The sequence below is a fragment of the Chitinophaga sp. 10T418 genome, from assembly GCF_056394125.1.
Genome location: NZ_JBFTHG010000004.1, coordinates 461372 through 519042 on the forward strand (window position 1 = coordinate 461372; position 57671 = coordinate 519042).

Consider the following 57671-nt stretch of genomic DNA (forward strand, 5'->3'; position numbering starts at 1 on the left):
GTATAAACAGGTTTTCACCAATCAGTTGATTTACCGAAGCAGCGCTGTCTTGCGGCATTACAGCCAGCAATTTATTACAGCCATTAATGGCTTTATACCCCATACGCCAGATCTGCAATGCATTGCCCTGGTTGGTCAGATGTCCATATGTATAAGAGTAAAACAGCGGATCTGTAGTGGCGCCACTTAACGCTACATCATCACTGGGAAATTCTCCCATCTGAAAATAGTTGCGCGTAAAATTTTCTTCTTTCAGTAACGCATAGTTACCGGCAGTAGCTGCCGACCATTTACTTGGATCTCTCAGGATATTATCATCCGGAACAGCACTGTATGGATCTTTCTTTAATGAACAGGAACTGGCCACAGTTAACAGTAACAGCCCCACAAAATATTTTGATAAGTGTTTCATGATCTTCTCTTTTAGCTCCTGTTAAAAATTAATTTCAAGCCCTGCAAACCATTTGGTACTGGATGGGTACTTAATGTAGTTGATACCACGATCATCTACTTCAGGATCCAGACCTGAGAATTTGGTCAATGTCCACAGGTTATCACCGCCAACAGAAATTCTGGCGTTTCCAATGTGCACGCGGTCCAGCCAGGCTTTCGGCAGTGCATAGCTCAGGTTCACGTTTCTTAAACGCAGGTAGCTTCCGTCTTCCAGGAAACGGGAAGATGGTTTATGTGAGTTTTTATTTCCTTTGATGGCGTACTTGGGATGAGTAGCTACATCACCAGGTTTTTCCCAGCGACTCCAGCCCTTATCCAGTTCCATCATGTTATAGGTGTAATATGCGCCATCATTGTCCATCAGTTCACGGGTGCTGTTATATACATCATTACCGGAAACAAAGGCCAGGAAGGCACTCAGTTGGAAGTTTTTATAAGAGAAAGTGTTACGCATACCACCAAAGAGTTTTGGTGTAGCAGAACCTACAATCTGCAGAGACGCGTCATTATAATTATTGGTAGTTGTTTTACCGGTTACATTACCGTTAGCATCGGTAGTGAGTTTTTCCCACAACGGATCACCATTGGCAGGATCTACACCAGCCCATTTACGCATATAAAAGCTACGCATATCCTGTCCCTGACGCAGCACAAAGTAACCACTGATAGGATCTACAATCTGGTTTTTGCCAGCATATAAATCAGTTACCCTGTTTTTGTTGAAGCCGATATTGAAGTCTGTACTCCATTTGAATGCACCCACCAGGTTATCTGTGCTCAGGTTGATTTCAATACCTTTATTACGCACAGATCCTACGTTCTGTGAAATGTAGCCGTAGCCGGCAGTTCCGGGCAAAGGCACATTAAACAGCAGGTCTTTACTATCTTTCTGATAAATATCAATGTTCAGGTTAATACGGTTAAACAAGCCCAGGTCAAAACCAAAGTTAGTATTGTAGGCTTTTTCCCAGGAGAGATTCGGAACATTATAAACGCTCTGATAAGCTCCCGGATATCCGTTGTACTGGGTGTTGATGGCATATGCACCAATAGCGCTGTAGTCGCCTATTTCAGCATTACCGGTGGTACCATAACTGGCCCTTACTTTCAGGTTGGTAATGGCTTTGATGTTTTTGATAAAGTTTTCTTCCGAAACAGCCCATGAGGCACCAAAAGCATAGAAGTTACCATACTGTTGATTAGCACCGAATTTGGAAGAACCATCTCTTCTGAAGGAAGAGGTGAAGTAATATTTATAATTGTAGTTATAGTTCGCCTGAATGAAGTAGGAGTTAAATGCACGGTCAATTTTTGTTCCACCAATAGACATGGGAGAAGAAGTACCACCCAATACATTTACTCCCTGCAGCACACCTTTACCCTTTGCATTAATATCATTCAGGTTTGCCTGCTGGAATTCAGCACCCACCAATCCATCGATGTTGTGTACCTTATTGATCGTATATCTTGCTTTCAACAGGTTGGAGCTGATATAGCTGGCAGTATCCTGGTAATAATTATACAGATTACCACGATCATCTGACCCGGAAGATGTTCTCACATCTCCATTGCTTTCCTGGTTGAAGTGATAGTACTGCGCGCGGTTAGTAGAGCTGAATGATAACCACTTGGTGATATCATATTCCAGTTTTACCAATGCTTCGAGTGACTCCCTTTTATTTTTAACATAATTATACTGTTGATCGTACAGGAAGTTGCCCATATCGCGACCATACCAGGTAGCTGCCGTTAACGGGTTTACCGGTTTACCCTGATCATCATAGGCTTTGTCCCATGGCAGGTTGGTATAATACTGATACAGTGAGCCATTTGAGTTATCCTTATCTGTAGTTTGTGTTCCGGCGATATTTACACTCACACGGAATTTATCAGTGATATTATGATCCAGGTTGAGTCGCGCGCTGAAACGCTCTACGCCAGTACCTTTCAGGATACCATCTTCTTTATAGTAGTTACCACCCAGGTAGAATTTAGTTTTCTCATTACCGCCACTGGTAGATAATTCGTAGTTCTGGTTGCTGGCATTCTGGAAGGCCAGTTTCTGCCAGTTAGTATTAATATTACGGAGAGATGGATCTAAGTCCGCCCCTGCGGCTTTCTGCAGATCATACAGGTCTGTTCCGTTCATCAGGTGAAAATGCCCGGTATTGATTTGAGCTGTTCCGATATTGGTACGGAAGTTCACCTGTGTTTTACCAGCTTTACCTCTTTTAGTGGTAATAACCATTACGCCGTTGGCAGCGCGGGCACCATACAACGTGGTAGCAGCCGCATCTTTCAACACCGTTACACTTTCAATATCACTCGGGTTAGGTAAACCACCAATGATACCATCTACTACTATCAGTGGAGAGTTGCCGGCAGTTAATGTTCCGTTACCACGGATACGGATAACAGGAGCGGCAGAAGGATCACCGGAGGCATTTCCAACAAACACACCGCTTACTTTACCCTGCAGCATTTTGTCCATGCTGCTGGCAGTAACGTCTTTCAGTTTCGTACCGCTTACCGCTTGTGCCGCACCGGTGAGGTTTTTGGTGGTGGTAGTGGTGTAACCCATTACAACTACTTCTTCCAGTTTTTTGGTATCTCCCTCCAGTTTAACGCTAATTTCAGAACGACCGCCTACTGCTATTTTCTGCGGCACATATCCTATATAGGAAAACACCAGTATACTGGTTTCAGTGGGAGCCTGGATGGTATATTTACCAGTAGCATCGGTGACGGCACCTATGCTGGTACCTTCTACAGACACGGTTACACCCGGCAATGGATCTTTGGAGATAGCATCAGTTACATAGCCTGTCACCTTTAGCTGTGCGGTACCGGCAGGTGTAATCACTACCAGGTTATTTTCCAGCACACGATAGGTAACATTGGAGCTATTGAAGAGCAACTTCATGATGTCATTGATCTTTTTATCTTTCACATCAATGGTCACTGCCTTGTTCAGGTCAGCGAAGTTCTCGTTATAGAAGAAGCGGTAGTTGCTGCTACTCTCAATTAGTTTAAATACCTCTTTCACGCTAGCATTTTCAGCATGCAGTTCCTTTATTTTCTCCTGCGCAAAAACACTGGCGGATACTTGTAAAAAACTTCCGAAAATCAGCAGACCTGTCAATTTCGTCATGAGCAATAATTTTCGCCCGGGGCAAAAAAATGCCGCCAGGTTTGCAGTGGATTTCATAAACTTGTATAGATTTTAGTTAAACGAATGATTACGGTGATACGGCCCGTCGCAAAGGCCATTCACCAACACGTGATTTTCGTTGAATTGGGGGTGAGTCGCATCACTCCCAATTTTTTTTTCAGTTGTTCATATCGTGCATGTAAGTTGGTTTTTACAGGTGATGAATGATGATTCTCCTATATGTTCCGGTTGTTACCGTGTCTTAAATGCTTTTATATATTTTTCTTTCAGCTCATTATCCACTGCGAGGGTTACAACACCCTTGTCTATAGTATATTTCAGCGGAGCGGTGAGCTTAAGAATGTTGAGTACCTGTTCCAATGTTTCCTGTCGGAAAGTACCACTGAAGCGATATTCTTTCAGTTCCTGTTCTTTAAAAATCACCTTCACATTAAACCTGCGTTCCATGGTTACCGCCAGTTCGTCCATGGTTTGAGCGGCTACAATCCAGTTGCCATCTTTCCAGGCGGTATATATTTCTGTGTTGTTCACTTCCCTGCTTTCTATCGGAGCAGCCGTGGAGCTATCTCCGTTAGATGCAGGTATTTTCTTATGTTCACTGTCGTTGGTTGTCAACGGTTTCTTATACACAACATGCTGATGTGGTTTCATCATTAGTCCGAAAGGCGTGGTTGTTTTGCTGCCGTCAATTTTCACTTCTCCATCTACCAGCGTGGTCACCACGGTTTTATCTTCCGGATATGCCTTTACATTGAAAGAGGTACCCAGTGCAAGTATTCTCAGGTCGGAAGCTTTAACTGTAAAGGGCTTCTGGGCATTGGTATGCACTTTAAAGAAAGCTTCTCCTTCCAGTTTTACTTCACGGCCGCGGAGATTATAAGACTGTGCATATTGCAGTTTACTACCTGCATTCAGCCATACTTCCGTACCATCAGACAATTCTATTTTGGTAGTCGCCCCTTTCGGGCTGGTTACCGTTACCATGGCGTTGTTACTATCCTCTTTTTTCAGGGATGACCAGGCATATACCAGGCCACCACCGATTAAGAAAGGCAAAGTATAGGAAGCAGCTACACGGAAATAATATTTCCATCTGTTTACCACCATAGGTGGCGCTATCGCTGTCCTGTACTGCATATTATCCCAGGCGGCCGTAGTATCATATGTTCCTGACGGTGCAGTTGCCTGCCATACCTCCCTTAGTTGCAGAAAGTAGGACCTGTTCTCTGCCAATGCATTGATCCAGTGTTCCAGTAATTTCTGCTCTTCTGCGGAAATATTGCCGGATAAAAAGCGTGCAATCAGGTCATCTACCTGCTCCTGTGTATAGTTAGGCCCCATAATATAGAAAACAAGTACTAAGACAATATTTAGTATTGGATAGGGTGACAAGAGAAGAAAAAAAATTTGCTTTAATTTAACATACTACTTCAGGAGCGGGAGTAATTCGTCCCGTAACCGTTGCAGGGCGCGGGTCATCTGGGTTTTTACGGTGTTGATGGAGATCCCTAAATGTCGGGATATTTCCGGATAACTGAGTTGTTCGAACCGGCTGAGACGGAAAACATCCTGGCATTGGGGTGGTAATTTCCGGATAGCTTTTTCTGCCAGTTGTTCCAGTTCGGAGGTTTCCAGTTTTTCTGCCGGAGAATGAGAAGGAAGACTGAAGAGGGAAATACGGGATTCCAGTTGTTGTATTAATTCGCTGCTGTATTGTGTCCGGATCCTGTTTTGTTTAATAAAATTGAGGCAGTTATTTTGCACAGCCCTGTACAGGTATGCCTTTTCGGACACCTGGATGTCGAGGTCATCATACTTCTCCCATATTTTCATAAAAGTGTCCTGTACAATTTCTTCTGCCAGTTCATGTCTGTTTACAAAATCATAAGCAAATGTGCAGAGCGCAGGATAATATGTTTTGAATAATGATTCAAAAGATGGCATTTGACGTTGTTGCTGGGCAATATTTTTACTTACTTCCTCCAAAGTATTCCGACATCCTCACAAATATGTTCACTGTGCCGAAAAGATACGACAAAGGAGCGAAATGCAGAAAGCAGAAAGCAAAAAGCTAATATGGAGGAGACATAAGCGTAAAAAATACTCGCTTAGATCTCCTCCATATTAGCTTTTTGCTTTCTGCTTTTGCCTTCTGCTCTACATGCACAGCCCTCCGCAGGTGCTGATTGTCTGGCCGGTTACATACCCGCTCATATCAGATGCCAGGAAGAGGCAAACGTTGGCAATATCTTCCGGTGTACCGAAACGGGCCAACGGAATTTGTTCAATATAATTGGCAGCGGCCTCTCCTTCTTTGAGGTAGCTGGTCATATCTGTTTCTACAAAACCTGGTGCTACAGCATTGCAGCGGATGTTACGGCTGCCCAGTTCCTGAGCGATGGATTTGGTAAACCCGATAATGCCTGCTTTGGAAGCAGCATAGCTGCTTTGGCCGGCGTTACCCATAATACCTATTACGGAACTCATATTAATGATGCTGCCACTCCTTGCCTTCATCATAGGGCGTATCACCTGTTTGGTCATATTATATACGCTCTTCAGGTTGATGTTCATCACATCATCCCATTGATCAGGGCTCATGCGCAGGAGCAGGTTATCTTTGGAAATACCTGCGTTATTCACACAGATATCAATTTTCCCGAATTCTTTCAAAACTTCTGCTACCAGTGTTTCACATTCTTCATAAACGCCGGCATTAGATTTATATGCCTTTGCTTTTACACCTAAAGCTGTTAGTTTAGCTTCGAGTGCCTGGGCTTTTTCATCAGAACTCACGTATGTAAAAGCTACATTCGCTCCCTGTGCTGCAAATTTTAAAGCAATTGCTTCTCCGATACCACGGCTGGCACCAGTTACAATCGCTACTTTGTTCTCCAGTAATTTCATGTTATAGTTGATAGGTTTTAAGCGTTCATGTTGTTGGCCGCAAATTTCAGGATTTCTTCCAGGTAATTACGGTCATTATTCAGTCTCGGGACCTTATGTTGTCCACCCAGTTTACCTTTACTCTTCAGAAATTCGCAAAAAGTACCTTCAGGCAATACATGCACTACCGGCATGTGTAAAGCAATGTCTTTATATCTTTTTGCCTCATAGTCTGAGTTGATAGCTTTTAAGGTGCTATCCAGTATACTGGTAAACCGGTTGATATCATCCGGAGCGACTCCGAATTCCACCAGCCATTCGTGTCCACCATTGCCGTGGTCACTGAAATATACCGGTGCGGCCGTATAGTCATTTACAACAGCGCCGGTAGCCTCACAGGCTTTGGCAACTGCCGTATCAGAATTTTCAACGATTACTTCTTCACCAAAGGCGTTGATAAACGACTTTGTTCTGCCACTCACTTTTATCCGGTAAGGAATCAGGGAGGTAAACTGTATGGTATCCCCTACCAGGTACCGCCATAAACCACCGTTGGTGCTGATTACCAGGGCGTAGTTTTTGCCCAGTTCCACTTCCTGCAATTGTAATGTTTGCGGGTTTTCCTTGCCTAATTCCTCCATGGGCATAAACTCATAGAAGATGCCATGGTTGAGGAACAGGAGTAGTCCTTCGTCTCCTATTACGTCCTGGGCGGCAAAAAAGCCTTCGGAGGCGTTATAGGTTTCCTGGTAGTGCATCAGTGGTTTGCGGATTAGTTTTTTAAACTGTTCGCGGTAAGGGGTAAAGCTTACGCCACCGTGCATATATAATTCTACATTGGGCCATACATCGGCCAGGTTATCTGTGCCGGTCAATTCAAATATACGTTTGATCAGTACAATGGTCCATGTAGGTACCCCGGCAATCGAGGTTACGTTTTCATGGATCACCGCATTGGCCATGCGTTCTATTTTTTCTTCCCATTCGTCCATGAGTGCAATTTCCAGGTCCGGCGTGCGGATCATGTTACCATAAAATGGCATGTTTTGCAACATCACTGCGCTCAGGTCTCCGAAATAGGAGTCGCTGTTTTCGGACAATTTATTCACCTGGTGGCTACCGCCAATGACCAGGGATTTCCCGGTAAAAACATCGGAATCAGGGAAATTATTGTAGTAGAGAGAAATCACATCCCTGCCGGACCGGTAGTGACATTCATCCAGACTTTCTACCGTTACCGGAATAAACTTGCTTTTATCGGCGGTGGTACCACTCGATTTAGCAAACCATTTAATGGGCGTATTCCAGAGTACATTTTGCTGTCCCTCCATCGTGCGTTGTATATACGGCTTGATGGTATCATAAGTATGAATAGGAACGCGCTGCTTATATTCGTCTATCTTATAAATCTTCGAAAAGCCGTACTGCTTACCGAATTCGGTATACTGAGCGGCACTGATAAGGTTTTGGAATACCTGCTGCTGCACCTGCACGGGATACTGCATAAAATACGCAATACGCCCCATGCGCAATCTTGCCAGTTGTGATATTGCAGGACTTAAAATTCTCATATAGGATGCTGTAGAATTATTTTTATTGTTTAGCTGCTTCGTCCAGGTAATCTTTCCGGCGCAAAATAAAATTCTGGCCAAGATACACTTTTCTTACCTGTTCGTCCTCTGCCAGCTCTTCTGCCGACCCGGATTTAAGGATTTTGCCTTCAAACAATAAATAAGCCCGGTCAGTAATGGACAGTGTTTCCTGTACGTTATGGTCTGTAATCAGGATGCCTATATTCTTATATTTCAGCTTGGCTACTATTCCCTGGATATCTTCCACCGCAATGGGGTCAATACCTGCGAAAGGCTCATCCAGCAGAATAAATTTAGGGTCTACCGCCAGGGCGCGGGCAATTTCCGTGCGGCGTCTTTCCCCCCCGCTCAATACATCACCGGGGCTTTTACGCACGTGTGTAAGCCTGAACTCAGATAGCAGGCTTTCCAGTTTATCCCGTTGCTCGGCTTTTTTAAGGGTGGTCATTTCCAGTACTGCAGAAATGTTATCCTCCACGCTCAGCTTCCGGAATACGGAGGCCTCCTGCGGCAGATAACCGATGCCCATCTGGGCTCTTTTGTACATGGGCAACTTGGTAATGTTCTGGCCATCCAGGTACACATTCCCTTCATCCGGCTTAATAAGCCCTACAACCATGTAGAAGGAGGTGGTTTTACCCGCTCCGTTAGGGCCCAGCAACCCCACAATCTCACCCTGAGACACCTCCACAGATACATGGTTTACCACCGTTCTGTTGCCGTAACGCTTTACCAGCTGGTCTGTATGTATTCTTAATGCCATATGATCAAACTTAGCAAAAATAAACAATTCATTCAGTTAGCCTAGTTATAGTTGTCATAAGATTAAAAATGATCTGATTATAATAATCGGATATCTTATTTTTGCCCGCGTATTTTAGCAGGAATATCGGCATTCGCCGCATTCTTCAAAGCTTATAACTTTATGAAAGTAACTGAACATATTGCCCGGGCCAAAGACACCCTGATTTCTTTTGAAATCCTTCCTCCACTGAAAGGAAAGAGTATTGAGTCTATTTATGACCACCTGGATCCCCTGATGGAATTCAAGCCGGCTTTCATTAATGTGACCTACCACCGCAGTGAGCATATGTTCAAGAAAAAGGCGGATGGCTCCTTTGAAAAAGTAGAAATCCGCAAACGCCCTGGTACAGTTGGTATTTGTGCTGCCATCATGAACCATTACAATATAGATGCCGTTCCTCACCTCATCTGTGGTGGCTTTAGCAGGGAAGAAACAGAAAATGCCCTCATTGACCTGAACTTCCTTGGTATTGACAATGTACTCGTTTTACGCGGGGATGCGCCTAAAAACGAAACTTTTTTTGAACCAGACCCACATGGTCACAGCTATGCGATAGAATTGCTCGACCAGGTTGCCCATATGAATAACGGCGTATACCTGGAAGATGACCTGCAGAGCGGTGTAAAAACCAATTTCTGCATTGGCGTAGCCGGCTACCCGGAGAAACATTTCGAGGCGCCGAATATGCAAACAGACCTCTCTCACCTGAAACGGAAAGTGGAAAATGGTGCTGATTATATCGTTACACAGATGTTCTTCGATAACCAGAAGTTCTTCGATTTTGTGACCAAATGCCGGGAAGCAGGGATTACCGTTCCTATCATTCCGGGATTAAAACCACTTACCTCCAGGAAACAAATGACCATGCTACCGCGCATTTTCCATGTAGATATCCCTACAGACCTCTCTACTGAGATCCTGAAATGTAAAACAGACAAAGATGTGGAGCTGGTGGGTACGGAATGGCTGATTGCACAGTCTAAAGAACTGAAAGCATTTGGTGTGCCGGTATTGCACTACTATACCCTGGGTAAACCCAAAGTGGTTCGTGAGGCAGTAGAAGCAATTATGTAATATCAACAAGACTTATAAATAAAAGAAGGGAAGGACAGAAGTCTTTCCCTTTTTCTTTTTCTTTCATATAAAAAAATAATGCCATCACGTAGATACGTAGTGGCATATCCCTATAACTGTCACACTTTTAATTATAACTGTCCAATGATCGAAATCGCTTTGCGGCGACCTCTTTCGCTAATAAGACGCGGTAAACAGATTTGTCCCCTACTCCATTTTAAAAAAAATAAAAAGAAGGCGCAAACGCAGCCTTCCCTACCTGGCATAAAAAAAGTTCTTCCCGTCAGGAAAGAACTTCTCTTTTATCCTTGTGCATCTTATCGCTACCAGTCTTCCCGGTCAAACAGAAAGCCAAGGCTAACGCCCCAATACCGGTTTTTGAAATCGCCTGATGATTTATCCAGGTCCACCAAACCATAGCCATAATGTGCAGTCAATGTAAGTAAGCAATTAAATTCTATACCAGCAGTAAAGTTTAATCCTGCGTCCCAGCGTTGCAGATTTATATTGGTGCCGAATATATTGGGGGATCTATTGAAGTTTAATTGCTGGGAACCCGATTGCACCAGTTTTGTACCATCAAAAGCAGCTACATTATAGTGACCGCGTAAGCAATAGGCAGCATAAGGTCCGGCTCCCACTAGGAGTTTACCAAAGCTCACTGGTAATTTATATACCATGTTCACCGGTAGTTCAAGGTATTGCAGTTTTAAACTGGTAGGTCCTGATGCAAAAAGATCCGGATGTAGCACGGTGTAATCGAGACCAGCTCCTTTTACGATATACCCTGCACCTGTCTGCAGGTATCCTCTTTCAAATAACGGGATATTCAGGTAGGCACCAGCTTGCCAGTTGTCCAGGGATGAGGTTCCAGGGGCGGTACTATTTTGGGATGTGGCCAGTCCTGTATTTACGTATCCCCCGCGTATGCCTAAACTTACCTGGGCTTGGGACGAGGAGACAACAAAGAACACAGCTGTAGATAGAAATGTAAAAAATTTCATCAGTAGTTCGCTAATAAGTGTATTAAAATATAAATGTGACAAACGATTTGGGGAAAAGTCCTATAGCTCAGTCGGTTACTAGCACTAAAGTAAACAAAGGTTTTGATAAAAATAAAAAACCACCCGGTAATTTCGGGTGGTTAATACAAAAATCATTTTGAGTATTCCGTTATTTGCCGCCGAATTTATATCCTACAGAAACACCGAAAGAAGTGTTCTTAAATTTGCGTTCATTATTTGTGTTATCGGCAGTATTTATCAATCCGAGATCTGTGTTCAGGCCAAAATAAAGCCCCATAGGCATTTCATACCCAACATTGATCCCTACTCCTGCATCGAAACGTTTCTGTTTCAATAATAAAGATTCATCGTCGTACACATTGAAATCTCCCAAACCAGTATCCTTAATCTTACCGCTGATACCATATGCGAGGTAAGGACCAGCCGACAGTACCAATCTTCCGCTTCCTACTTCAGGCTTAAACATGAAGTGGATGGGCACTTCCAGGTACGATAAGGTTGTTTTCGCATCTGAATTTTTAGCCTTGCCTCCTTTCCCGGAATAGAGTAAACCTGTTCCGATATAAAATTCATCCGCCAGCGGAATGTCTACAGTAACACCTGCCCTGATACCTGTCAGGATTTTACTGGTTTCTTTAGACGTACCCGTTAACCCCGGATTTTTAACGGTCATGCTGGAAAACTGGGGTCCTGCAACGATACCCCACTTAGCCTGACCAAAGGAAAGACTGGCGATTAATAAAGCTGCTGCAGATAATAATACCTTTTTCATGTGTGATGTAATTTGAATGATACCAAAAGCGATACCTACAGGTCAGGTATCGCTTTTGTAGTTTTTCTTGATTGCCAACTAATGAATGAACCTGTTTTTTTGCTTGCTGCTGATATTACAATTGAATCAGCTAATTGTTTGTTATTGTGTTATTTTCCGCCAAACAAGTAACCTACAGACACGCTGAAAACACGGTTTTTACTCTTGTCATCAGTGCTGTTGTCCTGGCCGGAACGTACTTTTGCAAACCCAATACCGTACTGCGCTGAGATCAGGAAGTTGCTTATTTCAGCACCTACCTGTACGTTACCACCCCAGTCAAAACGTTTGAATTTGTCAAAACCCTGGTTAGGATCACCATTGTTAAATGGGGTATCATCATCCCATTTGATGTTGGAAGAGCTACTGAGCGTATTTCCGGCAACGGTGGTTTCGTATTTGTTTTTCCCGGCAACACCAAAAGCAAAATAAGGTCCTGCACCGGCAAATAAGCGGGCATTGGGACCAACCGGTAATTTCGCAATGAAATTCAACGGAACTTCAATGTAGGATGGATTCGTTGTAAACTTAGAAGTAGTAGCAGTGGTATTGTTGCTTAAATCCACCTTAGTTCCTTTTGTACTATAAAATACGCCTGGCTGGAAAGACAATATTTTAGGCACTAATGGTAGGTCTACAATGGCACCCACATTAAAACCAGATAAAGAACGGCTATCTTTAGTATTTCCTTCATTATCGGTAGTAATGTTTGAAAGATTCCAACCAGCCTTAATACCTACACGGGCCTGAGACATTGCAGCAAATGACATACTTAATGCTGCAAGGGATAACAATAAAAACTTCTTCTTCATAATCTTCTGTTTTATGGTCTGGTACCCATAAAGCCAAAGACTATGCCAAAGGAACGTTAAATTTACATAACATATTGATTATCAAATATAGTTGAGGACCATATTCTACGTTCTACACCCCTATTTCTACAACTTTGCTGCTGTGTTTTTTGGGGTTACACGGTCCAGAAACTCCTGTAATTGTTCCACACCCAGCTTTTTGGCCACAATTTTCTTTTTATCATCCAGGAGGTAGATCATTGGTGTGCTGTATACATCATACAATCTGCGGTAATTTGTCGCTGATTGTGGATCTGAGCCGTGTACCCATCCACCAAGATCATGGTCTTTAATGAACTGTATCCACTCTTCCCGCGTACCTTCTGTTTTTACGCCTATCATGGCTACTCCTTTGCTTTTCCAGCTTGCTTTATAGGCTGAGTCGAGGCGGGGCAGCTCTGTTTTGCAATGGCCACAGGTAGGATCCCAGAAAACCAACACCGTATACCTGGATTGGGTTTTATACAAAGAAAGCATATTGGAAGCCGTGTCCTTAAACTCAAGTGGGGCGGCCTGTTTTCCGATAAGATTGGGGGCCATCGTATACGCCCTGTCCACAATTTTATTCAGCTGTTCGTCAGTCAGCCAAAAGGCTTCTCCTGGCACGTAGTACTTCTCTACCAGGTGAACGAATACTGCGTCCATGCCCATGTAAGGAGAGCTTTCATAATTATAGGTAAGCCACCACAATACAAATTTGAACACCTCTTTGCTCTTGCGGGTGCGGGCAATCAGGGCATCACAATCTAGGATAATAGAGTCCGGGGAGGCCATTACCAGTTGTGTGAAGTATTTCTTTAGTTTCCCTTCCAGAATGGGCGTTCTTACCAGGCGGTCGCTCTCCAGGTCTACCTCATCCCAGTAATGCCCCTTGAAGTAGCGGTAGGCAAAGGTAGAATCTTCACCGACAGGCTGCTGGGGCACTTCCGGCTCCTTCATTGCCAGAAAGATGGTGCTGAGAATGGTTCCTGGATGTTTACTCACGAAGTCTGTCCGGAATTCCTGGATCTTTTTCCCCAATTCCTTTTGTAATGGCAGCACTTTCGCAGTATCAGCCGCAGTATGCGCTGTTTGCAGCTGTTGCTGAATATTCCGGCTCAGTGTTTCCTGCTGGAACAGGAATTTATTATAAGAAAGGAACAACTCGTTGTCGGGACTGCCTTTGTAGATGGTTTTATTGATAAGATCTGATGTGTCGAGGGTAACGCTAAAGACCTGCTGTTTATCGATCAGAGCTTCCACGTACTTTTCTTTTCCCGGCAGCACCAGCAGGTAAATGCCCGGGAGCAGTTTTTCCTTGCCTTTCAGGACAACGTCTCCTGACGGGCTAACATCAGCAGAATCTGCCAGATAGGTAGACCTGCCCATGTAGTGGGCGAGGAAGAATTTACCACCGGTAAAGTTTTTCAGTTTAACGGAGATCTGGTATCCCTGTGCCTGCAGGTGCAAGTGCCCTAAAAGGGTGGCTATCAGTATTAAAAATAATTTACGCATAGGATTTCAAAGCAATATGTAAATGTAAGCGGAAAAAAGTAAAAAAGGAAAGCTGCGTGGTGAGTGGTAATTACATGAATTACGGCGTAGGATTCAGCATTTCCAATTACCTTTGCAGCCGTGAGGAAAAAAAACGTTGTTTTAGAAAATGTACCTGTTACTGCCTATGCGGCAGAGGGTAAAGCCCTGGCCCGTCAAGACGGGAAAGTTATATTTATTGAAGGCGGTGTGGTGCCTGGTGACGTAGTGGATGTTCGTCTTAGTAAAAACAAAAAAGACTGGGCAGAAGGGAAAGTGGTCCACTTTCACAGTTATTCTGACAAGAGGGTGACTCCTTTTTGCCAGCATTTTGGTACTTGTGGTGGTTGTAAGTGGCAGATGCTGCCTTACGCTCAGCAACTGGAGTACAAACAGCAGCAGGTGGCAGACCATCTGCAGCGTATTGGGAAGTTGACATTGCCACCAATGGAGCCTATCCTGGGTGGGGTGCATACGGAGCATTACCGTAACAAGCTGGAGTTTACCTTCAGTAACAAGGCTTACCTTACCAACGAGGAAATAAAGGCGAATGATGGAGAAATACCTGTAAGACCCGCACTGGGCTTCCATGTACCCAAATTGTTTGACAAAGTCCAGAATATAGATACCTGCTATCTCATGCAGGAGCCGGTAAACCTGATCCGTAATACCATCCGTGAATATGCTGTTGCACATGAACTGCCGTTTTACGATATCCGTGCCCAGCAAGGCTGGCTGCGTAACCTGGTGATCCGTCTTTGTACCACCGGGGAGATTATGGTGAACCTGGTCATCCGTCATGAAGACAAGCCTAACCGGATTGCTTTACTGGATCATTTACTGAAAACAGTTCCGGCTATTACTACGTTGCTGTATACCATTAACTCCAAGGGAAATGATACCATTTTTGACCTGGAGCCGAAGGTATATTTTGGGAAAGGGTATGCAGAAGAGAAACTGGAAGATTTTGTTTTTAAGATAGGTCCTAAATCTTTTTTCCAGACCAATACCTACCAGGGGGAAGTATTGTACAAGGTAACACGGGATTTTGCCGGGTTAACAGGATCTGAAATAGTATACGATTTATATTGCGGTACAGGCAGTATCGGCATCTTTGTATCACGCAACGCCCGTAAGGTAGTGGGTATTGAGTTGATCAAAGAAGCGATAGATGATGCGAAGGAGAATGCTGCAAGAAATAATGTAGACAATGCCGAGTTTTTTGCAGGCGATGTAGTGGATATTTGTGATGATGCATTTTTTGCACATCATGGACAACCGGATGTAATTATTACGGATCCACCACGGGCAGGCATGCACGAAAAGCTGGTGAACAAGCTGCTTGAAATTGCAGCGCCTAAAATTGTATATGTTAGCTGTAATCCGGCTACACAAGCCAGGGATCTGGCATTGCTGGATACACTCTATACAGTGGAAAAGGTACAGCCAGTAGATATGTTTCCACACACACATCACATTGAAAATGTGGTGCTGTTGAAAAAAAGAGCTAATAACTAAGCAACAATGAACGAGTACAGGCCCGGAAAATTTCAGTTCCTACCGATGGTCATCAAAAATCTGATGATCATTAATGGTTTGGTTTGGTTAGTGCAGATTACGCTGCTGAACAGATTTGATTATGATTTGAGTCGTTTATTTGCCCTGCATTACTGGGGCTCTGCGCTTTTTAAGCCACATCAGTTCATTACGCATCTGTTCATGCACGACCCCAGACACTTTACGCATGTGCTCTTCAACATGTTTACCCTTTGGGTATTTGGGGCTACGCTGGAAAACCTGTGGGGGCCCAAGCGTTTCCTGATCTTTTACATGATCTGCGGATTAGGTGCAGCCTTATGTTATATGGGTGTACTTACTTATGAGAATATCAATCTGTCCAGGTATGCGCAGGCTTTTTTAAATGACCCCACCTTTAGTAATTTTGTGCCGTTGGACAACAAATTTGACCTGGGCAGTGTGGCTAACTTTAATATGGAGGGGCTGAAAAATGCAATTGCCGCCGGTGATCCTCGGGCTATAGACATCGCTAAAATATATGTACAGGATTATGTACGTTATTATCAGAATATTCCTACTGTTGGCGCATCCGGGGCGGTATATGGCATACTCCTGGCTTTTGGCCTGCTGTTTCCCAACAGAGAACTGTACATCTGGGCGATGTTTCCGGTAAAGGCCAAATATCTGGTAGGCTTCATGATTATCGGAGAAATATGGTCTGGTATCCAGAATAATCCCGGTGATAATGTAGCACACTTTGCGCATTTGGGTGGCGCACTCTTTGCGTACTTATTGCTCCGGGGGTGGACGAAGAGGCGAACAGATTTTTATTAATACAACTGTATTAATGACGTATTTTTGTATTGAAAAATATATGTACCATGCATGCGTTGGAAAAGGAGAAATTACCCCGCCTCTCTTTAGGAGAAGGAAGAAATATGGTGACACAATTGTTGGTCGTTAATCTTACCATTTTTATTTTCCTGCTCTTCACTCTTGTTATTTACAAGATGGAAGACGTAGGGGAACCAAGATTTCACCAGGACATCATGACCTGGCTGAGGCTTCCCGCAGATCCGGCAAAATTATTAATGCGTCCGTGGACGCTGGTCACCTCTCTGTTTACACATATCAGTGTCTGGCAGGTATTTACCAATATGGTGTGGTTGTGGTGCTTTGGCACCTTTATGCAACACCTGGCCGGCTATCAGCGGATTTTACCTTTATATCTTTTCGGAGGTATCTGTGGTAATCTCTTTTATGTAGCCGCCATGCAGTTTATACCGTCTTTTCATGTACTCAACGGTACTGAATACTGGCTGGGAGCAGCGGGCAGCATCATGGCGATAGCCGTTGGTGTTACAGCCATTGCTCCACGTTACCGCATTTTCCCGTTGCTGGCAGGCGGTGTTTCCCTTTGGGTCATTACCCTGCTGTTTGTCGTACTTTCTGTGGGGTCACTGCTGGCCTCTTCTACCTATGGTTATACCTACATTCCGGTGCTGGCGGGTGGCGCATTTGCCGGCTGGATCTATATGACCCAGTGGAAAAAAGGCAACGACTGGGGATCGGGCTTCAACAGACTTACGTTTAAACTGACACATGTTTTCCATCCGGCTTCCCAGCAGATCAACCCGGATGATTTTAAAAAAAAGAATAGTCCATCAGATACCGAGCAACAACCTTTCAGACGCATCGGCAAAGTACCGGAGCAACGATTGAATGAAATTCTTGATAAGATAAATGAAAACGGCCTGTCTTCCCTCTCCCCGGACGAAAGGGATACTTTACTCAGGGCAAGCCGAACAGAATAAAAGCATTACAAATTAAAAATTAAGCTTTACGATAAATGGGGACACATTAGCGGAGTTTATTCGCTGATGTGTCCCCATTAATTTGTAATTTGATTCCAGCAATTCGCAATTGCCTGTAACCCTATGCTACATAAAATTTTCCTCCGGATTTTGCTTTGGGGCAGTACAATGCTCGCTGTAGGCCTTCTGCTGAGTACATATCTATCTCACCTTAATCCAGGTAAATACTGGATCACCGGATTTTCTGGCTTCTTCTTTCCCCTTCTCTTTCCCGTTTGTCTTCTTTTAATTCCTGTTTTGTGGTGGTATAAACGCAAAAAACAGCTGCTGTTGTGCAGTATTGCAGTATTATGTTGTATCCCCGCAGCCCTGGTCACCTGGGGCGTTCATATCTTTCCTAAAAATAATATTGTCAAACAACCCAACAGCCGGGAGTTTACGCTCATGACCTATAACACCAGCAGTATGGGACTAATGGCATATAAAACGGATAAAGACAAAGAAGCCGCTATTTATAATGTGGTTAGTAAAAATAACCCGGACATTTTGTGTATGCAGGAATTTTACAGTAACGACAAGCCGGATAAAGAACATCATATTGATAGTTTGATGCAGAGATGCCAATACTCCCATCATTTTTTCACCTGTGATAAAACACAGTGGGACACCTGGTTTTATGGTATTGCCCTGTTTTCGCGTTATCCGATCGCAGCAGCTGCTGCTATTCCCTGCGGAGAGAGCAAAATGGGTAGCGGCAGTTCTTTTTTGCAGGCGGATCTTGTATTACAGGGAGATACGATCAGGGTATTTTCGGTGCACCTGACTTCGTATATGTTTAAGGGTGAGGATTATGATAACATGAAGGCGCCCGGTGGCGTTGGCCTGGTTTATAAAATGCGGTCCACTTTTCAGAAAAGATCCGCGCAGGCACTACAGCTGGCCGCATTGGTAGCTGAAAGTCCCTATCCTGCGATAGTTTGCGGCGACTTCAATGATACCCCGGTATCATTTACCTATAAAACGGTGAGCAGGAATTTGCAGGATGTTTTCCTGGAAACCGGCAGTGGCTGGGGGCGCACCCTCTCCTTTTTGTCGCCTTCCCTGCGGATAGATTATGTGCTGACGCAGCCATCCTTCCGTATTCACGGTGGCCAGGTTTTCCCTACCTGTCCTTCAGACCATTTCCCGGTTATGGCCTGTCTGTCGTTGAAAAAACACTAACTTTAGTACTTCAACAAAGTATGACGCGGTGCGATTTTTAAGACTATTTACGAAAGGATTTTTTTTGATCATCAACTTCGCCGTGGTATTACTTTTCCTGGCAGCCTGTATGGCGCCATATATTTCACCGGCGTGGTTTTGGCCCATTAGCTTTATTACACTGGCGTTCCCGTTTTTACTGGGGGTGTTGATAATATTCCTTATTGGATGGTTATTTTTTAATTATCGCTATGCCTTATTATCACTGATCGCCCTGTTGCTGGGTTGGAAATCTATCAGCGCTTTTGTGGCCTTTCACATGCCTTCCGGCAATAAAGCGGTGAAGAGTGATAGCACGCTCACAATTATGAGCTACAATGTGAGCCAGTTTGGCCTATACCGGGAAAAGGACAGTAAATACAACCGGCAGGCGATGTTTGCCATGATTAAAAAACAGGAGCTGGACATTGTCTGCTTCCAGGATTTTTATACCTCTGAAAAAAAGAATGATTTCAACAACCGCGAGGATATTTCCAGGGAGATGACATTGCCCTATCGTTACTTTTCCAGCGATTTTAACCGCGATGGCATGCAACACTGGGGGTCGATTATTTATTCGCGTTTCCCTATTATTGCTTCCGACAAAGTGAAGATGAGCGTGGGACCTAGAAGCGAAAGCCTTATCTATGCAGATATTCAGAAAGGGGATGATACCATCAGGGTCATTAATATGCACCTGGAGTCATACCGGTTTGATAAAAAAGATTATTCGGCTATTCAGAAAATCAAAAACCAGGAAGATACCGGGTTGAAAGCCACCAAAAGCATCATACAAAAAATGCGGGAGGCGTATATCCGCCGCAGTCAACAGGCCGATATTGTAGGTGATTTTATCCGGCAAAGCCCCTACCCTGTCATTGTATGTGGTGATTTCAACGATACGCCGGCCTCTTATACCTACTTCACCATTAAAGGAGGTTTGCAGGATGCTTTTCTGCAAAAAGGTTTAGGAATAGGACGTACTTTTACAGGGCTGGCGCCGACATTACGTATTGATTATGTTTTTGCGAGCAATCATTTTAAGGTAAACAGCTTCCAGAAAATCATTTCTGACCTGTCTGATCATTATCCTGTAATTGCCAATCTGAGTTTAATGGGCAGCGGAAAAACGGAAGTAGAAGTAAATAAATAACTGTAACCATTATGAAAATGTATAATATTTGTATGGCAGACCGATGTTGTTCCGGTAGTTTTATCGTACCCGGAAAACAATTTTTATCTTTGCCATCCACCAATAAAAAATAAGATGTCAGGCCCCGGTTCAACCGGATGACATCTGTCATTTACAGCATATGTCAGAACTCAGGATATACAATTCATTACATCGACAAAAAGAAGTATTTACACCATTACACCCCGGCCATGTAGGCATGTATGTGTGCGGACCCACCGTATCCGGCGAATCACACCTGGGACACGCACGCCCTTATATTACATTTGATGTAGTATTCCGCTATTTAAAGCACCTGGGCTACAAAGTGCGTTATGTACGTAATATCACCGATGCCGGCCACTTTGAAGAAGAAGGCCGCGCAGCAGAAGATAAGATTTCAAAGTTTGCCGTACTGGAAAAGCTCGAACCTATGGAGCTGGTGCAGAAGTACACTAACCTGTACCACTGGGCCATGCTGCAATTCGGCTGCCTGGAACCTAGTATAGAACCTACGGCTACCGGTCATATTATTGAGCAGATAGAAATGATCAAAACGATCATTGAAAAAGGATATGCCTACGAAGTAGACGGCAGCGTATACTTTGATGTGAAAAAATATGCCGCCAACTACGACTACGGCATTCTGAGTGGTCGTATACTGGAAGATATGCTCGAAACCACCAGGGAACTGGAAGGCCAGGATGATAAACACAACAAAGCAGATTTTGCCCTCTGGAAAAAGGCGCCGCCAGAACATTTGATGCGCTGGCCAAGTCCATGGGGTGAAGGATTTCCCGGCTGGCATATTGAGTGCTCTGCTATGAGCGCCAAATACCTGGGTGGCCAATTCGATATCCATGGTGGTGGGATGGACCTTCAGTTTCCTCATCACGAATGTGAAATTGCACAGAGTGAAGTAGTACATGGAGAGATGATGGCCCGCTACTGGATGCACAATAATATGATCACCATTAACGGCCGCAAAATGGGTAAGGCTTACAACAACACCATTAAGCTCACGGAAATGTTCACCGGCAGCAATCCTCAACTGGATAAAGCTTATAGCCCGATGACCATCCGTTTCTTTGTGTTGCAAACGCATTACCGTGGTACCCTGGACTTCTCTAATGAAGCCCTGCAGGCCGCAGAAAAAGGATTACAACGTTTATGGGCTGCTTATGAAACATTGCAGAAGTTAACTTATACCAGCAGCAATGGTCAGGGTATTAATGAAGAGCTGGACAAACAGGTACGTACCTGGTGCCAGGAATGCCCTGAGTTCATGAACGATGATTTCAACACCGCTAAAATACTGGCTAATCTGTTTGAACTTACACCAGTGATCAATTCCCTGAAAGGCGGGCAGATAAAAATGCACGAGATCAGTGAAGATACTTTCGTCCTGTTACAGCAAACATGGAAAACCTACCTGGTAGACATTCTGGGTATTCAACAGGAAACTATCACCGGAGAAGACAACAAACTGGATGGGGTATTACAGATGCTGATTGAAATGCGTAAGGAAGCGAAGAGCCGTAAGGACTATGCTGCTTCCGACAAAATCCGTAATGAATTATTATCTATCGGCGTTCAGCTGAAAGATGAGAAAGACGGGTCTGTTTCTTACAGTCTTCAATAACTAAATATTTCCGAAGATAATGCGTAAAGCTCTTATTACGCTGACTGCGCTGGCCATACTGGCCGGCGCCTGTCAGCAGAATGGCCAGACAACAGAAAACACCAACGACAGTACAGGCGCCAGTAAAGTAGCCAAACTGGATGTACCTGTACCCGTTTTCCAGGCAGATTCAGCGTATGCTTACACTGCCAAACAGGTGAGTTTTGGACCCAGAATACCCAATACACCAGCTCAGGAAAAATGCGCTAACTGGTTGATCGGCAGTCTGCGGCCGTGGGCGGATACCGTATACGTACAACGTACTACTGTAACCGGCCCTAAGAATGAAAAATTGCCTTGTATTAATATCATTGCCAGCTTTAACCCGGCAGCCAAACAGCGTATACTGCTGCTGGCACACTGGGATACCCGCCCATGGGCAGATGAAGATGCTTTTGATAAAACAAAGAAGCTGGATGGCGCAGATGATGGGGCCAGTGGCGTAGCTGTACTGATGGAAGTAGCCCGGCAGTTTCATCTCCAGAAGCCGGAAGCAGGTGTAGATATCCTGCTGGTAGATGTGGAAGATTATGGTGCCAAAAGTGACGAAAACTCTTTTTGTCTGGGTACCCAGCACTGGGCTAAGAACCCGCATGTACCAGGCTATAAAGCTAATTACGGTATCCTGCTGGATATGGTAGGCGGCCGTGGCACCCAGTTTTACATGGAAGGATCTTCCAAACAATATGCTGCTGCACAGATGAAAATGTTCTGGGACGTAGCCAACAAACTCGGCTACTCCGATAAGTTCCGTTATGAAAACAACGGTGCTTATATTACAGATGACCATATAGCGGTGAATACGATCGCCAATATTCCTACATTCGACATCATTGCATTGCAGGCCAATAACGACTTTGCTCCGCACTGGCATACGCAGAACGACAATATGGATGTGATAGACAAAAAAACGTTGCAGTCTGTGGGTCAAACCCTGCTGCAGGTGATCTATACGCAGCCATTCAATTACTAATCAGGTAACTGGTATTCCGGGGTGAAGGATGATGTGATGTATTGACTAAAAAAACAGGTTATGCCCAGATCAGCAGGCACTCCGGAAGCTAAGCCGGTGCACTATCAGATACATCTCAGCAAGGATAAGAAGCTGCAGAAAATTATCGGCGGCCCGCTAACGGAGCTGACCATAGGAAAAAATATCTGCCTGAAACTGATCGGCTCTATTATGAGTCAGCAGCTATCTACCAAGGTAGCAGATGTTATTTACTCCCGTTTCCTGGACCTTTACGGCCGAAAGGAGCCTACCGCAAAGCAAATACTGGATACCCCCGCTGTAACGCTCCGGGGCATTGGTTTATCCAACGCCAAGGTGACCTATGTACACAATGTAGCCGCCTTTGTGATTGCTGAAAAGCTGACCGATAGTAAACTGAAAAAGATGGGAGATGAAGAAGTCATTACCTATCTCACACAAATCAAGGGTGTAGGCCGCTGGACCGTAGAAATGCTACTGATGTTTTACCTGTGCCGCGACGATATATTTGCCATGGATGACTGGGGGCTGCAGCAGGCCATGATCAAGCTGTACAAGCTGGACCGGGAAGATAAGAAAGCCTTCCGGGATCAGCTACGTAAAATCTCTGATAAATGGTCCCCTTACCGTACACATGCCTGCCGTTATTTGTGGTCCTGGAAAGATAATACACCAGATAAATAACACCACATATACACTGCGTAGCATCTTCCTAAATTTGTAGTATGAATGTGCAGGGAAGTTTCTTCGATGATCAGGATGCAGCTACCAGGATTTCATTACTGAATGGAGAGCTGGTCTATTATCCGCAGTTTTTTACTACTGTGGAGAGCGATCATTTCATGCAAAAATTAACCGACACCATTGCCTGGAAACAGGAATCTATGACGATGTATGGTAAGCAGGTGTTATTTCCCCGCTTAATGGCCTGGCACGGTGATGCCTCCACTCCCTACCGGTTCTCCGGCAATACCTTCTCCCCGGAAAGCTGGACGCCTTCATTGTTGCAGATACGCGACCGTATTACGCCGGTTAGTGGCCATGCCTTTAATAGTGTATTGCTGAACCTTTACCGTAACGGAAACGACTCTATGGGCTGGCATGCGGACGATGAGCCCGAGCTGGGTCCTCAGCCGGTAATCGCCTCTGTCAACTTTGGTGCCACCAGGCGGTTTCTGCTGCGATATAAAAGTGACCATCAGCGAAAATATGAGTTGCCGCTACAACACGGATCCCTGCTTATTATGAAAGGTATGTTGCAGGAATATTGGGAACACCAGGTCCCTAAAACATCTAAAGTATCTACCGGAAGAATTAACCTCACCTTCCGATTTATCCACCCCTAAAAACCGAATGTATCTTATGAAAAACCATGTTTTATTAATTGGAAATGACATTAACAACATTTCCCGCGGCCAAAGCTGGAAGGACCTGCTGCAGGATATTATCACCTTCTGTCATGCAGGCGACTGCATAGAACTGGATGATAAAAAGCCTTTCCCTTTGCTGTATGAAGAAATATTTTTAACCGCCAGTAAAAACCACAAAATCCGTGAGAAAGACCTCAAATCATTTATCGCTATCAAAGCCGCCGAGATAAAAAGTAATCCCATACACAGCGCCATCAGAGCACTGAAGCCGGCACATATCCTTACCACGAACTATGAATTTACGCTGGAAGGCAGTACTCCGCTGGAAAACACGAGTCTTATCAACGAAAAGTTTTACAGCATTTTCAGAAAGTATAAAGTCGGAGATACCAATTACTGGCATATTCATGGCGACTGTTTGAATCCGATGAGCATCAATCTTGGCTTTGAGCACTATGGCGGACAGTTACAGATGATGCGCAATTATGTAGTCAGCGGCACCGTGTATACTTCCAAAGAAGTACCTAAGAAATCTCTATTGCGGCGTATACATTTCAAAGAAGTATACTTCCACTCATGGATTGATCTCTTTTTTACGGATGATATCCACATCTTCGGATTGTCGCTCGACTTTGTAGAAACTGATCTGTGGTGGCTCCTGACTTACAGGGCCAGGCAGAAATTCCACCATAAAAATGTGCCGGTGCACAACAAAATATTTTATTACATCCCGGAAGAGTATGTAGCCGCCTCCAAATGCAAGCTCGATTTGTTAACAGCAAATGACGTTACCGTTATTGCGCTGCCCGGAAAAGATAAGCTGGCTTATTATGAATCCATCATAAATGGCATTGGCAAAACAAATAAAACAGCCTACCATGGCTGCTCCAGCGAATAGAACGGCCTTCAAAGTGAGTCTGGCAGCGTTTTTGAAAAATATAGGAAGTTGTAACAAAAGATAAAACCTGATCGTTCCTTTTGTTGTTATTTATTAAAATCTATATTTTATGTTATTCGAATTAGCAATCACCCTCGCGACCACTTTCATGGTCCCCGTCCAAAACAAGCAACAACCTGCCAAAACACAGGTGATCTATGTTAAAGAATCCAAGGAACCCTGTACGGGAGTGGCGCCTATGGAGTGTTTGCAAATAAAAGGCGTTAATGATGCTGACTGGTCCAATTTATTCACCAATATCAATGGCTTTAAATATACACCTGGCTATCGCTACAAACTCAAAGTAAGAATCACCCAGGTTAAGAACCCACCGGCAGACGGCTCTTCTATTAAATACACATTAACCAAAGTATTGGAGAAAAAAAGAATCGGAAACAGTAGTCAGTCCGCCGCCATTACCGGCAAAAAATGGGTATTGGTGAAAATGGACGATACCGATATCTCCGATGGCAAAACCTGGATAGACCTGGATGCCAGCAAAAAGCGTATGCATGGTAATGGTGGCTGCAATGGCATGATGGGAAGCTATACTATTGCCGGCAACAACATTACTTTCAGTAAAGTAGCCAGCACGCTCATGGCTTGCGCCGATAATAATGTAATGCAACGTGAAGGCTCTTTTACACAGCATCTGGGCGATCAGACCTTTAAATATGAAGTAGTAGGAACAACCGTTAACCTGATCCAAAATGGCAAAACAGTACTGCAATTCACGCTACAGAATAAAGATGCTAACTCCGGCAACACTACCGGTATTACCGGCAAGAAATGGACGCTGACGCAAATGAACGAAGGTACTATCAGCAACTCCGGCGTATGGATTGAATTAGATGCCGCCAAAAAACGCTTCCACGGAAAAGGCGGTTGCAACAGCATCTCCGGCGGATACACCACTACCGGCAACAAAATTACTTTTACACAAGCCGTCAGTACACGCATGGCTTGCCCTGATGCCGATGTGATGCGCCGGGAAGCAGGATTCCTGCAACAATTAGGTGGACATACTTTCACCTATACAGTAACAGGAGAAACGGTAAACCTGTATGAAAATGATAAACTCACCCTGCAATTCACCATGGAAGCGAAAGAAAGCGGCTCTCCTGATGCCAGGCAGTGGGCTTTCATTGGCAGCAAAAAATGGAATATGATCCAACTGAATGGTAATACTTTATCTAACTCCGGCATCTGGGTGGAATTTGATACTGATAAAAAGCGTTTTCATGGTAAAGGAGGTTGTAACAATATCTCCGGCGGCTACAGCGCTACCAAAGATCAGATTAAATTCACCCAGGGTATCAGCACCCGCATGGCCTGCCCTGATGCAGATGTGATGCGCCGGGAAGCAGAATTCCTTAAATTGATCAGCGCAAATACTTATCGGTATGATGTAGCAGACCAAACACTGAACCTGTATAAAGACGGGAAGATTATAGTAATGTTTGGTATGCAGGATAAATAAACTCAGCTACACTATACCATAAAAAAGCTATCGCAGATAAAGATCAACGAGGTGGAAATGCACCTCTTACTGATCACTATCTGCGATAGCTTTTTATGATTAATAAGCCCGTCATTTCCCCTGCCGGGCTTTGTGCCGGTTAGTTTATAAGAGTATTCTCTTTACACTGAAAGCACGACATAATCGCCCTGCCTCTGTCTGGTGTAAATACCGTCACCGCTGCAGATATATCGTGGGACTATCTCCGGAAAATGCTTTGAATTCACGCGTTAAATGTGCGTGATCATAAAAGCCATTATCGAGTGCCAGTGATAACAAAAGAGTAGGCGCATTTGTTTTCAGTTGTTGCTTTATTTCTATAAAACGAACAATACGGGAGAATTTTTTAGGGGACACACCGGTCACCTGTAAAAAGCATCGTTCAAAATTGCGGATACTCATAAATGCCTGTGCAGCAAGTGTTGCAACGGGTACTCCTCCTTGCGACTGCCGGATCAATGATATGCTATGTTGTATTTTACCTGCCTGTATATTGCGTACCGGTAAACGTTGCAACAGGAATTTTTCCAGAGAATTTATTTTTCCTGAGAGAGAGTTTTCCTTTTCCAGTAAAGGTTCCAGCATAGTATGCCAGTTGGCAGCTATTTCTTTTAATGACAACTGCCCATCTGTAATTAGCTGCAACGGTAGTCCCGTAAAAGCATTCAGGCCACCGGGATGAAAACGTATGCCCAGCATGCGTGTATTTGCCGACATCTCTGCATCCTGAAAAGCGGTCATCGTACCTACCACAAAAGCAGTATTAGGCGCTATCAAATCTCCATTATCAATAGGAATAATGTCCTCACTGATATTGAATATAATATCCGCACAGGTATCCGGCAGAATGCGCTGCTGGCTGAACTGCGTAACGGCGCTTACCCAGTAGGCATCTACATAATCAGCTAATAAATGATGAGGTCGGATCTCCTTATACATACAGCAAGTGTAGGAAAAAAATACGACTTAAAACATAATGGGTAGATGATCTTAAAAGACCTCTACCCATTACATTTAACTCACACTCTTTTAAAAGCTGGAAGCTACCAGCTTAGGATGATATGCAAACAGCATAGCGTTGGAAATATTTTCTCCTACGGTTACTACTACGGGTACCGTAGCAACTTTTTGCACAGGAACCTGTACCAACAGGTAGTCTGCATCCGCACGCAATACCTGCGCAGGGACCGTTCCAAAGATCACTTTATTCTGATTTTTGTCTTCACTAAAACCATGGCCTTTGATAATGAGGAAATTACCTGCATTTCCTGTTACTACTTCAGTGGTATTTTCTTTTTGATTAGGGGAACAAGCCGTCATGGCTGTTATCAACAGCACAATGGCTGCCACAAACATTCTAAGTTTCATCTTATTTCTTTCTTTTTTGGGGGGTCACAAACCCTGTTACAAATAATTCACCGGGGTTAACACCATTGCAATTGCAACTCTTATCAGCAACAGTATATATTCGGTATTCAAACGGACGCAAATTTACAACCTATATTTCAATAAAAAGACAAGTATCCTAACTTATTTTTAAAATAAGTAGTAATACGTATACGGGTATATGAAGAAATAATTTTACTTTTTCAGCACCTGTGCTTTGTTATACTCATAGTTCATGCGGGCGATATGCAGCACCGAAATTTGTTGCGGACATTCTGCTTCACAGGCTTCCGTATTACTGCAGTGACCAAAGCCTTCTTTGTCCATCTGATCTACCATATTTCTTACTCTTGTTTGCGCCTCTATTTGTCCTTGTGGCAATAGTACTAAGTGCGATATTTTCGCGCTGGTAAATAAAGCCGCACTCGAATTCTTGCATACTGCCACACAGGCGCCACAACCAATACAGGCGGCCGCATCAAACGCCTCTTCGGCAATTGGAGAGCCAATCGGAATACCATTGGCTTCCGGCGCCTGTCCGGTGTTTACCGAAATAAAACCACCTGATTGTATCACGCGGTCAAAAGAAGAACGATCTACTTTCAGGTCACATTTCACCGGAAAAGCAGTTGCACGAAAAGGCTCTATTACAATCTCCTCGTTATCTTTAAACGTGCGCATATGCAACTGACAAGTAGTAGTATTCAGTAACGGTCCATGTGCTCGGCCATTAATCATTACGCCGCACTGTCCGCAAATACCTTCACGGCAATCGTGGTCAAATTCCACCGGGCGCGTACCTTCCTGCAACAACTGCTCGTTGAGCGTATCCAGCATCTCCAGGAATGACATATGAGGATTAATATTTTCCAATGTGTAACTCACCATTTTTCCAGGATCTTCCTGGTTTTCCTGCCGCCAAATTTTTAATCGTATACGCATAACCGTTAGTTTACGTTATTTGTAGCTTCTTACTGTAGGTGTTACAAACTCAAAATGCAAAGGTTCCTTGTGAAGCTGCGGTGGTTTACCGGCACCCTCCCACTCCCAGGCAGATATAAAAGAGAAATCAGCATCATTGCGCATGGCCTCACCTTCCGGTGTCTGATATTCTACGCGGAAATGTGCGCCACAGGACTCTTCCCGGGTGAGTGCATCATAACACATCAGCTCTCCCAATTCAAGGTAGTCTGCTACCCTGCCTGCTTTTTCCAGTTCTGTATTAATCGCATAGCCACCAGGTACATATAAACGCTGCCAGAAATCTTCCCGTAACTCCGCGATCTCTTTGATAGCGGCTTCCAATCCTTCCCTGGAGCGGGTTAACCCACATTTATCATACAGTATCCTGCCCAATGTTTTATGAAAATAATCTGCGCTGAGATTGCCCTGTATGCCCATTAGCATTTTTAATTGCAGTTGCACATGCTCTTCCGCTGCTGCAAAGGCGCCATGCCGTATATCGATAGGTCCTGTTTTAATTTCATCTGCCAGGTAATTAGCCATGGTATAAGGTGCAATAAAATACCCGTCAATACTGGCCTGCAGGAGAGAATTGGCCCCTAGACGATTAGCCCCATGGTCAGCGAAATTGGCTTCTCCCAAAGCAAACAACCCGGGGATGGTGGTCATCAGTTCATAATCTACCCACAATCCGCCCATTGAAAAATGTGCTGCCGGAGAAATGCGCATCGGCTCTTTATAAGCATCTACGCCGGTAATTTTTTCGTACATGCGAAACAGGTTGCCGTACTTTGTCCGGATCTTATCTTCTCCCTGATCTTTAATTGCTTTAGAAAAATCGAGGTATACCGCGTTCTTTAGTGCCCCGATACCATAACCGGCATCTATCCGTTCTTTGGCTGCCCGGGAAGCAATATCACGGGGAGACAAATTACCAAAGGCAGGATATTTTCGTTCGAGATAATAGTCCCTTTCTTCTTCGGGTATCTGGTTGGGCTCCCGCTCCTCTCCTTTGTTTTTCGGCACCCAGATGCGGCCATCATTCCGTAATGATTCAGACATCAGCGTGAGCTTAGACTGGTATTCTCCGGATTGGGGTAAACTGGTGGGATGAATCTGCGTCCAGCTCGGGTTGGCCATATAGGCGCCCCTTTTATGCGCGCGCCAGATGGCAGAACCATTGCAGCCCATAGCCAGCGTAGACAAATAGTATATTTTACCGAAACCGCCCGTTGCCAGTACCACTGCATGCGCACCATGACGCTCCAGTTTACCGGTATCCATGTTACGCACAATCACCCCTTGGGCCTTGCCATCAATTACTACGAGATCCAGCATTTCATGACGGGCAAACAACTGCACTGTGCCGGCGCCTACCTGTCGCATAAGCGCCTGGTACGCTCCTAACAATAACTGCTGCCCGGTTTGTCCCCGTGCATAAAAAGTTCGGGATACCTGCACCCCGCCAAAAGAACGGTTATTCAGATAGCCGCCATATTCGCGCCCGAAAGGCACGCCCTGCGCCACCGCCTGATCAATCAGGTTGGCACTGCACTCTGCCAACCGGTATACATTGCTCTCACGGGCCCGAAAATCACCGCCTTTAATGGTATCATAAAACATGCGGTATACACTGTCGCCATCATTTTTGTAATTCTTACAGGCATTCACGCCTCCCTGCGCAGCCACAGAATGCGCACGCCGGGGCGTATCCTGAAAGCAAAAACTTTTCACACTATATCCCATCTCTCCCAGCGAAGCGGCGATAGAACTGCCTGCCAGCCCCGTTCCTATCACTATTACTTCCAGCTTCTTCCTGTTGGCCGGATTCACCAGCTTTGCATGTGCTTTGTAACGACTCCACTTTTCCTCCAGTGGTCCGTCCGGTATTCTTGCGTCCAGCATAACCAACTATTTTAAGAAATGAACATACACGGGCATTGCCGCAAATCCTGCACTGATGACAATACTGTATACCCAGCCAATTATTCTGACCCAACGCGCATAACGCGGATGATAAAGCCCCAACGTTCTGGCAGCACTGAAAAAGCCATGCAGCAGATGATAACACAGTGCTATCATACAAATCACATACAGCACCACATACCACAATTCACTATATACACTCACCACCAGGATATACAAATCCTTATGCCCATTGGCATCCAGCGGGAGCTGTCCGTATTTATACACGTACCAGAAATCCTTCAGATGGATCACCAGGAAAATAAAAATGATAGTGCCCAGCAATCCCATATTACGACTATACCACTTGCTCACCACCCCCCTGCGGTCATAGTGATACTTTACCTTTCTTGCCCGATAGTTGGTAAGCGTAATAATAATCGCATATACCACATGACCGATAATACTGGCAAAGAGGATATAAGAAATAATCTGGATGATGATGTTACCGGAAAGTATGTGTGAATACAAGTTAAACTGCGTATGCGCCCTTTCTGCCGGCAGAAATAACTGCAGGTTACCCAACAGGTGGATCACCAGGTAAAGACAGAGGAATAGCCCTGTAAATGCCATCCAGTTTTTCCTGGATAATGTTTGTTGCTTCCATTGACCCATAAAAATATTTTTAGCGATACGTTACCAGATGCCCAATACCTTCCACCACACCCCACCAAGGCCCATCCAGATGATGATCAATGCAATACTTAACACAAACCCGCATTTCCACCAGTCTTTCAGATCTACATAAGTGCTCCCAAAAAATACCGGTGCCGGTCCATGACCATAATGCGTAAGTGTACCAAATATGCCACCACAGAAACCCAGTACCAGCGCCAGCAATGTGCCCGGTATGCCCACCGAAATACCTACTCCCAGGAAAGCCGAATACATAGCCGCCACATGCGCGGTAGCACTGGCAAAAATGTAATGACTATAAAAATATACCAGCACAATAATGGGAAAAGCGATCGTCCATTTCATACCTCCTACCTGCTGCTTGATCAGATCACTGAACCAGGGAATAAAACCCAGCGTATTCAGAAAGCTAGCCATCATTACCAGCGCAGAAAACCATACGATCGTATCCCAGGCGCCCTTTTCTGATTTCACATCTTCCCAGGTCAATACCTGTGAAATAAGCAGGAATACCAATCCTATTAACGCCGTAGTGGTAGCATCTATCCCAAACAAATCCCCGGTAATCCACAGGAATAAAAGAAGGAAAAATGCCAGTAGCATCAGCCATTCATTTTTCTGTACCGGTCCCATTTCCTTCAACTTCTCAGACGCCATGGCAGGCGCATCCCCCGTGGATTTCAGCTCGGGCGGATATATCTTATACAGGATCCACGGCACCGCAATAATGGACACGATGGCCGGCACTATTGCCGCTGTAAACCACGACATCCACGAAATATCAATTCCCAGATTTTTCGCAAACTTCTGACACATCGGATTGCTGGCGGTACCTGTTAAAAACATCGAAGAAGTAATAAGGTTCATGTTATAACTGTTCAATGTGAGATACCCACCCAGTTTACGATGTGTAGCAGGATCGTCTGGCATAGAACCAAAGTTCATGGCCATGGACTTCATAATGGGATAAATAATCCCTCCACCCCTGGCGGTATTGCTGGGCACCGCCGGCGCCAGCACCAAGTCGGCCAAACCAAGTCCATAAGCCAGCCCCAGTGAGCTGCGGCCAAACACCCGGATAAAAAGGTAGGCGATTCGTTTACCCAACCCCGTTTTAATAAACCCACGGGCTATGAAAAAAGAAATACCAATGAGCCATATTACTTTATCACCAAAACTGCTGAGCGCCAGTGCAATGGATTTAGCCGGATCTCCCGGAGCCAGCACGCCGGTAAGCGCAACCAGTGTAATGGCAATCATCGACATCGTGCCCATACTGGCAGCTTTCATAATAATACCGGCAATAGTAGCCAGGAAAATAGCCAGCAGATGCCAGGCTTCCGGCTTCACTCCTTCCGGAGCCGGAATAAACCAGATCAGCAGACCCAAAGCCAGTGTAATTAACAGTTGCGGATACTTAATCTCTTTCATATAGATAGCCTTTATTAAAATCTACATTGTACCTGCGCAATCAATAGATTGCTGTTATGTGTTTTAGTTCCCGGAATATCTTTGTTGTATTGATCGATCTGCATACCTAACTGTACGCGGCCTCCATAGTCTTTCAGGAAAGCCAGGCTCACCATGGGGATATAAGACTGGCGTACATTTCCGGTATGTTTCTCATCTTCATTAAAATATTCATACCGCATAGAAAACTCTATGGAGGTTAGTTTGTGGTAATTAATTTTATAGCGGAAATTGGGGAGTACATATATCCCATTCATGATATAATTACCCACCGATCCTTTACGCAAACTGTCTGGTATGGCATAATACAGCTGATGATTATTGCCTTGCTTGTATTCCGATTGCAACTGCAGGTCCCATTTAGGCGCCAAAGGAATGACGCCGCTCACATCTATCCCCAACGCATAAACGCTTTGTTTCTTCACCGCACCGTAGCCACCGTTCAGTCCCAGCGATAATTTGTTCATATCCCCGAACTCAAGTCGGGCAGTGCCCAGTTTGCCATTATCATTATCTGATGCCTGGTTGCGGTTATTACCATTCACCACAGAGAGGGCATATTTCATGGGCACCTTGCTGTCTTTATTAAAGGCGCCAAACATGGAAACGCCTATCTGGAAACTCTGCCAGCCGTTGCTTCCAAAAGCATAATACTGATTGGAGAAATCCATGGATTGAATAATATCTACCGGATAGAGGTCTTCCAAACCAAAGGAAGGTCTGAACTGGCCGATGGTGAAGTTGAGCGCATCATTCCAACGGTAAGAGACGTACGCATTTTCCAATACCTTCCCTTTTGTATCGCCGGAAAATTCCGCGAGGTTTATCAGTACTGCTGCGGTGAAACGATCGCTCACCTGGGCTTTTGCCTGTAAACGTGCACGTTTTATGCTAAAGCTATTCCGCACAACTTCTTCGGCATCGGGTTGATGTACACCATTTACATCCACTTCTTTCGTCAATGAGCCGGTATACCTGGCCTGGAAAACCCCACCAAAGGAAATCTTCTTGATAAAACCTGTTACCTTCTGTACAGAAGAGTCCCTCGCAGCACTATCCTGCTTTGCAGCGGCAGATTGCCAGGCATAAGTGTTGCCGGTAATGCAACAGAGCAGTATTAAAGCGGCAAAGCGTAAAATTCGTTTATGCATGCACGGTTGTTATACCGGGATAACAACCCTATATTAAAAAAGGTTCAGCAGAAGGCAGAAGGCATAAAGCAAAAAGCTATTGTGCAGAAGATATCAGCGAATGATCTACGCTTTAATCTTCTGCACAATAGCTTTTTGCTTTATGCCTTCTGCTTTACGCTCTTATTTCACCAGTTTCAACTCACTGATAATATTTTTTGCGCCACCTAGTTTTTCGATGCACCATAATACATAACGTACATCTACACAGATAGTACGATTGTATTCGGAGTCGAACTGAATTTTATGGCTCAATGCTTCGTAGTTACCATCGAAAGCCAGACCAATCAATTCTCCGTTTGCATTGATAACAGGAGATCCGGAGTTACCTCCGGTGATATCGTTGGTGGTGATGAAACCCACTACAATGTCATTGCGTTTAGCATCTTTATACTGACCGAAGTCTTTTTTATTGTACAGATCCACATAGTTTGCAGGCAGATCAAATTCATAATCACCTGGTACATATTTCTCGATCACCCCTTTCATGGTAGTTACATAATCGTAATGTACCGCATCACGTGGAGAGTATGGTTTTACCTGGCCGTAAGACAAGCGCATCGTAAAGTTAGCGTCAGGATATCTGTTGGCGTTAGGCGTCATCTGCATTACACCTTTCAGGTAAGCGCGGCCCAGATCGGTATTCTTCGCATTAAACTGGGTGTATAATGGAAGATATTTACCTACATAGTTTTTGATAAATGTGCTGGCGTAAGCAAATGCCGGGTCACTCTGCAGGGTTACTGCATCAGGATTAGACACAAATGCTTTCCATTTAGCGTCGTCAAAAATGAAGGTGTTATTCATTAATGCTGCAGCCCAGGTGCGGTAGGTATTGTCTTCATCGAGGCTACCGTATTTTGCTTTCAGTGCATCATAAAAACCAACGGGTTGCTGATCTTTAGAGATGTCTGTGTAATACATATGACAGGTAGCTGCGAGAATTTTCTGATCGCTGGGTTTATTTTCGCCTTCCAGGAAAGTAGTACGTGCTTTATCAGCCGCTTCTACTGCCTGTTTCACCGCATCTTTAGGGGCGCCTGCTGTTACCAGTGCTTTTTCCACGCCCATTAAAGAAGCGGCAAAAGCTGCTACCGGAGAACCGAGGATACCTTCGTTCAGGTAAACGCGTTGTTTGGCGTATGGCGTCCATGCTTTATATGCGGCTTCATAATCACGCAGGATGCCGGAGAATTCCGGCTTATCCTGTGCCCATTTAGCAAAAGCAGCTTCCTGTTTTTGTTTGTCGGCCAGTACACCGTGTTTTTCCAGCTGTTTGGTTTCGCCATCAAAGAATTTCCAGTAGTTGGCGATACCGGCATAAGAAGAAGCCAACTGCAGTTTTACTGCAGGGTCTTTCTTCATTTGCTCAAACATCGCTTTCAGTCTTACATCTCTCAGGTTAACCAGGAAAGGGTTTTCTACAGTTGTTTTCAACTGAACACCGTAAGAAGTTTCATAACGGTTGGTACCACCAGGGTAACCAAAGATCATGGCGTAATCATTTTCCTTCACACCTTTGAGGGATATCGGCAGGAAGTGCTTAGGTTTCATGGGCACATTGTCAGCAGCATATGGTGCTGGTTTACCATCTTTACCGGTATAAACACGAAAAATAGAGAAATCGCCGGTATGACGGGGCCATTCCCAGTTATCTGTATCACCACCAAATTTACCAACGCTTTCAGGAGGAGCTCCTACCAGGCGGATATCTTTATAGCGCTCGTATACAAACATCAGGTATTGGTTGCCTTTGAACATCGGTACTACTTTCGCTTCGTAGCCGGTATTGGCAATGGCTTTGGCGATTACTTCGCCATATATCTGTTGTTCTTTCTTAGCTCTTTCAGCGCCGTCTAAACCTTTCAGGGCTTCTTCCACCTGTTTGGTTACATCTTCCACTTTTACGAGGAATTGTACGGACAACTGGGAAGAAGTTATTTCTTCCTGCTTATTTTTTGCATAGAACCCGTTTTTCAGGTAGTTGTGTTCTACAGAGCTGGCGGAGGCTATAGCGCCATAGCCACAGTGGTGATTGGTAAAGATGAGGCCTTCGTTACTTACAATTTCGCCTGTGCAGCCACCACCAAAAATAACGATGGCATCTTTCAGGGAGGCCTTGTTGATACTGTACAATTGTTCTTTGGTCAGCTTCAATCCCTTCTTCACCATGTCGTTGTACGTTTGCTGCCCCAGTAAATAAGGTAGCCACATGCCCTCATCTGCTTTAGCCCATTTGATACTTACGCTAAGCAATAAGAGCAAAACCAGTAATTTTTTTCTCATATTAAGTCAGGTTTTGTTTTTAAGGACCTCAAACCTAGCTATTTTTTCGTTACCGGGCGCAGGTATAAGGATTAGTGGCGCCTTTATGTGATAATTATTTTTATGTGATTCCGGGGTAAACAGGAAAACTGGAATATGTTTTGATAAGGGGGTACAGCCGGATGGCTATGCCAATATTTTACTAAATTGAAAAAAACTGTAGAAGCATGAAAAAAATATTTTTAATAATAGGCATTGCCGCGTTCTTCGCCTGCAATGAGAGCAGTACTCAGCAGGAAAAAAAGGAAGACGTAAAAGACAATTTGCAGAAAGCCGGTGAAGATTTAAAATCTGCCGCCAGCAATACGGGTGATTATTTATCCGAGCAAAAGAAACAGGCCGAAGATGCCATCCGCGAAAGAATTAAAGAAATAGACCAGACCACCATAGAGCTAAAGAAAGATGGAGATGAAAAAAGTGTGGCTGCCCGTAAAAAACTGGAAGCATTGAAAGTGCAGATGAATAAAAAGCTGGAAGACGTAAAAAGCAGCAGCGCACAAACCTGGGACAGTACCCGGGCAGCCGCTGATCAGCTGATGAAAAAATCTGATAAAGAGTGGACAGACTTTAAACAGGATTTCAAAGATCTGTTTAAGAAGGATTAAGAGAATACTGCGGTATCGCTTCAAAATTCCACAATCCTTGTTCCTTGTACATTAATCTTGTAATTTTACCCGGCTTAATATATTAGGATTTGCTACTTTCTTATCATCAGGAATTATTAACAGAAGCCGGCTGCGATGAAGCCGGAAGAGGATGCCTGGCGGGTCCTGTGTTTGCGGCAGCAGTTATTCTGCCCAAGAAATTCAGGCACCCATTGCTGAATGATTCGAAACAGATGAAGCCAGCTGACCGGGATAAACTACGGATAGTAATAGAGAAAAAAGCAATTTGCTATGCCGTGGCGAGTGTGGATAATGTAGAAATAGACAAGATAAATATACTGAAAGCTTCTTTCAAGGCCATGCATCTGGCATTGGAAAAGCTACAGCAGCAACCGGAGTTCATACTGGTAGATGGTAACCGTTTTTACGCATACGGCAATACACCACACGCCTGTATTATACAGGGCGACGGTATATATGCTTCCATTGCAGCGGCTTCCATTCTGGCAAAAACCTATCGGGATGAATATATGCAGCAGTTACATGCTACTTATCCTCATTTTGGATGGAATGTGAATAAAGGTTACCCTACAAAGCAACACCGTAATGCGATACGGGAGTTTGGCGATACGCCTTACCACCGGAAAACATTCCGACTGTTGCCGGAACAATTGGAATTAGACCTGTAGAGCTATTAGGCTTTAACTTTCAACTTTTAGGAAATGCAGCGAAGATCAACATATTATTATCTTCGCTGCATTTCCTAAACGCTAAAAGCTAAAGGCTAACTGCTTAGTTAACCTTATACTTATTAATTTTGCCCTCTGGGGAACAATTATGTTAAAGCAGACACAACAGCAAAAGTTATTACAGAAGCTTTCACCACAGCAAATTCAGCTCATGAAATTGCTGCAGGTACCTACTGTCAACCTGGAAGAAAGGATTAAAGAGGAACTGGAAGAGAATCCGGCATTGGAATACGGTGAAGAAGCCGGTGAAGATGAGTTCAAGGAACAGGAAGAATTTGAAACACCTGCTGAAGAGGATGAATTTGAACCAGACGGTAGTGAAAACGAATACGACAACATAGATATTTCTGAATACGTAAGTGAGGGAGATGATGATGTGGCAGATTACAAGCTGCGGGATGATAATTATCCTGACCCTGATGAAAGCAATAAAACCATCCCTATCCGGGTGGAGACTTCCTTCCATGAGCACTTGTTAAGTCAGCTGGGCATGCTGGAACTGGACGACCACCAGAATGCTATTGCCGAACATATAATAGGTAGCATTGATGATGACGGATATCTGCGCAGGGAAATCAGCTCTATGGTAGATGACCTCTCCTTTTCCCAGAACATTGACACCACAGAGGAAGAAATTAATACCCTGATCAAAAAGATACAGGACTTTGATCCTGCAGGAGTATGCGCTACTGACCTGAAAGAGTGTTTACTGCTGCAGTTAAAACGCAAAGTACAGGATGATCCCGGCGTACATAACGCTTATCTGATCCTGGAGAATTACTTTGATGAATTTACCAAGAAGCACTACGAGAAGATACAAAAGGCGCTGGGTCTTACAGACGAAGGCCTGAAAGAAGCCATCACACAGATTATTAAGCTAACGCCGAAACCGGGTGGCAACTTTGCCACACTCAACAAAGCAGAAAGCTATGTGTTGCCAGACTTCTTTATATTGAATAATGCTGGCAAACTGGAGCTGACGCTGAATTCACGCAATGCGCCGGATCTGCGTATTTCCGGTGGTTACCGGGAAATGCTGAAAGAATATGACCGTGGTGATAAAAAGGATAAACGTCAGAAAGAAGCGGTATTATTTATTAAGCAAAAAATTGATGCAGCAAAATGGTTTATAGACGCCATTAAGCAACGGCAACATACTTTGCTGTCTACCATGGAATCTATCATGGATTATCAGCGCGAATTTTTTCTTACGGGAGATGAAACCACGATGAAGCCTATGATCCTGAAAGATATCGCGGATCGTACACAGCTGGATATTTCTACCGTAAGCCGTGTGGCGAACAGTAAATATGTACAAACCGAGTTTGGTACCTTTAAACTGAAGTTTTTCTTCTCTGAGTCACTGTCTACCGACAGTGGAGAAGAAGTATCTACCCGGGAGGTGAAGAAGATTTTATCGGATCTTATAGAGGCAGAGAATAAGCGTAAGCCGCTGAGTGATGAAAATCTGACGAAGATGTTGCAGGATAAAGGATACAATATTGCCCGCCGTACGGTGGCCAAATACAGGGAACAGCTGAATATACCGGTAGCCCGTTTACGTAAAGAATTATAAGAAACCATACCATGCAAGAACAAGCTGTTTTAGACCGGAACGGAAATTTACATGCAGCGCCGGAGTTTTCACCTGTGATGAGATCACTGGCACAAATCATTTCCTATCTTACTCATCCGCTGTTCATTCCGCTGCTGGTAACTTTTTTGGTGCTACAATCTATCCCTGAATATATGGTGGCGTTTAAGTCATTAAGCAAACGTTTTGCTTTTGACATGCTTTATTTCAGGGTAGCTATTATCAGTATAGGATTTCCGGTGCTGACGATGTTGCTGGCCAAAGCATTGAAATTTGTTTCTTCTATATATATGAAGACCCAGCGGGACCGGATCATTCCTTATGTGGCGATGATCACCTATTATTTCTGGGCTTTTTATACTTTTTTGCAGGAAGGCCGGGCGCCAAAGTTCTACACCGCCTTTTTCCTGGGCGTTTTCCTGAGTATTTCCATTTCTTTTATATCTAATAATTTTATCAAGACCAGCATGCATACAGTAGGCTGGGGAGGTGTGATCGGATTTTTATTGTCATTGATGTGGGGTATGCATATGAATGTGTCTGTGCCCCTGCTGATTACTTTTTTTGTAGCGGGAATAGTGGCTACTGCCCGTATGGTGCTGGAAGCGCATACACCACGTGAAATTTATATTGGTTTCCTGATTGGTATTGTTTCCCAGCTGGCGTCCTGCTGGATATTAGTAAAATAAGTATAAATCACCATTCTATTCCCTCTTCCCTGCTGGTAATAGCCATACAGGGAACAGGGAGAACAGAATATAGAATGGCGATAAAAAACTTTTTGGGGTTTAACCTGGACCACTTCACCTATCTTTTACACACATTGGATGCAAGGCCACAAGGCAGGCTAACAAACAACTTTAACAAACAGTAGGGGATTAACTTCAACAACTAAACTTGACAATACAAAAGTCAAACATTCTCTGATGATACTCAAGAGTATAACTACGCTTTTTAAAAATGCAGTAGAATTCTCCTTTTTGCAGATCTGCAATTTTTTTTGACGTGTTTGTTATTACGCACATTCAATGCGTAATGGGTTAGCATCTTTGTTATGCCATTAGGGATTAACCCTTTTAAGCTTTTGAGAATCAGGATGTAAGTAATAGATTGGAGTAAAAATAACAACCCGGAAGAGAATACTAGTTTATTTAGCATTTGAAAGAAATTGCTAAAAATTTTAGGAAAATAAAAAATTAGATCATAACTTAGCAATCCAATTAACATGCTTTCTAATTGTGATCAGCTATCTTTTAAATTTGTAAAAACATTAATGATATGTCTACAGCCAATGCAGAAAAACTGAAGGCCTTGCGCCTCACAATGGACAAGATTGAGAAAGATTTCGGTAAGGGATCTGTGATGATGATGGGAGAAAAAGCGGAAGCGCCAATGGAGGTTATCTCTACGGGTTCCCTGGGTCTTGATATTGCGCTTGGAATTGGTGGTTTACCAAAAGGAAGAATTGTTGAGATATATGGACCTGAGTCTTCTGGTAAAACAACAATTGCCATACATACGATTGCCGAAGCACAGAAAAAAGGTGGCATATGTGCCATTATAGATGCGGAGCATGCTTTTGACAGCAGCTATGCAAAAAGACTGGGAGTTGACGTAGATTCCCTGTTAATATCTCAACCGGATCATGGTGAACAGGCACTGGAAATAGCAGATCGTCTGATTCTTTCCGGAGCAGTAGACGTAGTAGTAATTGACTCCGTTGCCGCCCTGGTACCAAAGAGTGAACTGGAAGGTGAAATGGGTGAAAGCAAAATGGGATTACAAGCCCGTTTGATGTCACAGGCACTGCGTAAATTGACAGCCACCATTTCAAAAACAAATTGTTGCTGCATATTCATTAACCAGTTACGTGAAAAGATAGGTGTTATGTTTGGTAATCCTGAAACGACCACCGGTGGTAATGCGTTGAAATTCTACGCATCAGTAAGACTGGATATACGCCGTATGAGTCAGATAAAAGACGGTGACGAAGCAATTGGTAACCGTGTGAAAGTGAAAGTGGTGAAGAATAAAGTAGCACCTCCATTCCGCCAGGCAGAATTCGATATCATTTATGGTCAGGGTGTTTCTAAAATGGGGGAGATCATTGACATGGGTGTTGAATATGGTGTTATTCAGAAAAGTGGTAGCTGGTTCAGCTATGATACCAATAAATTAGGTCAGGGCCGTGATGCAGTGAAACAACTGCTGAACGACAACCCTGAACTGGCAACAGAAATTGAAGCGAAGATTAAAGTGAAGATTCAGGAAAAGCAGGATGCTGCTTAATGAGAGTCGCTTTTTGAAAGTTGCTAAAGAATTGAATTAGATCTTACTATTTATAAGATATATATAGAAGTTAGTTTTAGTTTTAGTAAGCATTGGGTTAGTATGCACATCCCTGCCTTGTCCTGGGCGGGGATTTTTTTGACCCTTAACCCCGAAAAAGGAAAACCCGCTCCGGTAATCGGAGCGGGTTTTCCTTTTTTCACTAGTTATCTTACAAAGGCAATTAAGCTTCCGCTTTCATGCTCTTAGCTGTTCTCTTACGTTCTTCCTCATCCAGGATAACCTTACGCATACGGATGAAGTTTGGTGTAACTTCAATACACTCATCATGCTGGATATACTCCATACATTCTTCCAGTGTCATCAGAATTTTAGGCGCAATGTTAGCCGCACCATCAGTTCCGCTCGCACGCATGTTGGTCAGTTTCTTTCCTTCGTTTGGATTCACCACCAGGTCACCTGGTTTGTTGGTTTCGCCAATGATCATACCCTTATACACTTCTTCTCCTGGATCAACGAAGAAAGATCCTCTATCCTGCAGCTTATCCAGAGAGTAACCGGTAGTAGTACCAGCTTCTTTCGCGATCAGCACACCGTTGTTACGGCCTGGGATAGCACCTTTCCATGCTTTATAGTCATTAAATCTGTGCGCCATTACAGCCTCACCTGCAGTTGCAGTAAGCATTTGTGTACGCAGACCAATCAAACCACGGGAAGGAATTTCAAATTCCAGGTGTTGCATTTCACCCTTGGTTTCCATGATCAGCATCTCACCTTTACGACGAGTTACCAGATCAATTACCTTGCTGGCAAAATCCTGCGGAACGTCTACCACCAAGGTTTCGTACGGTTCGCATTTTTTACCATCTACGTGTTTAACGATTACCTGTGGCTGACCAACAGTTAACTCATAACCTTCACGACGCATGGTCTCAATCAATACACCTAAGTGCAGGATACCACGACCATAAACCATGAAGCTATCAGCACTGTCAGAATCCATTACACGCAGTGCCAGGTTCTTTTCAGTTTCTTTCATTAAGCGATCACGCAGATGACGGGAAGTAACAAACTTACCATCTTTACCAAAGAACGGAGAGTTGTTAATACCAAACAACATGTTCATGGTAGGTTCATCTACACTGATAATTGGCAATGCTTCTGGTTCTTCCGCATCAGCGATAGTATCACCAATGTTGAAACCTTCAATACCAACTACTGCGCAAATATCGCCGGCGAATACTTTAGTTACTTTTCTTTTACCTAACGCTTCAAATATGTACAGCTCACGCACTTTCTGCTTTTTGCTGGTACCATCTGTCTGCATTAAAGTAATCCACTGACCTTCTTCGATGGAAGCACGTGCTACTTTACCTACGGCAATACGGCCAAGGAAAGAAGAGTAATCCAGGGAAGTGATCTGCATCTGCAGATTGCCTTCTGGAGTTTTAGGTTCCGGCACATACTGCAGGATACCATCCATCAACGGGGAAATATCTTCACTCTGTTCTAATGAACTGTTGAACCAGCCATTCTTACCAGAGCCATAAAATGTCGGGAAGTTCAGTTGATCTTCTGTAGCGTCCAGGTTAAAGAACAATTCAAACACAGCATCGTGTACTTCATCAGGACGACAGTTAGCTTTATCTACCTTGTTGATAACAACAATAGGTTTCAGATTCAGCTGTAAAGCCTTCTGCAACACAAAACGTGTCTGCGGCATAGGTCCTTCAAAAGCATCCACCAACAAGATAACACCATCAGCCATTTTCAATACTCTTTCCACTTCACCACCGAAGTCGGCGTGGCCTGGAGTATCGATCACATTGATTTTGGTTCCCTTGTATTCAATAGAAGCGTTCTTACTGAAGATGGTGATACCACGTTCTCTTTCAAGATCGTTACTATCCATGATCAGTTCTCCTGATTCCTGGTTAGCCCGGAATACATTAGCCTGATGAAGGATTTTGTCAACCAAAGTAGTTTTACCATGGTCTACGTGTGCAATAATTGCGATATTACGAATGTTCATATACTTAAGTCTTTAGCTATCAGCCATTAACAAAATTTACGCTAATAGCTACAAAAAGAAGGCGCAAAGGTACGAAAACCTAGCGAGAATGAAGGAAACACGTTTTAAATAAATGTAATCATTTAGTCACGCCGCAGATCCGTGTTGCAACATACTGACAACCATTGATTTACAATTAATTATAAGCAAATATGGTAACCAATTAGTTTTGTGGCGTTAATTTTGATCCCCCCACTGCGTTTTAACGGCATAATCGACTTTTATGATGAAGAAATTATACCTGCTGGCCATAGCCTGTCTCCCACTCATTTATAACCCAATACAAGCACAACAAATACCAGCCCAGGATATCACCCTGTCACAATATAAATACCCTTTCCCCGTACACTTTCTAAAAATCCAGATACAGGGCCAACCCCTACAGATGGCCTATATGGATGTACAACCTTCCAGGCCCAACGGTAAAACCATTGTACTCCTGCACGGCAAAAACTTCTGCGGCGCCTATTGGGATACCACCGCTGCCGATCTCAGCAATAATGGCTACCGTGTAATTATACCGGATCAGGTCGGTTTTGGTAAATCTTCCAAGCCCGCACATCTGCAATATTCCTTTCAACAATTGGCTCAAAATACCAAAGCCCTACTGGACACCCTACACATCAGCAAAACCGCCATACTTGGACACTCCATGGGAGGCATGCTAGCCGCACGCTTCGCCCTGATGTATCCGGAAGTAACGGAGAAACTCATCCTGGAAAATCCTATTGGATTGGAAGACTGGAAAATAAAAGTGCCGTATCAGTCAGTAGATAAATGGTACAAAGCAGAACTACAACAGAACTACGAAAAAATCAAACAATATATGATGGACAGCTACTATGCCGGTAAGTGGTCGCCCGCATACGATAAATGGGCCCAACTCCAGGCCAGCTGGACCAGCAACCCTGATTACTCCGTGGTAGCCTGGAATTCAGCGCTTACCTACGACATGATTTTTACGCAACCTGTATTATACGAATTCGAAAATATACAAGCTCCTACCCTCCTGATCATCGGACAACGTGACCGAACCGCATTGGGCAAAGCCAATGTGCCGGAAGATGTACGTAAAACCATGGGGAACTATCCGGAATTGGGGAATAATGCAGCCAAAAAAATCCCCCATGCAACACTGGTACCTATTCAAGGTGTAGGACATATTCCCCACATTGAAGCATATGCGCACTTCATCGCTCCCCTGCTGAAGTTTTTGCAGGAATAGACTTACTGCTCTTCCAACAGCTTCACCACATATTCCAGGGCACTCTGATTAGCGGGATTGTCAAGCGCATGGGCGATGTCCAGCTTTTCGCGGGAAGTCAGATGCCACGATAAAGCGGCTGCCTTATCCTGCTTTTGCGGTACGTACTGGAAAATAACCCGATGAAACTTGTCGGGGAAATATCCTTCCATATAATTCAACAAATCATCCTGGTCAAAATCCTGCATAGCGCTCCAGTGCTGCTGCATAGTAAATAGCGGCTCAAACAGTAAGTCGCTGAGATCCTTCGTTTTTTTGATCGGGGAAATATCGTTCTTGCGCGTATCGCGGATCTGTATATACACTACCCCGCTGGTGTTTTCGTTGATCCACTTATTAAAAGTATAGAGATAGCGCAAGGTGGTTTGTTGACCGAAATTATCCCGAATTCCTGCGTCCATTACATCTACAATAGGAGTGCTGGGCAGAAACGCATTAGGCAATACATAAGGGAAAGTAGCACACATACGGATAGCACTGGTCACCCGCAGATCCATAGCATCCTGTGCTGCAAAATACTGTGCGAAATCCACCCCGTCTATATCTCTTACCTGTCGTGTTGGATACAGGTATTGCGGGCTACACAAATAACTGATCGGCAGTGGTGAAATCATTAAGCGGCGCCCATCCGCGTTGATAGTGGCATTCCATATCAACATCGGAATTTCTGCATTGGCTTCCGGCTGCCGGTAGTCCTTCAGGGTTTTATCTAATGCACTATCGGTGTGCTCATTCAGCTGCATTTCAAAAGCATAGCCTCTATCTTTCGCATATTGGTTTTTGCCTATGTTGAAACTCCTCCAGGGGGTAATAAAATCATTTACGGCTAAGGCGGTGAAAACAGAATTAAGCAAATCTCTTGATACCTTCTCAGCATAAATTGGATTGGTAAGACGGATGGGCTTTCCCTGTTGCTGTTCATAATACAACTCCCGGAAGTAGCTGGCGCCCAGCATGCCGCCGGAAGCGCCTGTCATCAGCACTGTATGTTCCATTAAGCGACCATGTAACAAGCTGTCCAACCGCTGCATCACATTTACACTCCAGGTAGCAGAGCGGCTACCACCACCACTGAAATTCATGACGATCAGTTGTGGCTTTTTATTGGCCGGAAATTTCTTTCTCCACTTATCTAAAATTTCGATGGTTTGTTTCTTATCCGCTTCATATTTTTCCCTGGTAAAAAACTGTTGCAATGCAGACACACTATATTCCGGGCGCTCCTTCTTTTGCCGGTAGTTAAGGCCATAGGCCTTGTTACGGTTATCTACCCAGTTATGTTCCACCATCCAGTTGAGGCCAAACAGCATCACCAGCAAAATAGGAATAGACCAGGTTTGCAACATATAAGAATAGGCCCCTGCTACTCCAATGAGGAATGCAAAGAAGATCAATACGCTACCACCCGCAGGAATCCGAAATACATCATAATCCATCATATAGGCCAATATCATCAGGAAAATCAGGGAACACCCTACGGTGATCATAGCGGCAAAATGGTGTTGTTTGAGAATACTGTCGAGGTAGTGCTTGTTGTAATGATCTACATTTCTGGCCCTTCGTACACGCCAGGGCGTGGAAAAGTAGTTATGCACCGGCAGCGCATTTTCATCAGGCTCCTGTGTGGGCTTCATGATCATACGCAAAAAGTTCCGGGGATTTCCGAAACGCTTTTCCAGACGGCGACCGATATTTTTATCTGCATTAAAAAAATAAAAAAAGCAGAAAAAGAAAATAAACAATACCCCACAAATAAACCCTTCTCCCAGCAACAGGATATCGGGAATAGAGCTCAGTTCTTCATAACGTTGGTATTCCCACCCACGATAAAGCATGCTGAGAATAAATACCATGGGAATAATCGCATTATTCAGGCAATACCTGAAAAACGGCTGGGAAGTAGTGGCCAGAAATTTAAACCGGCCGGTATGCAGAATGAAAGTGGTAATTTGCCAGCTCATGATAAACATGCCTGTGGCCAATCCCAATATAGTAGTGCTGTAGAAATTTACTTTACCCAGATATTCCGGGGCGAGGTACAATGCATCTCCTCCAAACACCTTGGCAAAACCGCCGTTGATGGTACTAAACAGGATCACCCAAAAAATAAGTAACACCTGGTACTTCCTGAAATGCAGGAGCAGTAGCTGTATAGGGAAAGAATAGTAAGTTTTTATCAGTAATAACTTCACCTTCATCAGACGATTATTACAAATAAACCTACGGAAAATTTACGGAATAATAGATTTTAAAGCGTAAAGCAGAAGACAAAAAGCAAAAAGCTATTAAGGCGAATGAGCTAAGCAGGTTATTAACCTTTCGCTTTAATCATTCGCCTTAATAGCTTTTTGCTTTTTGTCTTCTGCTTTACACTTTATTTAGTGGTTCCTCTACTGAGAAAAAGTGTCCATATCAGCGAAAGCAACAACAGCATCCCCACGCCCTGGTGCAATATACCATAGCTGATAGGTATTTTAACCTGGCTGTTTAACAAGGTAAGTACGCCGAGCAACACCTGTAATAAAACCAGCAACAACGGCAAATAGCGGATGGTATGCAGCTGACTGTTAGTCGGCGTTTGTGCTGATTTCCACCACCAGATAGCAATCAGGAGGGTGATCAGATACGCCAGGCCACGGTGTATAAATTGAATGGTAATCGGATTATGTGCAATATCCGTAGCAAAGCCTCCTTGTGAAAACATGCCATCGGGTATCCACGCACCATTGATATCCGGCCAGGTACTCGCTACCAGTGCCGTATGCAGTCCTGCCATGAAGGCGCCGTATACCAGCTGTATCACCAATAATACCAATAACCAGATATTCAGTTTCTTTAAAGCAGGCACCTCCAATATTTCCACCGGGCGGACGCTGAGTTTCAGCGCAAACCAGAACACATAGGCCAGCAGCACCAATGCGGAAATAAAATGGATAGCCAGACGGATATGGTTCACATACAAGTTTTCTTCGTTCAGGCCACTCATCACCATCACCCATCCTATCAATCCCTGCAAACCGCCCAGCACAAATAATATGATCATGGGATTGATCATACTCTTATTGATCTTCTTCTTAATAATAAAATAAATGAAAGGCACAATAAATACCAGCCCCATTAACCGGGCCCAGTCGCGGTGCAGCCATTCCCAGAAGAAGATAAACTTAAAGTCAGATAAGGTAAAGTGATTATTTACGTATTGATATTGTGCTATTTTTTTATAGCCCTCAAAAGCGCGTTCCCATGCGGCTTCATTCATAGGCGGAAATGCGCCTAGCAGCGGCTGCCATTCGGTGATGGATAACCCGGACCCGGTCAAACGGGTAATTCCGCCCAGCAATACCTGCACGATCAACATGCCCACACCAATATATAACCAGATGGCTACMGGGCGATTATTCTTTATTGTAACTGCTTCCATAAACGCTGCAAAAATAGGGAATGAATGGCGAACAAGTCCCCTAAATACTCACATTATTTTAACAAAGGCGTAATGTTCTGTTAATCCACAGATCGGAGCTTTGCATCGAAAATATAAGGCACCATTGTATTAGCTAATACCGCCCTCATTAAAAAAAGATGAACACAATAAAAAAATAAAGTCATGAAACACTTACGTTTTGTTTTTTTAGCACCCAAAGCAGCATTGTTATTACTTGTTACTATTTTGTTTCCAATTTTGCACGCAGCAGCACAGTCTAAAGCATTTGCTTATAATGTAGCCAGACATACTGCGAACGAGAAACCAGGAAACGTTGCACCAGTTGAATCTTTCAATGTTCACATTATACAGGTACAAAAAGATCAACTGTTATTTCAACTTTCTGTGGACAATCCAGGCAACGAAAAGTTAACACTTTACATAAAAGACAATTTCAATAACACGCTGCACCGCGAAATACTGCCGGCAACCCTTCGTTTTGAAGCACGCTACAACCTCGCCTCCCTGGAAGACGGCGACTACGTTTTCGAAATCAGAAGCGGAAAAAACAAACTGGCAGAAAAAGCAATTGCTATAAAAACTCAGACACTCATTAACAGGAATGTTTCTGTTATTGAGTAAGCAGAAGGCTTAAAGCAGAAAGCAAAAAGCTATTAAAGCGAATGACCTAAGCGATGATATAGTTATTTATCCGCTTAGGTCATTCGCTTTAATAGCTTTTTGCTTTCTGCTTTAAGCCTTCTGCTACTTCCTAACAGTTGTTGATTCATACACCGCCTCAAACATTTTTTCGCGGGTATGCAAGATGGTTAATTTCGTATTAGCGCCACCGTTAGGATACACCCGGTTACTGAGGAATATAAATACAATCCCTGAACCAGGATCTGCCCATACACAGGTGCCGGTGTAGCCGGTATGTCCAAATGTAGCAGCAGAAGCACTTTTAGCCGGATACGGTTCCCGTCGGGTAGCATTATCCTTTTCCGGTTTGTCGAACCCCAAACCACGACGGCTGATAGTACTATTATATGCTGTAAACAACTGCACCGTTTCCGGTTTTATATATTGTACCCCGTTAAAAGAGCCTTTATTCAGCAACATCTGCATAATAACACCCAGATCATTGGCATTGGAAAATAATCCGGCATGTCCGGCTACTCCGCCAAACATGGCGGCGCCAGGGTCGTGTACATCGCCCCTCAGTTGTTGCATCCGGAAAGAATATTCATGCTCTGTAGGTACAATTTCCGATAAAGCAAAACGCTCTCTCGGCAAAAAGCCGGTGGTAGCCAACCCCATAGGGGTGTAAAATGTTTCCCGCACATAGTCATTCAGCTTTTTACCAGTTAACTGCTCCACAATTTTTCCCAGGAAAATATAATCACAGTCGCTGTACACGTACCCCTGTCGAGGCGACAGCTTACTATCCAGGATTTTTTTCCAGAGTGTATCTACATAGCTGTTTTCCATGTACATCTGGTCGGCCACCCGGATACCATGTGCAGGATCTGGTGCCGTATGATACAGGATTGTATCCGGGTAACCACTGGGATATAATGTCTCTTTATAAAAAGGAATGAAAGGCACTAACCCTGCCTGGTGCAATAAAATATCGCGGATGCGCAATCCTGCTTTGTCTGTACCCAGCACCAGGGGCAGATATACACCCAGTGTAGCATCAAGATTTAATTTCCCTTCATCGTACAAACGCATCACTGCCAGTGTAGTAGCGCATATTTTGGTAACGGAGGCCAGATCATAGATAGATTGCGGGGAAACTGGCTCTGCTTTATTATACTCATAATGACCGAAGCAGCGGTTATACACCACCTTTCCATCTTTCATGGCCAGCACCTGCGCACCAGGAGCGGCTGCTCGGGCAATCATATCATTGGCAAAACCATCAATTTTTACCAATGTCTGTTCATCCATACCGGCATCTTTGGCTGTTGCCACCGGTAAAATGGTAAACTGATTCACCTTGTAGGTGATGCCAGTACCCGAGGGCAGCGCAGGGCATACTGTCACCGGCAGTTTGCCTGAAGGACCCAGTTTACCAAACAGGAGGTCCGCAGCTGCTTTTTGTGTGGTGCTATCGTCTTCATAGGCGGCAATGATAGCGGGAGCATCGCAGAAATACTGGATGGCGTAAGGATTACCAAATGCGATGGTCACGGACGGCATTTCTGACTGCAGTTGCCGGATGATGAGCCGCTCCGCCATGGTGAGTCCGAAGTTATTTGCCGGACGACGGCTATAGTCATGCAGACTGATAATAACAGCCTTATAATCCCGCTGGATGCGGGATACGATAGGAGCAATCTGATCTACCGACTGCCGGGAAGTAAAAATAAATGCATCCGTGCCGGGTTTATATTCCTTCACGGTTTGCAGAAAAGTGTTGCTGGCATCGGCTCCTATTGCAATAACGGCCAGCTTCTGCTGGGTCATGGCCGGAGAAAACGGCACCAGTTTTTTATCATTACGTACCAGGGTGATGGCGCTGTCTGCGATGCGTTTGCGCAGGGCATCTGTATTCGCATTGAGGTCTGCTGCCAGGTTGTTGGTATCAATATGTTGTGGCTTCCATAATCCCAGGTTGTATTTGGCGCGCAATACTTTCTTTACGCGGGCATCTACCTCTTCCTGGTCTATTTTGCCCGCTTTAATGGCTTTTTTGATGGCGTCTACACTGCCGGCGGCAGTAGAGGGTAATATCATCAGGTCGTTGCCCGCAAGCAGCGACTGTAAGGATTCCTGTCCTTTGGTATAGAATTTTGCGATGCCTTTCATTTCGAGTGCATCGGTTATAATCAGTCCTTTATAACCCAGTTCATTTTTCAACAGTTTTGTAACCGCATTGTAAGAAATGGAGGTAGGTGTATTGGGCTTTTTATCGATAGATGGGATATAAAGATGAGCAATCATGATAGATCCCACTCCGGCAGCAATGGCTTCGCGGAAAGGATATAGCTCCAGTGAATCCAGTTGTTCCCTTGTTTTATTGATGGTTGGCAAATCGAGATGTGAATCCACATTGGTGTCGCCATGACCTGGAAAGTGTTTGGCGCAGGCCATTATACCGGCATCCTGCATTCCTCTGATGGTGGCTACGCCCATGCGGGCTACCTGGTATTTGTTTTCGCCGAAGGAGCGGTCATTGATCACCGGGTTGGAAGGGTTGTTATTCACGTCCATGTCTGGGGCAAAGTCAATGTGGATGCCTAGGCGGCGGCATTGTTCACCCATAATTTTTCCAGCATCATAAGCCAGGGTGGTATCTTGTACGGCGCCTATCATCATATTACGGGGCAGGGAGATCACACTATCCAGGCGCATGCCCAGACCCCATTCCCCGTCTATGGCCACCAGTAATGGTACTTTAGAGATAGATTGGTAGTAGTTGGTAAGGTCGGCTTGTCTTACCGGACCGCCCTGGAAGAAAATGACGCCACCAACTTTATTATCCTGGATGTCTTTTATAACTGCGTTCACATGGTCGGGCCCCAGGTTGGAGTGGGCTCTTATCATGATCAGTTGTGCGATGCGTTCATCTGGGGTGAGTGACTGAAATACACTGTCTGCCCATTGCGAGGCTTTGTCCTGCTGCGGTGCCGCAGTTTGTGCGGTGGTTTTCTTTTGTTTCTTTTTGTCCTTAAATACCAAGGGCGCAGAAATGGCGCTCCCGGTCATCATCAAGCCGGTTAGTCCTGCAACCAATAATTGTTTCCTCATATCATAAACTTACAAATATTCAGTCGTAAATCCAGAGCTGGCACACTGAATATCAAAGAATTACTAATAATAATCATATGATTTTGTTAGATAGAAAGTATTTCATTAAATTAGGATAGCCTGTTGAAGATAATTTAGGTATTCTGGTTAAAAATTAAATTATGTTTACTATTTTGTCAGAATATTTACATTTAGTTCAATCAATCGTAATTTTAATTACCAATACATTCATCTGTTTCATATATTTGCAGCCTTGCGAGTAAAGTAGATTTTAATTAAACATGGTCAATCTCATTTTATTTGGCCCTCCCGGTAGCGGCAAGGGTACACAAAGTGCTAATATTATCCAGAAGTACGGACTTATTCATCTGTCTACCGGCGACTTGCTTCGTAGTGAGATTGGTGATAAAACCCCACTGGGTCTTGAGGCCAAGAAATTCATGGATCAGGGTACTTTAGTACCTGATGAAGTGGTGATTGGCATGATTAGTTCCAAGCTGGAAGCTAATCCTGAAGCGCGTGGTTTCATTTTCGATGGTTTCCCCCGTACCACTGCGCAGGCAGAGGCGCTGGATAAGCTGTTGTCTCTGAAAAAAACGGCTATTTCAGTAGTGCTTTCTCTGGAAGTACCAGAAGATGCGCTGATCAAGCGTTTGCTTAACCGAGGTTTAACCTCCGGCCGTAGCGATGATGCTTCTGAAGAAGTAGTAAAGGCACGTATAGTAGAATATCATAACAAAACCGCTCCTGTGGCTGATCACTATGCCAAATTCGGCAAATTCAAGAAAGTGAAAGGTGATGGTACGGAAGAGGAAGTCTTCGAACTGTTGTCCAAAGAACTGGACGAACTCGTAGGAGAAAGAGTATAGTTGTACGCGGAATACCGCTATCACAAAGACTTTTAACATCTTATTATACAACGCAAAGATTGTAAGTAGACAGCTTCTTGGCACTGGATGGTGCTAATTAGCTTAAACTTCACGATCTTTGCGTTTTGTTTTTCTGTTGTTATGGAAGCAACAGACTTAAAATCCGAGAATAGTGGAAAAAGCGAATTTCGTAGATTATATCCGTGTATTTTGTAAATCCGGGAAAGGTGGCGCAGGCAGTTTGCACTTTATGCGAACCAAATTTAATGCGCAGGCCGGCCCTGATGGCGGCGATGGCGGCAGAGGCGGGCATGTTATTTTAAGAGGAAATTCACAGCTGTGGACCCTCCTGCATCTCCGCTGGCACAAAAACCTGCTGGCAGAAGACGGCGAAAACGGTAGCGGCGACAACTGTACCGGCCGTTTTGGTAAGGATATTATCATTGAAGTACCGCTGGGTACACAAGCGAAAGATGAAGAAACCGGCCGCGTAGAAGCTGAAATTCTGCACGACGGACAGGAAGTTATCTGGATTCCGGGTGGACAAGGTGGTAAAGGCAATGCCTATTTTAAATCTGCCACCAACCAAACACCGGAATATGCACAACCAGGTATGCCGGGTACTGAAGGCTGGAAAGTAGTAGAATTAAAGGTGTTGGCTGATGTGGGCCTTGTTGGCTTCCCCAATGCCGGAAAATCTACCCTGCTGTCTACTATTACTGCCGCCAAACCTAAAGTGGCCGACTACGCCTTTACTACCCTCACCCCTCAGCTGGGCATGGTGGAATACCGCGACAGCAAATCATTCTGTATAGCAGATTTGCCAGGTATCATTGAAGGCGCCCATGAAGGAAAAGGATTAGGACATCGATTTTTACGACATATTGAAAGAAACGCCGTATTATTATTCCTTATTCCAGCAGATAGTGCAGATCACCGCAAAGATTTTGAGGTACTGGTAAATGAGCTGGAACAATATAATCCCGAATTGCTGGATAAACAGTTTCTGCTGGCCATCAGTAAAAGCGATATGCTGGATGATGAGCTGAAAGCCGCTATATCAGCAGAGCTACCGGAAGATGTACCACACGTGTTTATCTCCTCTGTTACCAACCAGGGCCTCAGTGAATTGAAGGATATTTTGTGGGAAGCCCTTAACAGAAAAATAGATACTCCCGGTACCGTAGATGTAGATAAGGTAGACGCAGAGTAACTGTTTCCGGATTTACGGGGAAAACTATTTCTGACGCCAATGTTCGTTACAGTATCCCGTATACCATGAAAACATCCTTTTTTCTTGCAGCGACACTGGTGTTGCTGCCGGCCTGCCAACATTCCACCAAGCCGGAAAAGGCGAGACCGGTCCAGATTGATACCATGCAGCTGATAGCTCCGCCGGCAACATCAGTGAAAGTAGCTTCCAATGAAGTATATGTAGTAAGCCGTGATTCTACTACGTATATCCGTTTCGGTGATAGCTATTTTTCACTTGACTGGGTAAAACCGGATGCAAAACGCAACGATTTCGAATTGCATCCGGACACACTCTATTTCCTGCTGGATCACTTACATAGTATTGAAGGACAAATGCTGGCCGTCACCACCGGAGAAGCTGAAAAGATCAACGTATCCCAGTGCTATGAAACCAGCGCCATTATTGAGCAGGAGCCCTTGCTCAACTGGAAACATTATCGTTCCCCCTGGGAGTCGCTTAGCGCCGAAGCCAGCAACTTCTTCATCTGTAAAAAATATTCTGCTGCAGAAAAAACCAGGTTCCCTCCTGCCAGTATCTCCGGCTTACAACAACACATCAAACAACACGGCACTCCTTCTCAATATGCACTGGTTGCACAACTGGATAATTTCCCCACGCCACCGGTTCGCATAGCCATCAGCCGCTACTATATCCGGCTGGATGGACTCACTAAAAAGGCCACCAATAAAATCAATAAACTGCTCATTATCGAGGTATCATTTAAAGGCTGATAAAAATTATATTTACAAAAAATATACCCTGTGAAATTATTAACCAGTTCTCTTCTGGCCGCCATGTTGTTGTTTTTCGCCTGCAAACCTGCGGCAGACAAGAGCAGCGACAAGCCCACAAACGATGACAGTCTTGCTATCAGTAAACTACCAGGCACCTATATGGGCGACTTCGGTGGCGCACCTATCTACATTACCCTGAACTACTCTAATGGTAAACAGGTAGCCGGATATAATGTGCATAAAGGATTACGCCGCAACCTGCGGGGAGAACTAAAAAAAGATAATGATAACTGGGTGATCACCCTGAGTGAACCTGGTGATCATCCCTTTGACGGGAAATTCGACCTTACCTTCGATCACCTGTTTGCTAAGGGAAAAGGAACCTGGACTCCTTTGAACAATAATACCCTGAAAGAAAAATCTTTTGTGCTGGAACCAGCCAGTGGTAAAGAAAAAGAGGAATTTGGCATGCATGGAAATACCTTCAATCAATTCCTGATTGAATCGTCTAACTCCAAAAGTGACCTCACCTTCAATGTGGATGGTAGCTGCCTATTACAACTCTACGAAAAAGTAACCGACTCCACGTTTGCTGAACAGATGATAAAAGTCAGGGGCACTTATCAAAAATCCAATGATAGCTCGCTCGTTATTACCTGGGAAAAGAATTCACATTTTCCGGAACGGACCAACACCTACAAAATGATAACCGGCAACAATGACGATGGAAGCACTTATTATTATGGCGTAAAGATTGACAGCTCAGAATTTGTAGAGGGACCATAATATGCGGCTACTGAAGAGAATAGGATGGATACTAACAGCAACGGCTATACTTTACGGAGCATGGCTGATGCTGTTACTCACCATTCCTTATGCAGCGTTTGAAAAGTATACCGATTTTCTCATCACCAAACAAAGAGTATATCCTATCCGCCACTGGCGCATTAGCTTCTACATTCACATCTTCGTAAGCATCACTGTACTGATAACAGGATTGCTTCAATTCAGCAAATACCTGCTGGATAAGTATCCCCGGCTACACCGAAACAGCGGGAAAATTTATGCGCTGGTAGTTATCACCCTCAGTGGCCCAACCGGACTTATCATGGGGTTTTACGCCAATGGGGGGTTCTATGCACGTGTCAGTTTCATATTATTATCCCTGCTCTGGATCACCTTTACCATTATGGGCTGGAGAACAGCAATGCAGGCCCGCTGGCCGGAACATATTACCTGGATGCTCCGTAGCTACGCCCTCACCCTTTCTGCGCTTACCCTCCGGCTGTATGCCTTAGTGCTGGGTTTGATGCACATGCCGCTAAGACCGGCAACGGCCTATATCATTATTTCCTGGTTAAGCTGGACGTTAAATTTGTTGTTAGCGGAACTGCTGTTGAAGCGGGTATTTATAAAGAGGATGGGGATAACTCCTGCGGCATCGCCAGAAGGAAACACCGCAGTACTATAAATATGACTAGTGGTTCAATGCCAGTTGTTGCGTTTTAGCTGAAAAGTGACCATCATCTGTAATAGCGAAAGCCGTCTTTTTTAGTTCTGTTCTTGACTTTTCCGGATTATCGATGTACCCGGCATTAGCGGGATCCTTTTCATATTCAACCTTATATTCCGTTACAGTAAAATCACTATTACCGGCAATGGTCAATGTACAATAAGGATCTTCTATTATCTTTTGCCCGGATACCAGCATTTTTTCTATGATCTTTCCCGCGTTATTATAACTTACCATAAAATAATATGCAGGAGCGTCTGTGATGCTGTCTTCACCCTCCACTATTTCATCGCTAACTGCATAGATCAGTGTTTTAAAGGCTTCTGTTTTTTTCACCAGTCCTACATAATAAAAGGAGCTGCCCACATCCCTGGAAAATTTCGAATCCCGCATTTCTGCTACATACATTTCAAAATCATACGAAATAAAATTCTTTCCAAGTTGCTTCCCATATCCGGTATCAATGGTCAAAGGTATAGGTAGCTGTTTGAACTGATTAGCAAAAAGATTCCATTCCAGTTTTTCAGCATCGCCTGCGCCACTGAAAGCAGCTATGATTTCTGTTTTAAAATTGTAGTTGTCCCTGAAATACGCCAGGTCCGGATCTGACATGATATTTTTCATGTTATTATATCCAAATTCAATGGCCGCCAACAGATTATAGCGGGAAGAATCTATGTTTTCCGAGAGAGAATATGCACACGCTTTATTATACAACACTTTTGACAAAGGCTTGTAGTCCAACAGTTCTGCCATATTATAAGCAAGAATAGCTTCCTTTACTTTACGGGTATCCAGGAGAGCATTCCCCAGTTCATAATAACTTTTAGCCTGTGGTTGCAGCAAAATAGATTTGATAAATTTATCTATGCTGCCTTTAGCGTTTTTCTTATTGCGGTATATATCTATGCCTTTCAGAAATTCTTTTTCGGCGGCATTACTTTTTTCGGAAGAATTGGCCGCAACCCATTTTACCGAATCGGCATTGTAAATACTCGATAAGCTGAGTTTTGCTGATTGACTATCTTTACTCCCTGATTGATGACAGGAGGCTAACAGTACACTAAAAGCAAACAAAAATACTAAGCGCATAAGGATAGGATTTGGGATATAAAGATATGGAAGAAAACCCTCGTTTTATCATACTCACGCGAGAAAACCGGCAATGCAAAGGCATCGCCGGTTTGAGGTTATT

The 57671-nt window shown here is 44.1% G+C and carries 48 protein-coding genes (1 of these 48 cut by a window edge); 24 read left to right on the top strand and 24 right to left on the bottom strand.

The annotated features are described in order from the left end of the window. From AC1DCV_RS14105 to lptB, 7 genes are all read right to left on the bottom strand, one after another. On the bottom strand, positions 1-412 hold the 5' portion of the coding sequence (locus AC1DCV_RS14105) for a RagB/SusD family nutrient uptake outer membrane protein (RefSeq protein WP_477023734.1). The gene continues 1073 nt to the left of window position 1, outside the view; only the first 412 of its 1485 coding nucleotides appear in the window; it begins with the start codon at positions 410-412; the stop codon falls past the left edge of the window. A gap of 21 nt (positions 413-433) precedes the next feature. Beyond that, positions 434-3661 carry a TonB-dependent receptor gene (locus AC1DCV_RS14110; RefSeq protein WP_477023735.1) on the bottom strand — a complete coding sequence of 1076 codons (3228 nt, stop codon included), beginning with the start codon at positions 3659-3661 and terminating at the stop codon, positions 434-436. A gap of 195 nt (positions 3662-3856) precedes the next feature. After that, on the bottom strand, positions 3857-4966 hold the full coding sequence (locus AC1DCV_RS14115; protein ID WP_477023736.1) for a FecR family protein: 1110 nt from the start codon (positions 4964-4966) through the stop codon (positions 3857-3859). An 84-nt stretch (positions 4967-5050) separates the two neighbouring features. Then, positions 5051-5611: an RNA polymerase sigma-70 factor gene (locus tag AC1DCV_RS14120; RefSeq protein WP_441578207.1), complete on the bottom strand. Its 561-nt coding sequence runs from the start codon at positions 5609-5611 to the stop codon at positions 5051-5053. A gap of 171 nt (positions 5612-5782) precedes the next feature. Further along, complete coding sequence (gene fabG, locus AC1DCV_RS14125) at positions 5783-6532, bottom strand: 3-oxoacyl-[acyl-carrier-protein] reductase (RefSeq protein ID WP_441578208.1); 750 nt, start codon at positions 6530-6532, stop codon at positions 5783-5785. Positions 6533-6549: 17 nt separating this feature from the next. After that, the gene (locus AC1DCV_RS14130) at positions 6550-8082 is read right to left on the bottom strand and encodes a GH3 auxin-responsive promoter family protein (protein ID WP_477023737.1); all 1533 of its coding nucleotides are present in this window, start codon (positions 8080-8082) and stop codon (positions 6550-6552) included. A gap of 22 nt (positions 8083-8104) precedes the next feature. Next, positions 8105-8866, bottom strand: coding sequence for an LPS export ABC transporter ATP-binding protein (gene lptB, locus AC1DCV_RS14135; protein WP_477023738.1), 762 nt, complete (start codon positions 8864-8866; stop codon positions 8105-8107). Positions 8867-9028: 162 nt separating this feature from the next. On the opposite strand from lptB, the gene metF reads away from it, so the two are divergent. Next, positions 9029-9982, top strand: a complete 954-nt coding sequence (metF, locus tag AC1DCV_RS14140) for a methylenetetrahydrofolate reductase [NAD(P)H] (protein ID WP_477023739.1) — start codon at positions 9029-9031, stop codon at positions 9980-9982. A gap of 323 nt (positions 9983-10305) precedes the next feature. Here metF and AC1DCV_RS14145 read toward each other — a convergent pair whose 3' ends face one another. The 4 genes from AC1DCV_RS14145 to AC1DCV_RS14160 form a co-directional block, all read right to left on the bottom strand. Beyond that, on the bottom strand, positions 10306-10986 hold the full coding sequence (locus AC1DCV_RS14145) for an outer membrane beta-barrel protein (protein WP_477023740.1): 681 nt from the start codon (positions 10984-10986) through the stop codon (positions 10306-10308). Positions 10987-11155: 169 nt separating this feature from the next. Continuing rightward, positions 11156-11779: a porin family protein gene (locus tag AC1DCV_RS14150; protein WP_477023741.1), complete on the bottom strand. Its 624-nt coding sequence runs from the start codon at positions 11777-11779 to the stop codon at positions 11156-11158. A 149-nt stretch (positions 11780-11928) separates the two neighbouring features. Next, a complete protein-coding gene (locus tag AC1DCV_RS14155) occupies positions 11929-12630 on the bottom strand; it encodes a porin family protein (RefSeq protein ID WP_477023742.1) in 702 nt (233 codons plus the stop codon). A 126-nt stretch (positions 12631-12756) separates the two neighbouring features. Further along, positions 12757-14163: a DUF5106 domain-containing protein gene (locus tag AC1DCV_RS14160; protein WP_477023743.1), complete on the bottom strand. Its 1407-nt coding sequence runs from the start codon at positions 14161-14163 to the stop codon at positions 12757-12759. A gap of 120 nt (positions 14164-14283) precedes the next feature. On the opposite strand from AC1DCV_RS14160, the gene rlmD reads away from it, so the two are divergent. The 11 genes from rlmD (at position 14284) to AC1DCV_RS14215 (ending at position 26382) form a co-directional block, all read left to right on the top strand. Then, positions 14284-15699, top strand: a complete 1416-nt coding sequence (gene rlmD / locus AC1DCV_RS14165) for a 23S rRNA (uracil(1939)-C(5))-methyltransferase RlmD (RefSeq protein ID WP_477023744.1) — start codon at positions 14284-14286, stop codon at positions 15697-15699. Positions 15700-15705: 6 nt separating this feature from the next. Continuing rightward, the gene (locus AC1DCV_RS14170) at positions 15706-16533 is read left to right on the top strand and encodes a rhomboid family intramembrane serine protease (protein ID WP_477023745.1); all 828 of its coding nucleotides are present in this window, start codon (positions 15706-15708) and stop codon (positions 16531-16533) included. A 47-nt stretch (positions 16534-16580) separates the two neighbouring features. Next, positions 16581-17513 carry a rhomboid family intramembrane serine protease gene (locus tag AC1DCV_RS14175; RefSeq protein ID WP_477023746.1) on the top strand — a complete coding sequence of 311 codons (933 nt, stop codon included), beginning with the start codon at positions 16581-16583 and terminating at the stop codon, positions 17511-17513. 297 nt (positions 17514-17810) lie between these two features. Next, positions 17811-18734: an endonuclease/exonuclease/phosphatase family protein gene (locus AC1DCV_RS14180; RefSeq protein ID WP_477023747.1), complete on the top strand. Its 924-nt coding sequence runs from the start codon at positions 17811-17813 to the stop codon at positions 18732-18734. 64 nt (positions 18735-18798) lie between these two features. After that, the gene (locus AC1DCV_RS14185) at positions 18799-19905 is read left to right on the top strand and encodes an endonuclease/exonuclease/phosphatase family protein (RefSeq protein WP_477023748.1); all 1107 of its coding nucleotides are present in this window, start codon (positions 18799-18801) and stop codon (positions 19903-19905) included. Positions 19906-20065: 160 nt separating this feature from the next. Further along, positions 20066-21565, top strand: a complete 1500-nt coding sequence (gene cysS, locus AC1DCV_RS14190) for a cysteine--tRNA ligase (RefSeq protein WP_477023749.1) — start codon at positions 20066-20068, stop codon at positions 21563-21565. Positions 21566-21584: 19 nt separating this feature from the next. Next, a complete protein-coding gene (locus AC1DCV_RS14195; protein WP_477023750.1) occupies positions 21585-22577 on the top strand; it encodes a M28 family peptidase in 993 nt (330 codons plus the stop codon). 60 nt (positions 22578-22637) lie between these two features. After that, positions 22638-23279 carry a DNA-3-methyladenine glycosylase family protein gene (locus tag AC1DCV_RS14200; protein ID WP_477023751.1) on the top strand — a complete coding sequence of 214 codons (642 nt, stop codon included), beginning with the start codon at positions 22638-22640 and terminating at the stop codon, positions 23277-23279. A gap of 41 nt (positions 23280-23320) precedes the next feature. Further along, positions 23321-23941 carry an alpha-ketoglutarate-dependent dioxygenase AlkB family protein gene (locus tag AC1DCV_RS14205; RefSeq protein ID WP_477023752.1) on the top strand — a complete coding sequence of 207 codons (621 nt, stop codon included), beginning with the start codon at positions 23321-23323 and terminating at the stop codon, positions 23939-23941. 16 nt (positions 23942-23957) lie between these two features. Then, complete coding sequence (locus tag AC1DCV_RS14210) at positions 23958-24863, top strand: hypothetical protein (RefSeq protein ID WP_477023753.1); 906 nt, start codon at positions 23958-23960, stop codon at positions 24861-24863. Positions 24864-24972: 109 nt separating this feature from the next. Further along, positions 24973-26382, top strand: a complete 1410-nt coding sequence (locus tag AC1DCV_RS14215; protein ID WP_477023754.1) for an META domain-containing protein — start codon at positions 24973-24975, stop codon at positions 26380-26382. 213 nt (positions 26383-26595) lie between these two features. Here AC1DCV_RS14215 and AC1DCV_RS14220 read toward each other — a convergent pair whose 3' ends face one another. The 8 genes from AC1DCV_RS14220 to AC1DCV_RS14255 all read right to left on the bottom strand — a co-directional run bounded on the left by AC1DCV_RS14220 (position 26596) and on the right by AC1DCV_RS14255 (position 36317). Continuing rightward, a complete protein-coding gene (locus AC1DCV_RS14220) occupies positions 26596-27360 on the bottom strand; it encodes an AraC family transcriptional regulator (protein WP_477023755.1) in 765 nt (254 codons plus the stop codon). Positions 27361-27450: 90 nt separating this feature from the next. After that, on the bottom strand, positions 27451-27789 hold the full coding sequence (locus tag AC1DCV_RS14225; protein WP_441578228.1) for an IPT/TIG domain-containing protein: 339 nt from the start codon (positions 27787-27789) through the stop codon (positions 27451-27453). Positions 27790-28002: 213 nt separating this feature from the next. Beyond that, positions 28003-28749 carry a succinate dehydrogenase/fumarate reductase iron-sulfur subunit gene (locus AC1DCV_RS14230; RefSeq protein ID WP_477023756.1) on the bottom strand — a complete coding sequence of 249 codons (747 nt, stop codon included), beginning with the start codon at positions 28747-28749 and terminating at the stop codon, positions 28003-28005. 15 nt (positions 28750-28764) lie between these two features. Next, positions 28765-30675 (bottom strand): fumarate reductase/succinate dehydrogenase flavoprotein subunit, encoded by a 1911-nt coding sequence (locus AC1DCV_RS14235; protein ID WP_477023757.1) that lies wholly within the window; start codon positions 30673-30675, stop codon positions 28765-28767. Positions 30676-30681: 6 nt separating this feature from the next. Then, positions 30682-31350 carry a succinate dehydrogenase cytochrome b subunit gene (locus tag AC1DCV_RS14240; protein WP_477023758.1) on the bottom strand — a complete coding sequence of 223 codons (669 nt, stop codon included), beginning with the start codon at positions 31348-31350 and terminating at the stop codon, positions 30682-30684. 21 nt (positions 31351-31371) lie between these two features. After that, complete coding sequence (locus AC1DCV_RS14245; RefSeq protein ID WP_477023759.1) at positions 31372-32802, bottom strand: anion permease; 1431 nt, start codon at positions 32800-32802, stop codon at positions 31372-31374. Between the two features lie 14 nt (positions 32803-32816). Continuing rightward, positions 32817-33992: a porin gene (locus AC1DCV_RS14250; protein WP_477023760.1), complete on the bottom strand. Its 1176-nt coding sequence runs from the start codon at positions 33990-33992 to the stop codon at positions 32817-32819. 162 nt (positions 33993-34154) lie between these two features. Continuing rightward, positions 34155-36317 carry a S46 family peptidase gene (locus AC1DCV_RS14255; RefSeq protein WP_477023761.1) on the bottom strand — a complete coding sequence of 721 codons (2163 nt, stop codon included), beginning with the start codon at positions 36315-36317 and terminating at the stop codon, positions 34155-34157. 206 nt (positions 36318-36523) lie between these two features. On the opposite strand from AC1DCV_RS14255, the gene AC1DCV_RS14260 reads away from it, so the two are divergent. The 5 genes from AC1DCV_RS14260 (at position 36524) to recA (ending at position 41593) form a co-directional block, all read left to right on the top strand. Continuing rightward, a complete protein-coding gene (locus AC1DCV_RS14260; RefSeq protein ID WP_477023762.1) occupies positions 36524-36961 on the top strand; it encodes a hypothetical protein in 438 nt (145 codons plus the stop codon). Between the two features lie 89 nt (positions 36962-37050). Then, positions 37051-37650 carry a ribonuclease HII gene (locus AC1DCV_RS14265; RefSeq protein ID WP_477023763.1) on the top strand — a complete coding sequence of 200 codons (600 nt, stop codon included), beginning with the start codon at positions 37051-37053 and terminating at the stop codon, positions 37648-37650. 148 nt (positions 37651-37798) lie between these two features. Next, positions 37799-39286, top strand: a complete 1488-nt coding sequence (rpoN, locus tag AC1DCV_RS14270; RefSeq protein WP_441578237.1) for an RNA polymerase factor sigma-54 — start codon at positions 37799-37801, stop codon at positions 39284-39286. An 11-nt stretch (positions 39287-39297) separates the two neighbouring features. Further along, positions 39298-39993, top strand: a complete 696-nt coding sequence (locus tag AC1DCV_RS14275) for a hypothetical protein (protein ID WP_441578238.1) — start codon at positions 39298-39300, stop codon at positions 39991-39993. A gap of 589 nt (positions 39994-40582) precedes the next feature. Next, positions 40583-41593 (top strand): recombinase RecA, encoded by a 1011-nt coding sequence (gene recA, locus AC1DCV_RS14280; protein ID WP_477023764.1) that lies wholly within the window; start codon positions 40583-40585, stop codon positions 41591-41593. A 223-nt stretch (positions 41594-41816) separates the two neighbouring features. Here recA and typA read toward each other — a convergent pair whose 3' ends face one another. Next, the gene (gene typA / locus AC1DCV_RS14285) at positions 41817-43625 is read right to left on the bottom strand and encodes a translational GTPase TypA (RefSeq protein WP_331965205.1); all 1809 of its coding nucleotides are present in this window, start codon (positions 43623-43625) and stop codon (positions 41817-41819) included. Between the two features lie 262 nt (positions 43626-43887). Here typA and AC1DCV_RS14290 point away from each other — a divergent pair, with 262 nt between their 5' ends. Beyond that, a complete protein-coding gene (locus AC1DCV_RS14290; RefSeq protein WP_477023765.1) occupies positions 43888-44889 on the top strand; it encodes an alpha/beta fold hydrolase in 1002 nt (333 codons plus the stop codon). A gap of 2 nt (positions 44890-44891) precedes the next feature. On the opposite strand, the gene AC1DCV_RS14295 is transcribed toward AC1DCV_RS14290, so the two are convergent. Beyond that, positions 44892-47126 (bottom strand): patatin-like phospholipase family protein, encoded by a 2235-nt coding sequence (locus tag AC1DCV_RS14295; protein ID WP_477023766.1) that lies wholly within the window; start codon positions 47124-47126, stop codon positions 44892-44894. Between the two features lie 176 nt (positions 47127-47302). Continuing rightward, complete coding sequence (locus tag AC1DCV_RS14300) at positions 47303-48349, bottom strand: COX15/CtaA family protein (protein WP_477023767.1); 1047 nt, start codon at positions 48347-48349, stop codon at positions 47303-47305. Between the two features lie 183 nt (positions 48350-48532). Here AC1DCV_RS14300 and AC1DCV_RS14305 point away from each other — a divergent pair, with 183 nt between their 5' ends. Continuing rightward, positions 48533-48991, top strand: a complete 459-nt coding sequence (locus AC1DCV_RS14305) for a hypothetical protein (protein WP_441578243.1) — start codon at positions 48533-48535, stop codon at positions 48989-48991. A 123-nt stretch (positions 48992-49114) separates the two neighbouring features. Here AC1DCV_RS14305 and AC1DCV_RS14310 read toward each other — a convergent pair whose 3' ends face one another. Next, positions 49115-52105 (bottom strand): glycoside hydrolase family 3 N-terminal domain-containing protein, encoded by a 2991-nt coding sequence (locus AC1DCV_RS14310; protein ID WP_477023768.1) that lies wholly within the window; start codon positions 52103-52105, stop codon positions 49115-49117. Positions 52106-52386: 281 nt separating this feature from the next. Between AC1DCV_RS14310 and AC1DCV_RS14315 the strand changes: the two genes are divergently transcribed. From AC1DCV_RS14315 to AC1DCV_RS14335, 5 genes are all read left to right on the top strand, one after another. Further along, the gene (locus AC1DCV_RS14315; RefSeq protein WP_477023769.1) at positions 52387-52974 is read left to right on the top strand and encodes an adenylate kinase; all 588 of its coding nucleotides are present in this window, start codon (positions 52387-52389) and stop codon (positions 52972-52974) included. 172 nt (positions 52975-53146) lie between these two features. Continuing rightward, a complete protein-coding gene (gene obgE / locus AC1DCV_RS14320; protein ID WP_477023770.1) occupies positions 53147-54187 on the top strand; it encodes a GTPase ObgE in 1041 nt (346 codons plus the stop codon). 65 nt (positions 54188-54252) lie between these two features. After that, positions 54253-54960 carry a hypothetical protein gene (locus tag AC1DCV_RS14325; RefSeq protein WP_477023771.1) on the top strand — a complete coding sequence of 236 codons (708 nt, stop codon included), beginning with the start codon at positions 54253-54255 and terminating at the stop codon, positions 54958-54960. Positions 54961-54990: 30 nt separating this feature from the next. Next, on the top strand, positions 54991-55749 hold the full coding sequence (locus AC1DCV_RS14330; RefSeq protein ID WP_477023772.1) for a hypothetical protein: 759 nt from the start codon (positions 54991-54993) through the stop codon (positions 55747-55749). A gap of 1 nt (position 55750) precedes the next feature. Further along, on the top strand, positions 55751-56434 hold the full coding sequence (locus tag AC1DCV_RS14335; protein ID WP_477023773.1) for a DUF2306 domain-containing protein: 684 nt from the start codon (positions 55751-55753) through the stop codon (positions 56432-56434). 6 nt (positions 56435-56440) lie between these two features. Here AC1DCV_RS14335 and AC1DCV_RS14340 read toward each other — a convergent pair whose 3' ends face one another. Further along, complete coding sequence (locus AC1DCV_RS14340) at positions 56441-57568, bottom strand: TPR end-of-group domain-containing protein (RefSeq protein ID WP_477023774.1); 1128 nt, start codon at positions 57566-57568, stop codon at positions 56441-56443. Between the last annotated feature and the right edge of the window lie 103 nt (positions 57569-57671).

Bases quoted from the DNA above. Each gene is read 5' to 3' on its own strand.
- AC1DCV_RS14110 (WP_477023735.1), bottom strand. From the start codon at position 3,661: ATGAAATCCACTGCAAACCTGGCGGCATTTTTTTGCCCCGGGCGAAAA.
- AC1DCV_RS14115 (WP_477023736.1), bottom strand. From the start codon at position 4,966: ATGGGGCCTAACTATACACAGGAGCAGGTAGATGACCTGATTGCACGC.
- fabG (WP_441578208.1), bottom strand. From the start codon at position 6,532: ATGAAATTACTGGAGAACAAAGTAGCGATTGTAACTGGTGCCAGCCGT.
- AC1DCV_RS14130 (WP_477023737.1), bottom strand. From the start codon at position 8,082: ATGAGAATTTTAAGTCCTGCAATATCACAACTGGCAAGATTGCGCATG.
- lptB (WP_477023738.1), bottom strand. From the start codon at position 8,866: ATGGCATTAAGAATACATACAGACCAGCTGGTAAAGCGTTACGGCAAC.
- metF (WP_477023739.1), top strand. From the start codon at position 9,029: ATGAAAGTAACTGAACATATTGCCCGGGCCAAAGACACCCTGATTTCT.
- AC1DCV_RS14145 (WP_477023740.1), bottom strand. From the start codon at position 10,986: ATGAAATTTTTTACATTTCTATCTACAGCTGTGTTCTTTGTTGTCTCC.
- AC1DCV_RS14150 (WP_477023741.1), bottom strand. From the start codon at position 11,779: ATGAAAAAGGTATTATTATCTGCAGCAGCTTTATTAATCGCCAGTCTT.
- AC1DCV_RS14155 (WP_477023742.1), bottom strand. From the start codon at position 12,630: ATGAAGAAGAAGTTTTTATTGTTATCCCTTGCAGCATTAAGTATGTCA.
- AC1DCV_RS14160 (WP_477023743.1), bottom strand. From the start codon at position 14,163: ATGCGTAAATTATTTTTAATACTGATAGCCACCCTTTTAGGGCACTTG.
- AC1DCV_RS14170 (WP_477023745.1), top strand. From the start codon at position 15,706: ATGAACGAGTACAGGCCCGGAAAATTTCAGTTCCTACCGATGGTCATC.
- AC1DCV_RS14175 (WP_477023746.1), top strand. From the start codon at position 16,581: ATGCATGCGTTGGAAAAGGAGAAATTACCCCGCCTCTCTTTAGGAGAA.
- cysS (WP_477023749.1), top strand. From the start codon at position 20,066: ATGTCAGAACTCAGGATATACAATTCATTACATCGACAAAAAGAAGTA.
- AC1DCV_RS14195 (WP_477023750.1), top strand. From the start codon at position 21,585: ATGCGTAAAGCTCTTATTACGCTGACTGCGCTGGCCATACTGGCCGGC.
- AC1DCV_RS14200 (WP_477023751.1), top strand. From the start codon at position 22,638: ATGCCCAGATCAGCAGGCACTCCGGAAGCTAAGCCGGTGCACTATCAG.
- AC1DCV_RS14205 (WP_477023752.1), top strand. From the start codon at position 23,321: ATGAATGTGCAGGGAAGTTTCTTCGATGATCAGGATGCAGCTACCAGG.
- AC1DCV_RS14210 (WP_477023753.1), top strand. From the start codon at position 23,958: ATGAAAAACCATGTTTTATTAATTGGAAATGACATTAACAACATTTCC.
- AC1DCV_RS14215 (WP_477023754.1), top strand. From the start codon at position 24,973: ATGTTATTCGAATTAGCAATCACCCTCGCGACCACTTTCATGGTCCCC.
- AC1DCV_RS14220 (WP_477023755.1), bottom strand. From the start codon at position 27,360: ATGTATAAGGAGATCCGACCTCATCATTTATTAGCTGATTATGTAGAT.
- AC1DCV_RS14225 (WP_441578228.1), bottom strand. From the start codon at position 27,789: ATGAAACTTAGAATGTTTGTGGCAGCCATTGTGCTGTTGATAACAGCC.
- AC1DCV_RS14230 (WP_477023756.1), bottom strand. From the start codon at position 28,749: ATGCGTATACGATTAAAAATTTGGCGGCAGGAAAACCAGGAAGATCCT.
- AC1DCV_RS14235 (WP_477023757.1), bottom strand. From the start codon at position 30,675: ATGCTGGACGCAAGAATACCGGACGGACCACTGGAGGAAAAGTGGAGT.
- AC1DCV_RS14240 (WP_477023758.1), bottom strand. From the start codon at position 31,350: ATGGGTCAATGGAAGCAACAAACATTATCCAGGAAAAACTGGATGGCA.
- AC1DCV_RS14245 (WP_477023759.1), bottom strand. From the start codon at position 32,802: ATGAAAGAGATTAAGTATCCGCAACTGTTAATTACACTGGCTTTGGGT.
- AC1DCV_RS14250 (WP_477023760.1), bottom strand. From the start codon at position 33,992: ATGCATAAACGAATTTTACGCTTTGCCGCTTTAATACTGCTCTGTTGC.
- AC1DCV_RS14255 (WP_477023761.1), bottom strand. From the start codon at position 36,317: ATGAGAAAAAAATTACTGGTTTTGCTCTTATTGCTTAGCGTAAGTATC.
- AC1DCV_RS14260 (WP_477023762.1), top strand. From the start codon at position 36,524: ATGAAAAAAATATTTTTAATAATAGGCATTGCCGCGTTCTTCGCCTGC.
- rpoN (WP_441578237.1), top strand. From the start codon at position 37,799: ATGTTAAAGCAGACACAACAGCAAAAGTTATTACAGAAGCTTTCACCA.
- AC1DCV_RS14275 (WP_441578238.1), top strand. From the start codon at position 39,298: ATGCAAGAACAAGCTGTTTTAGACCGGAACGGAAATTTACATGCAGCG.
- recA (WP_477023764.1), top strand. From the start codon at position 40,583: ATGTCTACAGCCAATGCAGAAAAACTGAAGGCCTTGCGCCTCACAATG.
- typA (WP_331965205.1), bottom strand. From the start codon at position 43,625: ATGAACATTCGTAATATCGCAATTATTGCACACGTAGACCATGGTAAA.
- AC1DCV_RS14290 (WP_477023765.1), top strand. From the start codon at position 43,888: ATGATGAAGAAATTATACCTGCTGGCCATAGCCTGTCTCCCACTCATT.
- AC1DCV_RS14295 (WP_477023766.1), bottom strand. From the start codon at position 47,126: ATGAAGGTGAAGTTATTACTGATAAAAACTTACTATTCTTTCCCTATA.
- AC1DCV_RS14305 (WP_441578243.1), top strand. From the start codon at position 48,533: ATGAAACACTTACGTTTTGTTTTTTTAGCACCCAAAGCAGCATTGTTA.
- AC1DCV_RS14310 (WP_477023768.1), bottom strand. From the start codon at position 52,105: ATGAGGAAACAATTATTGGTTGCAGGACTAACCGGCTTGATGATGACC.
- AC1DCV_RS14315 (WP_477023769.1), top strand. From the start codon at position 52,387: ATGGTCAATCTCATTTTATTTGGCCCTCCCGGTAGCGGCAAGGGTACA.
- AC1DCV_RS14325 (WP_477023771.1), top strand. From the start codon at position 54,253: ATGAAAACATCCTTTTTTCTTGCAGCGACACTGGTGTTGCTGCCGGCC.
- AC1DCV_RS14335 (WP_477023773.1), top strand. From the start codon at position 55,751: ATGCGGCTACTGAAGAGAATAGGATGGATACTAACAGCAACGGCTATA.
- AC1DCV_RS14340 (WP_477023774.1), bottom strand. From the start codon at position 57,568: ATGCGCTTAGTATTTTTGTTTGCTTTTAGTGTACTGTTAGCCTCCTGT.